Raw genomic sequence first — 57,671 nt, forward strand, 5'->3', positions numbered from 1 at the left:
TGGCGAAGAACGCATAAAATGAAAGTCCCACTTTGTCACCTTTAAGCATTATCTTTTTCTCACACACAGTCATGATTTTAGCTCTTAACGCTTCTCTCACTTTTTACTCCTAATAATAATCATGCACTTCTCGGTGCAAACATAATAATAGCCATCCCAATAAGTGCCACTGATGCCCCTATTAGATCCCACAGCGTAGGTTTTATACCATCAACAGTCCAAAGCCATATCATTGCAACAAAAATGTAAACTCCACCGTAAGCTGCATAGACACGACCAGAAGCTGCTGGATGTAATGACAATAACCAAGCAAATAAAGCAAGACTGAATGCAGCAGGAATCAAAAGCAGAATGCTTTTATCTTGCTTAAGCCAAAGGTAAGGTAAATAACACCCTACTATTTCAGCAACGGCGGTCACTATAAATAATGCAATGGTTTTAAATTCAAACATAGTATTCCTGAGTATTGCTAAATGACACACAGTTTAACTTTTTAATGTTAAACATTATTACAAAACATCCCCTTCGCCTTCCGTCATTGTTACAAACTTAACGTCTGACTCAAACAGCAATAAAATTTACTTTGAATAAATAAAACTAAACTCATTCAACTTTAAGGTAAAATACAAGCGAAAATAGCCACTTTAAATACAGTAGGAAGAGAGATGAGTTTTATAAAAAGCACTTTATATCAAACAATGGGACACAGCCCTTTGCAAGTACTCACTCACCCGCTGCTTACTGAAAAATCTATTACTGTATCCGTTAAACGTGATGATTTATTACATCCTGACATTTCAGGGAACAAATGGCGAAAATTAAAATATAACTTACTTTATGCAGAAGCTAATAATAAAAATCACCTTATTAGCTTTGGTGGTGCATTTTCAAATCACATTCATGCTTTGGCTGCCGCTTGTCATCATTTTAAGTTTCAATCAACAGGCATTATTAGAGGCGAGGCGCATTATGCATCAAACTCGACTTTATCTCAGGTCCAAAAATGGGGCATGGAATTACAATTTATAGATAGAAAAACATATCGACTGAAAGCACAAGAAGCCTATTTAACAACCCTACAAGCTCAATATCCTGATGCTTATATTATCCCAGAAGGAGGCAGTAATAAGTTAGCAGTACCTGGAGTAGAGGAAGTTATCGAAGAGTTAATACAACAATGCCACCTACCAATCGACCATATTTTTACCGCGACAGGTAGTGCTGGCACACTAGCCGGCCTTATTAGCGGAGCTTTAAAATACAGCCCTAATACAATCGTTAACGGTATTGCGGTACTCAAAGATGCACATTATTTAACGCAAACAGTTAAGGGCTTTGTCAAACAAGATAAAAAAGTAAGTTGGCACTTACATACTGATTTTCATGAAGGGGGCTATGGAAAAATATCACCAGCACTCGCTGATTTTTGTCATCAATTTACATCGGATACCGATATTCCTATTGAACCCATTTATAGTGGTAAAATGTTTTATGCATTGTGGCAATTAATCGAACAAGATCATTTTCCTGTGGGCACTCACATAGTTGCTTTACATACAGGAGGTTTACAAGGTTTAGCAGGGCTAAAAGCACAAAAAAGATTTATCCCTTTAGTTTAAAAAATTTACTGAAAGCTTTATGTGTTTTTTAGATAATAGGTCAATTTTACAGTGCTTAACCTTGGTTTATTGACACTTCCATTTGTTTGGGGATTGAGAACAAATTCCCCTGCCCTCCACAAACTCCTAAGCGAAGTAAACACTTCCATTCTTGTTCAGTTTCAATGCCAACTGCAATCACTTGAGCGTGACTATTTAAACAACTTGCCATTAAGCTTTGTATTGCAACTTTATTGGTACTCCGAAGGTGAATGTCTCTTATTAAACTTGCATGTAGTTTTAAGTAATCAATATTAAAATCGAGTATATATTGCGTATTCACAACAGACTTACCAACGTTATCCACTGCAATTTTACAACCTATTTTTTGAAAAGCGATCAAAGCAGCACGTAAAGAAGAGTAATTTTTATCTATTAAATGTTCAGAAACCTCAATAACCAAATTACTGCGAATTTTTTTGGTTTTTTGCATTAACTCAAACATGAGCCATTTACGACTTTCTTTATTCATTAAAAGTCGAGAGCCTAAATTAATGGCAATAGGTTTACAAGACTCACCTCTAACCACTAACAATGCCAATACTTTTTCTAGCATTTGTTTATCTATTTGGCCGCATAAACCACACTTTTCAGCCATTGGCATAAACGTGCCAGCGGTAATAACTTCGTTGTCATATCCTATGATGCGAGGCCACAGTTCTGAATATAGAATATTATTAGGGTCACGCTTTACAACATGCTGTTGATATAACAACAGCGCTTCTTTGTTTAATACATCGGTTAATAAACCACGCCAATGCACCGTGCCCTTACTAATGACCGAGTGTTTCAAGTTCTCCTCAGATAAATGCCACCCACTGACTTTTTGATGCTCCGCAACTAATAAAGCACGATTAGCATCATCAATAATATGACTGGTTTGAGTACCGAAAGGGAAATTAACCACACCGATATGAAAAAAGGTTTCAATGAGAGAAGGATCTGGTAATTGTAATTGGTATAACGCTTTAGTTAACTGCTTTGCCACGACTTTAGTTTCTTGATAAGCCATTTGTGGTAACAGAATAACAAATTCTGGCTTCTTAACACTGCCATAAAAACTATCGTCATAACGACCGCAAAAGCTTTTAAGCAAATCAACCACTTGATCAATAACCTTCGTGCCTTGTTCTACGCCAAACTCATATTTCAATGTGCTTAATTCTGTCAAACTGATTAATATTAAAGCGTTGGATATATAACTTTCATCATTTGCGATTGTTTCTAGCATATTATCAAAGGCTAAACGGTTACCAAGCCCTGTATCTTCGTCCAAAAACGCTTTGCCCCTAATATGAATATCAAAAACACTACGCTCTTTAAGACTATTCTCTAATCGTTCCGATAATATGTCCAACGCTTGACTTGCCGCTTTAGGCCACTCGCCCTCTTGTGCGAAACGTGCTGTTGGGTTGTTTTGTAATAAATAATGAGCACGACGCTCTAATAACTCAGCACCATAGAAAGAGCGCCTTATCCAACGTAACGCAAAATACAGCAAACTTAAACTCAACAAAATGGCAGTACCAACACCAGCCAACGGCCAAAAGGTAAATTGAAGATCGGAAAAGGGTTGGCGGGTATGCAATATCAAATTTACGCCGGGATATTTATCTAGCTCATAGGAATAACGCAGTAATAATCGTATCGGATAATATTGACGACTAGCATAATAATTTTGATATACCGTCACACCATCACGTTTAACTTCTAAACGGACAATACCAGAAGCATCCAATAAATCAGGTAACCAAGAATCAAATTGAGTCGCTGTGGTTTGTTTATCTATTTGCTTTTCAATCACTTCTATTACACCATCAAGCATCTGTTGATGATGCTTTAACGTTAGTGAACGCAAACTAAACATGCCTCCGATCAACACTAAAATAATACAGGTCAACACAATAGCACTAGTAATAAACGTAAATTTATTAGTGAACTTCATAACATCCTTGTGACAATCTTTTTTTCATGTGTAGGTGAGTAATGGCTAAAATAACAATATAATACAAATCGAAATATTAGCTCACATACTAATTACGATTGGTATAATGCTTTTCCTTGCACTTTACATCATCATTTAAGCTTCGAATAACAAGCTGTAACAGGAATTTATAATGGCACTTAATCAAGTTTTTTCAAATCCAAGCCAGGTTTTACAGCGTAATGAGTCATTATTTACAGGTAAGTCTATCTTGGTCGCAGGTAATATCGACGACAGCTACCCTATTAACCTTGAAAGGATAGCATCATCAAGCTGCTTTTGTTTTAATGATTTTCGTTATTACGACAAACTAAAAGATAAATTAACCTCATCTGATGTTCACTTCACAGCCGATTACCAGGGAAAAGAGAATCAAGACAAATTCGATCTGTTATTAATTTATATTCCTAAAGCAAAAACTGAAATTGAATACTTACTTGCAAACTTAACACCTCACCTTAAAGAAAATGCAGATATCATTTTAGTCGGCGAAAAAAAGTGTGGCATAAAAAGCGTCGCGACATTATTAACGCCCTATTCAAACCACAGTAATGCTATCGATTCTGCTCGTCATTGTAGTGTTATTTATGCTCAATTAAGTAAGCCTGTCGCTATTTTTAACCAACAGCAGTGGATAAAAGACTATCAGCTTAATATTAATGACATTTCACTTACGATTCGCTCTTTACCGGGGGTCTTTAGTTTTGGCGAATTAGATAAAGGCAGTGAATTATTATTAAATAATTTACCAGAAGAACTAAGTGGACAAGGTTTAGACTTTGGTTGTGGTGCAGGTGTGCTTTCTTGTTACCTCTTGAAAAAACATCAACAATTACAACTAGATTTAATTGATGTGAATGTCTATGCTTTAGAAAGTGCAAAACTCACTTTGGAAATTAATGCACTACAGGCCAATGTATTTGCATCGGATGTATTCTCTAATGTAAATAAAGAATATGATTTATTGCTTTCAAATCCACCATTTCACTCTGGTCAAAAAACGAACTATGACGCAGCAGAAGAGTTTATTAGCAAGTCAGTTAACTTTTTGAAGAAAAAAGGAAAATTAACCATTGTGGCCAATAAATTTTTACGTTACGAACCACTTTTAACGGTTACTTATAAAAAATTCTTTGAAGATGCACAAAACAATAAGTTTAAAGTATTGAGCTGCCTCAAGTAATCATCAAAAAAACATGTCATAGTTCTCACTTTATTGTTAGGGTCAAAGATAGATATTTAAAGATAAATTAGTCAATTGGATAGTAGCTATGTAACACAAACATAGCTTTCTAATATAAAAATGTGGAGGCTCTATGTCTGGTATTTTAGCTATGATTCTTGCTGGGGGTGAAGGGTCTCGGCTTTTTCCATTGACCCAAAATCGCACCAAACCCGCCGTGCCTTTTGGCGGTAATTATAGATTAGTAGATTTTGCATTAAATAACTTCGTCAACGCAGACTTAATGAAAATTTATGTTCTGACTCAATTCAAATCGCAATCCCTCAATATTCACTTACGCCGCGCTTGGCGCTTATCCGGTATTTCCGATCGCTTTATTGAAGCGATTCCAGCACAACAGCGCGTTAACAAAAATTGGTACTCAGGCACGGCTGATGCTATTTATCAAAATTACCGTTTTATCGAAAAAAGTGAAGCAGAACACGTCTGTATTTTTGGCAGTGACCACATCTATAAAATGGATGTGCAACAAATGGTTGATTATCATAAAAAAATGGGAGGTGAGTTAACGGTTGCAGCAATTAGAGTACAAAAAAATCAAGCCCACCATTTCGGTATTATAGAAATCAATGAAACAGGCCATATGATTGGCTTTACCGAAAAACCTTCTGTGGAAGAAGCTAAAACCATTCCAGGCGATCCAGACCATGTACTTGCTTCAATGGGTAACTATATTTTTAAAGCGGATACATTAATCAAAGAATTAGAAAAAGATGCCTTCGATGAAAATTCTAGTCATGACTTTGGTAAAGATATTATCCCTAAGCTATTCCCTAAGGGTACAGTTTATGTGTATAACTTTAGTGAAAATAAAATACCAGGCGAACCAGAGCATGCATATTGGCGTGATGTAGGCACCATTGATTCTTATTGGGAAGCCCATATGGATTTATTAAACGATGATCAACCCATCTCTTTATATAATAAACATTGGCCGCTGCATACCTACCACCCGCCATTGCCACCAGCAACCTTTAGGGATCAAGGTGACTCAGAAACAAGTGTCTCTAAATCTCATATTGGTGCAGGTTCTTATATTAATGGTGCCAATATAGAAAACTGTATTCTCGGCTTTAGAAGCCACTTATGCACACATGTAAAAGTAAAAGGATGCATATTTTTAGGGAATGTAAAAGTAGGTAAAGGCGCACGTTTAACCAATGCCATCCTCGATAAAAATGTTGAAATTGCTCCGAATACTATTATTGGTGAAAATTTAGAAGAAGATCGCAAAAAATTTACTGTTTCAGAGAATGGTATCGTAGTGATTGCGAAAGGAAGTAGAGTAGGTTTTGAGTAAACTTTTTAAAGGTTACTGATGATGATTTTTCATATTATTTAGGTGGGTTTTTCTGATGGCAAAAGTTCTCTCGATGATTTTAGCAGGTGGTGAAGGCTCTCGTCTTTATCCTTTAACACAGTCTCGCACTAAACCCTCTGTACCATTTGGAGGAAGTTACCGTCTTATTGACTGTGTACTTAACAACTTTGTTAACTCTGATTTATTAAGAATCTATGTATTAACCCAGTTTAAATCTCAATCGCTTAATTCCCATTTACGTCAAGCTTGGGAATTAAACAGCTTCACCGATACATTTATTGATGCCATCCCTGCACAAATGCGTACAGGTAAACATTGGTATAGCGGTACTGCCGATGCAATTTATCAAAATTTACAATTTATCGAAGCCGATGATGCGCCAATTGTGTGTATTTTTGGTAGTGACCATATTTATAAAATGGATATACGTCAGAAGATTAGTTATCACAAAGAAAAAGAAGCGATTTTAACTGTATCAGCGATTCGTCTGCCTAAAGAGCAAGCCTATCATTTTGGGATCATCGAAGTAGATGAGGAAGGACGCATGATCGGCTTTGTTGAAAAACCTTCAGTGGAAGATGCAAAGACGATCCCAGGTGATCCTGAGAATGTATTGGCATCAATGGGTAATTATGTTTTTAACTCTAAAGAACTGCAAAGAGAATTAATTCGAGATGCCAAAGATGAAACATCAAGCCATGATTTCGGTAAAGATATTATTCCGCATTTAATGCCGACAGGTAAAGTATTTGTGTATGACTTCACCACCAATAAAATAATAAATGAAGATGGAGAAGCTTATTGGCGAGATGTGGGTACGATAGAGTCGTATTGGGAAGCTAATATGGACTTAATTAAATCGACGCCTCCAATTTCTTTTTATAATAGAGCTTGGCCAATGCATACCCATTACCCTGCATTACCTGCTGCAAACTTTCAAAATGATGGTGATAACACTTGTTCTATCAGACGCTCTCTCATTTCCGATGGTGCGTTAATCATTGGTGCAACCATCAAGAAATCAGTATTAGGCTTTAATTGTTTTGTCGGTCAGCGTAGCAATGTTTATAAATCTGTTTTATTAGGCGATACTAAAATCGGTAAAGATTGCGAGATTATTAAAACAATTATTGATAAAGATGTTGAAATAGCCGATGGTGTAAAGATTGGCGTTGATCTAGAAAGTGATAAAAAACGCTTTACTGTTTCTGATGAAGGAATTGTAGTCATACCCAAAGGTTCTAGAATCGGCTTCTAATTATTAATGTTAAAAAGCGACTGTACCAGATCGCTTCGTCGCTTTTTTATTGCTCATATTCTTAGTCAAAGGAGTTTCCAGTGGATTCTCATAAATTGAAAGTTTTATTTATCTCATCTGAAGTTGAAGGTTTCTCTAAAACAGGTGGTCTTGCCGATGTAGCGAAATCTCTCCCGATTGAACTTCGTAATTTAGGTCACGAAGTCGTCATTGTGACTCCATTTTATCGCACGCTTAAGCAAAGAGAACATGCTAAACAAACGCACTTATTAAACTTACACACCGATTGTTCGCGACCAGATATTCAATTTTCAGTACAAGAGCTGTCATTGGATGGCATTAAAGTTTTAGGTATTGATAACGCACATTATTTTGATCGCCCTGGTCTATATGGTGAAGAAAACAACGCTTACCCTGATAACGGAGAACGTTTTGCATTCTTTAGCTTAGCTGCTTTACTGACTGCGCTAGCAGAAGATTTTTCACCCGATATTATTCATTGTAATGATTGGCATACTGGCTTAATCCCTTATTTATTAAAATCACGTTTCCATAACAATTCATTCTTTACCAATAGTAAAACCGTTATCACTAGCCATAACTCAGCATTTCAAGGGATTTTTGAAAAATCCCAATTAAACCTTATTCCTGAAGTAAGCGCATGTATGGATGAGCGTGTATTAGAAAATTACAGCTATATTAACTTTTTAAAAGTGGGCGTTCTTTATGCAGACAAAGTGAATACAGTCAGCCCTAACTATGCGAGTGAGCTGTTAACTACTTTAGGCTCTCATGGTATGTCGAACCACTTCATTGAACGCATTAGTGATTTCCAAGGGATATTAAATGGCTGTGATTATAATGACTGGAGTCCTGAAACAGATAAACTAATACCATTTAACTTTGATAGTAATGACCTTACCGGTAAACATAAATGTAAAGCCGCATTACAAGAAGAAGTGGGACTTTCAACACTAGATGTCCCAGTATTTGGGATGGTTTGCCGTTTAACAGACCAAAAAGGCTTTGGGTTAATCATCCCTATTCTGGAACGTTTCTTGAAACATAATGTACAGTTAATCATTGTCGGATCAGGCGATCCAAGTATTACCGGTCATTTAACGGCACTAGCAGGCCATTACCAAGATAATTTTAAGTTTATTGATGCTTATAGTAATGAGCTATCGCATTTAATTGAAGCGGGCTCTGACTTCTTTATGATGCCTTCTATATTCGAACCTTGTGGTTTGAATCAGCTCTATAGTTTAGCTTATGGCACACTGCCGATTGTCCGAGCTGTTGGAGGCTTAAAGGATACCGTTATTGACTATGACCAAGATCCAGATAATGCCAATGGTTTCATGTTTTATGATCCTAATCCCAACCAGTTATTAAACATATTGCGCCGTGCTTTATTGCTTTATATTGAGCAACCAGAGGAAATGTTACGCCTGAAAAAACAAGCAATGCAATCTCATTTCTATTGGTCTGACTCAGCTAAGCGTTATGAACGTTTATATCACGACGCATTGCACCTAGATCAACATTGGGAAAATTAAGCCTTCTACTTAAACAATATGCTTTTATTAAAACTACCTTTAACAAAAGCACTTAAAACTATAGTTTCAGATAGAGTCTAAAATAGACTCTAAAATTTAGCTTAAAAGCTTTAAAACAAAAAAGCCTGATGATGAATCAGGCTTTTTTATTGGCAAATTATTAGGTACAAATAATCTAAGATAAATTAACTAGAAACGGGTCTCGAGAGAGTTTCTTATTATTCTCACCTTTAAACCAAGCTAGTTTAGTGGATAAATGAACCACTTCACCAATAATCATTATCGTCGGCCCTTCTAAGCCCCCACCTAATGTAGATAATTCAGATAATGTCCCAGTAATAACTTGCTGCTCATTTGTTGTGCCTTTATTAATTAATGCGACAGGTGTATTTTGATCTCGCCCATTAATTAATAAATTAGTTTGGATCTCTTGTGCCCGCATCAACCCCATATAAACAACTAATGTTTGGTGTGGCGTAGCTAAGGATTTCCAATCTAATGCTTTACCATCTTCTTTTCTATGGCCTGTCACAAAGGTCACTGATTGAGCATAATCCCTATGCGTTAATGGGATACCAGCATAAGTACTACAGCCTGAAGCTGATGTGATGCCAGGAACAACTTGAAACGCAACACCCGCCTCAACAAGTTCTTCTAACTCTTCGCCGCCACGACCAAAGATAAACGAGTCGCCGCCTTTTAAACGTACTACTTTTTTACCTTGTTGTGCTAGTTCAACCAGCATTTGATTGGTACGAGATTGTTCAACCTCATGTTTACCGGCGGCTTTACCTACCGAAATTAAATCAGCATCACGACGCACTAAGTCTAATATCTCTTTAGAGACTAAACGGTCATATAAAACAACATCTGCTTGTTGCATCAGTTGTAATGCTTTTAACGTCAATAAAGAAGGGTCACCAGGACCAGCGCCAACCAGAGCAACATCGCCTTGAGCGACTTCTTCAGTTAAGTTATCTTCCATAAACTGCTGCGCTTGTTCAATTTGCCCTTTCTGTAATAGACTTGCTAAATCTCCATTACCAAACAATTTTTCCCAATATCGGCGACGTAAAGATTCTTTAGTAATCACCTGTTTCACGCGATGTCTAAATTCACCTGATATTTTCGCTAAACGCCCTAAATGCATAGGCAATAAAGTTTCTAAACGTTCCCGAATTAAGCGCGCTAATACCGGCGCTTTACCTCCACTCGAGATTGCCACAACAATAGGAGAGCGATCGACAATCGAAGGCATAATGAAACTACATAACTTAGGCTCATCAACGACATTAACTAGAATTTGTTTTTGCTCTGCTAATTGGGCGATATGTTCATTAATATCGTGCTGATTGGTTGCCGCAACGACTAGCCATTTATCATCAATCAATTCATCATAAAATTTTTCTTGAATCACTGTAAGTTGATTGTTTTTCGCTTTTTCTAATAAAGAATCAGAAATTTCAGGTGCACAGATAGTAATTGAAGCATGTGCTTTTAATAATAAATGCACTTTACGTGCTGCAATATCACCACCACCTACAACAAGGCAATGACGATTTTTTAATTTGGTAAAAATAGGAAGATAATCCATATATATCTCATTTAACTAGTCTAAGTCGACACTATAAAGAATAACAGGTGCAATATAAAAGACTTAAAGCACATTATTTATGATGTTTATGCATATCAATCATGTTCATTTTATTCATTAAACAATCCTTTTTAGGGAATAAAATGAGGCGGTAATCAATAGGGGAACACAAATGATAGCAATAGCATCAATATATTTAATAAAAAATATGAATGTAATTATACGCTAGTTCTTATTGAATAAGTGATCTAACTCCATCATGAATAGTAAATATACCAACAATATCGTCGCCATCCAGTACGGGTAAACAACTGATATCATGCGTTAACATTAATGATAATGCTTCTTTAACTGACGTATTAGGATCAACCACAATTGGCGAACGCGTCATCACTTGATGGGCAGGTCGTTGTGCTGTCTCTTTATCACGTACTGATTCTGCTTCAGTATCGAGGAAAGGGCTTAACGTTCGAAGCAGGTCACGATCACTAATTACACCTTGTAACTTCCCCTCTTCTACAACCAGTAAATGATGAAACCCAGCTTGTGAGAGTATATTTTGAAGCACTGGAATACGATCATCCATATCAACCGTGACAACTCTTGAAGTCATTACTTCTACCACTTTCATATTGATCCCTATTAATGCCAATCTAACGAGTGATTGCAATCAATGTACTTTCATTCATTTTCCTGACACGTAAATAAACCACTTATTTAATTAAATTATTCTAAAAACGTTCCGTTAATTATAGACATAAAAAAGGCCAGCAATAGCTGACCTTATCAATAATTTACAAAAAAACTAAAAGCAGATTAGCTATTTATAAAATCAACACCTTCTTGGATGTCTTTGTTAAGTGTTGCTAACATATCGTTTTTCGCTTTTTCTTCAAAAGCAGATAATTTACCGTATGATAAAATTTCAACAACACCGTTAACACCTAAACGTACAGGATGAGCGAAGTAAGGAGCATCGCCACCATCAATATCAACGTATGCGTAATCGACAACGTCTTCGCCTTGTAAACCTTTAACTAAAGATAAACAAAAACGAGCAGCAGCAGCGCCCATTGATAAAGTAGCAGAACCGCCACCCGCTTTAGCATTTACAACTTCAGTACCTGCATTCTGGATACGTGGTGTTAAGGCAGCAACTTCCTCTTCAGAGAACGTAACACCTTCAACTTGAGAAAGAAGTGGTAAAATAGTTGTACCTGAGTGACCGCCAATAACTGGCACTTTCACTTCAGCAACGTTTAGACCTTTAAGTTCAGCAACAAATGCTTCACTACGAATAACATCAAGCGTTGTTACACCGAATACACGGTTTTTATCGTAAGTACCGGCTTTTTTGAACACTTCAGCAACAATTGGAACCGTTCCGTTTACCGGGTTAGTGATAACACCAACTAATGCTTTAGGACAGTTAGCAACAATGCCTTCAGCTAATGTTTTGATAATACCAGCATTAACAGCGAACAAATCCGCACGATCCATGCCAGGCTTACGTGGCATACCTGCAGGAATAATAACGATATCAGCGCCAGTTAATGCAGCACCTAACGCGTCAGCACCAAAGCCTTCGACTTTAACAGCAGTTGGGATGTGAGATAAATCAACAGCAACACCAGGAACAACTGGAGCAACGTCATATAATGCTAATTCAGAACCAGCTGGTAGTTGAGTTTTTAATAATAATGACAACGCTTGACCAATACCACCTGCAGCACCAAGAACAGCAACTTTCATATTTTTCTCCAATGAAATAAAATGTTTAAGTATTTAAGAATAACCGTATGCATTCTAAAGTGAATAAATACGCATGTGTGAAAAATGTTAAATAATTGTGATGAATGTAAAATAGTAGCTTATTTTAAGGACTGATTACCACTACTTTGTGACTCGCCTTAATAACTATTTTAAGGGAAATATGACTGAAAGATCTTTGCATAAGTACCATTTTCAACAATTAGCTTCAAACCAAGGTTTAAACGGTCGCGTAAAACATGATTATTTTTCTTAACAGCAATACCGTAACCTTTAGAAAACTGTTCAATAAATACCGCTTCGGTTCTACTGATCACTAATGAGTTATCTTCTTGTTTACTTAAAAAATCATTAATAACAGCAAAATCAGCAAACACAGCATCAATTCGCGCTTGCTTCAAATCATTTAAAGCCGCTTGAGATGAATAATAAGACACGATATAACTGTTTTCTTTAGCAAATTTAATAAGATAATTTTGATTTGAGGTGTTAGCTTGCACCCCAATAAATTTTCCCGCTAATGAAAACTTTCCCTGCAGTTGTTCTTTACTGATAAAAACTGGCGGCACTTTATAGTAACTATCACTAAAATCGACTTTCTCTAGTCGCTCACTGGTGATATCCAACGCCGCAATGACAGCATCATAACGCCCAAAAGGTAAAGTAAGTAATAAGCCATCAAAACGATGATGTTCAAAGCTACATTTTAGATTAGCTTGCTCACAAATAGCCTTGGCAATATCGATGTCAAAACCTTCAATTTTTTTGTTATCAGATAAATATTCAAAAGGAAAATAGTTAGCATCAGTAGCAAACTTTACTTGTAATTGCTTTGGTGTATTTGCACTCAATGACGTTGATAATAAGAGGCAAAGAAACCCAATTTGACGAGAAAAAGAAATCATAATGAATCATCCTGATAATATAAATTTCATTCAAATTTTAGCAGAACTGCATTAAAGAAAGTAGCGATGCTTATATAAATACTATTATTTGCATTAAAACGAATAAATATGCAAAAAAAGTGACATTTAATCTATTAACGTAACGATGATTTAGATTAAGATACGAGCTTTATAATAATTTATACATAGGATGACAAATGCGACAGACTTCTGAACTAATGGACTTCTTTAAATGCCTACTTAAAAAAGAACATTTAAGCTCACAGAGCGAGATCGTCGATGCTCTAATAGAAGCTGGATTTACGCATATTAACCAATCTAAAGTGTCACGTATGTTAAGTAAAACAGGGGCGGTCAGAACGCGTAATGCAACGGGTGAAATGGTTTATTGTTTGCCTGCAGAGTTAGGTATTCCAGCGACCACCAGCCCTCTTAAAAACTTAGTGGTAGATATAGACAGAAATGATAGCTTAATTGTTATTCGCACTAGTCCAGGCGCAGCACAGTTAATCGCTCGTTTATTAGATTCAATGGGTAAAGCAGAAGGTATTTTAGGCACGATTGCTGGCGATGATACCATTTACATTGCACCTAGTAACACCCAAAAAATTGATGAAACATTGGCCGTTGTCCATAAACTCTTTGATTAACCTATTCATCACTCACACATTGATCAGTCATTTAAAACTGAGGTGTTGTGAATAAAACCCGCCTATTTCAGCCAATTTAATTTTAGTGCGATTTATTAATGCTTCTCTATACTCAATAAAAAGGGGGGAGTTAACATGAATCGACAATCAGGTTTTACGTTAATTGAATTATTAGTTTGCATGGTTATTTTAGCTATTCTTATATCAATATCTTATCCATCTTATCAAAGCTTCATCATCAAATTTCGACGCACTGACGCCCAAAGCGAATTAATTAAAGCTCAAGTAGAACAAAGTAGTTATCGTATTCTGCAACCATCATATACAACAGATATAAATATAGCGAGACTACCGACAACCCATGAACATTATGCTTTTAGTATTGTCTCGGCATCAGCTCATACCTATGTAATGAAAGCACAAGCTAAAGAGAGTAGCCCACAAAATAATGATAAAGCTGCCTGTAAAACGCTTTTTATTGATCAAAATAGTACGAAGACAAAAGATGGAAGTGAAGATAATACTTTTTGTTGGTAAGTATGATGCTAATGAATAAAAATGCTTAAATAATCATTGATATTCACTAACATCATATTTGAATAGTACTTATATAGAACTTAGATATTATTCATTAATTTGCTTAATATTTACCAATTAATATTAAGCAATTAATATTCACCAAGTAGCTCTTCAGTCTTCAAAAATTTCAAAGGCTTACCAAAAACATGTTGATAAATAACATTGTAAGCTAGAACATTTTGAACATAAGCACGTGTTTCATAAAAAGGGATAGTATCAACCCAGCTATCTATTTCGATGCCTTTGTTGCCTTTTTTCTTCTCTGCACTCACCCATCTATCAACACGATGTGGTCCTGCATTATAAGCCGCAGTTGCTAATACACGATTACCATTATAACGTTCTAACAAACCATTAAAGTAAGCCGTACCTAATCTAACGTTTATTTTACCGTCATCAAGTTGTGAAACATCATTGTAATTAGTTAACCCAATTAACTTAGCCGTTTCTTCGGCTGTTTTAGGCATTAATTGCATGTATCCACTCGCCCCAACAGGTGATTTTGCATGTTGATCAAAACTACTTTCTCGACGAGTGATCGCGTAGATATAAGTTTCTTCCAAATCATACTGTTTAGCAGCTTCAACAAATAACTCAGCACGTGCATTAGGGAAGCGAATACCCAATGCGTTCCAGCTTTTAGAGTTAATACTGGCTAATACAGAAAGATATGGCCAATCTTTATTATAAGCATATAAACCTAATTGCTGTTGCTGGCTTTTACTTTGCCCAGTTAATAAACGTTGCCATTGTCTTTTGGCTGGTACATTCAATTTATGAAATAATAGTTCTTCAATAATGGATAAATCTGGACTTAAATTAGCTAAACTACCTTTCTTCTCTGTAATGACCTGATTGTTAAGTGAAAAATTAACACCTAAACGTTGAGAAGCCATAAAACCATGAAAATTGCGACTTTTTGCCACTCTTTCAAATAAAGCAGTCGATTCTTTCTTTTGACCTTTATGCTCTAATACGCGAGCTTGCCAATACAACCAGTCTGATGAGTTTCGTCGTTCACTTGGTAATTGTGAAATCCAAAATTCAATATTTTTCCAATCAGTACGTTTAATTGCGTAACGTATACGTTGCTCAATTAATGATACATTAGCTAAACCACCTAGCTCTTTGTCTAACCATTCAAAATGTTGATTTTTATTGTTTTGCACAATAACACTAGCAAACTGTTTTTTAATACGTAATGACTCAGTAGGCGTAAACTTCACTTTTTTATCAAATTGCTGATAGGTCTTCATTGCTTGATCAATATCCACCTTGGCTAAACGCTGCAAAGTAGGGACTAAGACACTGAAACTTGGTGATTTTCGAGATGAAAACAGTTGGCTATTGGTTAACTTTTTAGGATCTTTTTGCAGTTCATACAATTCCGCAGCAATAGCGGCATTGCCTTTATCCATTCGAGCCATTAAAAACCGCATCAAACCTGCTTTATTTTTTATATAAGCAAGTTCGAAACGTTTCCAAATATCCTGTTGAGTTAATAAGTTATTATCTTGGTAGAAAACAAATACATCATCACATGCATTAGGAAGCGATGTACTTGATAACCAATACTTTTGGCCATCAGGCCAAGCCTGCTCTGCTTTTCCTGTTTTAATAGACGCTTGCAAATAATGGCACTTTAAGATCGGGTTATTAGGCATTCTTGGGAAAGCGACTAAAAATTGAGACCATCTTTTTTGTTGTGCTAATTGAAATAAATAAGCACGCTGTAGATCATCAGTAACCGTTTTCCCTTTATTGTGCTGAATGAAGTCTAGGACTTCTTTGTCACTAACATTAGCAAGGTTCGCATTTAAGTAATTATATCCAGCATAATAAGCGAGTGGATAATCAGCTATTTTTTCAATATTTTGATTGGCTTTTTGCCATTCTTTTTTCTCTTGTAAATCTAAAGTGTCAGTGAAAATTTCACGCTGAACATCTAAACTTAATGCACTACTTATGCTTGATGCAGAAAACAACAAACACCCTAAAATTAATTTTCTCATAACATCCCAATGTAAATAATAGATAATTTAAACATCATTCCACAAAATGGTCGATGATAGCAACTCTTGTGTATAAGGATGCTGTGCATTTTCAAATATAGTTGAAGTAAAACCTTGCTCAACTATTTCCCCCGCCTTCATGACCAGCACTCGATGACTCACCGCTTTAACCACTGATAAATCATGACTGATAAATAAATAACTTAATGAAAACTCTTTTTGTAATGCTTTTAATAATTCAATAATTTGTTTTTGAATACTTCTATCTAAGGCAGAGGTTGGTTCATCTAATACAATAAGCTTTGGTTTTAATATCAAAGCTCTTGCAATAGCAATTCGCTGACGCTGCCCACCTGAAAATTGATGCGGGTATCGATTAGCGGCACTTTCATCTAAACCAACTTTAATCAGTACCTGTGAAACTTGCTCATTAATATCTTGGTCACTTAAGGCTTTATCTCGATTAAATACATGTACGCCCTCAGCAATAATATCTCGTACTGACATTCTTGGGCTCAAGCTTGCGTAAGGATCTTGAAATACAATTTGCAACTCCTGACGAAGTGCTTGTAAATCGACTTTTGCTAGCCCATTAATACTTTGGCCTAGATAAACAACCTGACCAGTATGGTTATTCAAATGTAATAATGCTTGGGCTAAAGTACTTTTCCCTGAGCCACTTTCTCCGACTAACGCTAACGTTTCTGCTTCATGTATTTTTAATGATACATTTTTCACTACATCTAGTGATTTTGTCGTTTTCCCCCAAAAATTCTTTTTCACAGAAAAGCTTACATTCATATTTTCTGCTTCAAGAATCACTTTAGGATCAACGAGAGAAGCCATTTCTCCTGTTGGCACTGCATTTAACAGCTTCTTAGTATATGAATGGCCAGGAGAATCAAAAAGCACCTGTGTTGCTTGATACTCCACTTGCTGACCTTTACACATGACTAATACATGATCCGCAAACTGCTGAACAATATTAAGGTCATGAGTGATCAACAAAATAGCCATATTTAAACGTTGTTGCAATGATTTTAATAACGTCAGAATTTGTTTTTGAATCGTTGCATCTAAAGCTGTTGTTGGTTCGTCAGCAATTAATAGATTAGGTTCATTAGCAAGTGCCATCGCAATCATGACTCGTTGACGCTGCCCTCCTGATAATTCATGTGAATAAGCTTTTAAACGTGAACTTGGATTGTCTATTCCCACTAACTCTAATAACTCAAGCGTACGTAATTGCGCTTTTTTACCTGTTAAGCCTTTATGCAATAACAACGTCTCTTCGATCTGTTTTTCGATACTATGTAACGGATTTAATGACGTCATTGGTTCTTGAAAAATCATGCTTATTTTATTACCACGAACCGCTTCTAAAACAGCATCTGATTTTCCCATCAGAGATTGACCTTCAAAGATAATATCGCCACTAGGATGATGCGCATGTGGATAAGGTAGTAATTGCAGTATTGATAGTGCAGTCAATGATTTTCCAGAGCCGCTCTCACCAACAATCGCTAGTGTTTTACCTTCATCTAAATTAAAGCTAATGCCAGATAAGATATTTTGCTCTGCAAAACTAACGGCTAAATTATCGACTTTTAAAAGACACGATTGTTCGCTCATAATGTTTTCCTCGGGTCAAAAGCATCACGCGCGGCTTCGCCAATAAAAACTAATAACACTAAAATACTCGATAAAGAGATAAAAGCAGTAATGGCTAACCAAGGCGCATGTAAGTTTTCTTTACCTTGGGAGATCATTTCACCTAAAGAAGCAGATCCCAGCGGTAACCCGAATCCTAAAAAATCCAATGACGTTAACGTCGTTAATGCACCAGTAAATAAATAAGGCATAAAGGTTAAAGTCGCGATCATTGCATTAGGGAGAATATGTTTGAACATGATTTTACTGTCTTTTACGCCTAACGCTTTCGCCGCTTTAACATATTCTAAATGACGTCCACGTAGAAATTCAGCACGTACCACGCTCACTAAACTAGGCCAGCTAAAAAGAATCATTAACCCTAATAACCAAGTGAAGGTAGGCTCTACAAAGCTGGCTAAAATAATCAACATAAAGAGCATTGGTAACCCTTCCCATATTTCTAGGAAACGTTGCCCAATTAAATCTATTTTACCGCCATAGTAGCCCTGTATTGCCCCCACAATGACGCCAATAACTGAACTGACTATAGTAAGCGACAATGCAAAAATAACTGAAATACGAAACCCATACACTAAACGAGCAACCACATCTCGCCCTTGGTCGTCTGTACCTAACCAGTTAACAACATCTGGCGCCGAAGGTGCGGCACTGGTTAATTCATAATTAATCGAGTCATAATAAAATGGAATGAGCGGCCAAATCATCCATCCTTCTTTATTAATTTGTTGGGCCATATAAGGGTCTCGATAATCCGTGTTGATATCAAAATCACCGCCTAATTGATCTTCTGGGATATCTTGTACAATAGGGAAATACCAATTCGATTGATAAGACACCATGATCGGTTTGTCATTTACCCATACTTCCCCGATTAAACTGAGTAAAAATAAAATGCTAAAAATCCATAATGAATAATAACCGCGTTTATTGGCTTTAAACTGTGCCCATCGTTGATGGTTGCTTGGATTTTTTTTGATGCGTTGCCAAGTAAGTAATAACGACATTATTGACCCTCGAATGTAATGCGTGGATCGATTAAGGTATAGGTAATATCACTGATTAATTTAAGCACTAAACCAACTAACGTAAAGATATACAGAGAGCCAAAAATAACAGGGTAATCTCGCGTGATGACCGATTCAAAACTCAGTAAACCTAACCCATCTAATGAGAAGATAACTTCAATCAACATCGAGCCTGTAAAGAAAATACCAATTAATGCAGCAGGCAAACCAGCTAAGACTAATAACATTGCATTACGGAAAATATGACCATATAAAACACGATTTTTTGAACACCCTTTGGCTCGCGCAGTAATGACATATTGTTTATTAATTTCATCGAGAAAAGAGTTTTTAGTTAACATGGTGAGTGTTGCAAAGCTTGCCAATACACTTGCTAATATCGGCAGCACTAAATGCCAAAAATAATCTTTAATTTGTCCAAATAAAGTTAATTGTTCAAAGTTGTCTGACGTTAATCCTCGCAATGGAAACCAACTAACATAAGAGCCACCAGCAAATAACACCACTAAAATAATCGCAAAAATAAAAGCAGGAATCGCATAACCTATGGTGACAATGGTACTGGTCCAAACATCAAATTTAGTACCATGCGCCGTTGCTTTTTTGATGCCTAACGGAATAGAAATTAAATAAGCGAGTAACGTCGTCCATAAACCTAAAGAAATAGACACAGGCATTTTTTCGTAAATCAAATCAATGACACTCTTGTCTCGGTAAAAACTATCACCAAAATCAAAGTTAATATAACGCCACAACATTGAAAAATAACGCTCGACGAGAGGTTTATCAAAACCATATAACTTCTCTAGCGAGGCGATATATTCAGGATCAACTCCCTGTGCACCACGGTATTGACTGCCGCTATTTGAGCTTTGTTTTATCTCACTATTTGTACTCGATGTGACACGAGACGTCGCTTCAGAATTAATACCTTGATATTTAGCAATGGCTTGCTCAACAGGTCCACCTGGCGCGACTTGTACAATAAAAAAGTTAAGCGTCATGATGCCAATTAACGTTGGAATAATCAGCAACAGTCTTTTTAAAATGTATTGATGCATTATTGACTCTCTTGTTCAGCAACTGATTTTTTTGGTTGTTTACTCCACCAGGTATCTAAGCCTATATCATAATAAGGTGACACTTTAGGTCGAGAAAATTTATCCCAATACGCAATACGATAAGCGGGTAAATACCATTGAGGAATCACTATATGTTCAGATAACAAAACACGATCTAATGCTTTTGTTATATTAATAACTTCTTCACGTGTTGATGCAGCTGTTAACTGTTTCGTTAAGTCATCAATGACAGGAGAACAGATGCCAGCCCAATTCGATGTCCCGATCTCATTGGCACTATCACATCCCCAGAAAGTGGCTTGTTCATTACCAGGTGAAATGGATTGCCCCTTTCGTAACGACAACATATCAAACTCAAAATTGTTTAATCGATTAATAAATTGAGACACATCGACCAAACGCATATCAGTTTTAATGCCTATCCGTTGAAGGTTACGACGAAAGGGATGAATAACCCGTTCAAAGTCTTTGCTATACAATAAAAATTCAAAGTTTAATTGTTCACCCTGTTTATTTTGCATTTTACTGTCTTTTAACTCGTATCCTGCCTCTGATAATAATGTAACCGCTTGTCGCATTTGTTCTCTTACATTGCCATTACCCGATGTTTTATTACTGTCTATCGGCTTAAAAACAGATGCTGGAAGCTGATCTTTATAAGGTAATAATATTTTCTTTTCTGCTTCGCTTATCTCTATTTCAGTTGATAATTCAGATCCAGAATAAAAACTATCCACGCGTGTATAAGCGCCATAAAACAAAGTTTTGTTAGCCCATTCAAAATCAAATAATAAAGAGATCGCCTCTCGTACTTTAGGATCTTTAAATTTATCTCGACGTAAATTAAACCAAAAACCTTGCATGCCTTGAGGATTTTTATCCGCGATGGTCTCTAATATAATGTCGTTAGTATTAAATTGCTCACCAACATAACCAGTCGACCAACGCTTCGAGGAGGTTTCAAGTCGGTAATCAAACGCACTTGATTTAAAAGCTTCAAATGCAACCGCATCATCACGATAATAATCAACAATGATCTGATCAAAATTATAACGCCCTTTATTCACCCCAAGATCTTTCGCCCAATAGTCCGCGATTCGCTCATATACAATTTGCTTACCTGCATCAAAGCTTTTTACTTGATATGGACCAGATCCTAATGGCGTCACCAAACCACTTTTAGCGAAATCTTTATCTTTCCAAAAATGCTGAGGTAAAATGGGTATTTGGCCAATAATTAAGGGTAATTCGCGATTACCTATTTCTTTAAAATGAAAAGTAACCTTCAGCAATGCGTCTACGGTGACGTTTTCAACACCTGAGTAATATGACTTATAATGAGGTGATCCTTCGTTCACTAACAAATCAAAGCTAAACTTAACATCCTCGGCTGTAATCGCCTCACCATCATTAAATTTAGCATTCGGGTTAATTAAAAAACTAACAGAACTATAATCATCTGCGACCTTTATTTTTTCAGCAATTAATGCATATAAACTAAAAGGTTCATCAGTAGATTGAGCTAATAAGGTATCGTAAATACGTGTGATGTCAGCCGCTGCATTGCCCTTCACAATAAAGGGGTTTAGTGAGTCAAAACTCCCTACACTCGCTTGTTTGAAAGTCCCCCCCTTAGGAGCATCTGGATTGGCATATGCAAAGTGCTTAAAATTATTTTTATACTTAAGATCACCATACATACTAATGGCATCACTCCAAGATTCACTATTCGCAAAAAAACTTATTGGCAGTAGCGCGCAAAATATCAAAAGACGTATACACTTTATTATATTCATATTAGTAAAACTCAATCAGACTGAAAATAAAAAACAGGAGAGGACTAAAGATAACAAATGCTTAAGTTAATAAAAGGTTTTTAAATATAAAAAGGAGATGTAGAGAAGAAGGAATAAAAAAGGCGGAACTTATCAGTACTAAAGTGGACTAATTATTGGCAGTCAACAAGTAAAAGTTGAAATATTTTGAAGAAAATATAGCTAGCTCAAGAAATAAATCTGTTTAAGTAAAAGGCCTTATTAATGTGATCTATATCACTTGTAAATCACTTTAAAAAGCCTAATCTATTAAAGAACACAATAAAGTGTATAACAAAAAGGTGTCCTATATGAGAATTGAAATTACTAGCAAACAAATTACTATCACAGACACAATGCGCGCAAAAGTAGAAGAACGTTTCGAGAAACTACAGAAACTTCAAATTTCATTAATCAATCCCCATTTCATTATCACTAAAGAACCTAAAGGCGTTAAAATAGAAGGGACTATTGGGGTTCCAAACGGTAAAGTTTTTGCTCACGCTGAGCATGATGACTTATATGTGGGAATCAATCAGTTATTCTCAAAAATCGAACGTCAGCTAAATAAACATATTCATAAAGATGAAGCAAACCGTGCCAAGAATAATGGTAAAGACTTATGTCGTAACGGAGAAATTTCAGGAGAGGCTATTGAAGAGCCAGAAATTGAAATTGAATCAGATGCTGAGATCAAATTAAATAAAGAGTTTGTGGCTTAGTCATTTACTACTCACTAGAGCAATTAAATTACTGCTCGTAAAAAATAAGAAAAGGAGGTTAATAACCTCCTTTTTTGATCCTGTATTTTACGAAATACCAGCCTTTAAGAAAATAGTTATAAAGTGCCTTTTACAAAGCACTCAATAAATAGATTACTTTTCTTCGTAATGGCGATTGTCATGTACTTGTTGCAACATTACCCGACTTTCATTTAAGAATAACTCTGAGTAATCTCCCATCCAATTTGTCACAGACTTAAAGCGAGCAATAAACTCTTCACGATTGTTGTTTTCTAACAATTCAATCGCATCAGCAAAGTGCTTATGATAACGCTTTATCATGGTTAGGTTATTTTTTTGCGATAAGATAATGTCAGCATATAAAGCTGGCTCTTGTGCAAATAAACGCCCGACCATTGCCAATTCTAAGCGATAAATAGGCGAACTTAAGTCTAACAGCTGTTCTAAATCTGCATCTACTTCTTGTAAGTGCACACCGTAAACAAAGCTCGTAAAGTGGCGTAATGCTTGTATTAAGGTCATTGACTCATCATGTGTTGGTGCTGCCACAGGGTATAAATGTGCGCCCCATATTTTCATTTGGTCAATTAACCATTGATACTTTTCAGGGTTGCGTCCATCACAGTAAACAATAACTTGTTTTGCAAAGCTCGAGATGTCTGGGCCAAACATAGGATGTAAACCGACGACAGGACCTTTATGTACCGCTAACATCTCAGTTAAAGGCGCGTCCTTGATGCTAGTGATATCGGTTAAAATACAATCTTCAGGTAAGAAAGTAAGTTGCTTGATCACATCAACAGTTACATCAATTGGCGAACCAACAATAACTAATCCAGCTTGACTACAAATAGCTTCAGCTTGATCCCAGTTTGCACGACCTAAAATATCGACGTCATAACCAGATAATTTAAACATTTCAACAAAACGCTGGCCTAATAAACCATTACCACCAATGATGACAATACGTTTCATCGCAGGATTAACTGTTTTGAAACCGGTCTCATTTTCACTAGCATAAGACTCACGCATAGTACGACGTAAGATATCTTCAATCAGGTTCGCGGGAACGCCTTTCTTTTCAGCTTCTTCACGGCGCTTAGCTAACATCGCAGCTTCACGTTCAGGTACGTAGATAGGCAAGCCATGCTTAGTTTTCACTTCGCCAACTTCACCGACTAGTCGTAAACGCTCTGCTAATAAATCAATTATTTGCTGATCGACAGCATCAATCTGATCTCTTAATTTACTTAAAGGCATAATTTACTTCTTATTTGTTCTGAACAGTATCTTTTAATAATACAGCCGCTTGCTCTAATAACTCACACGTCGTAGCCCAGTCAATACACGCATCCGTTACTGACATACCATATTGCAGTTTATCCGCAGGTAATGACGCAGGTTGGTTACCCGCGTTAATATGACTTTCTAACATAATACCGATGATAGATGTATTGCCATCAACTACTTGGCGGAATACATTTTTTGCTACTAACGGTTGTAGTTCATGATTTTTATTAGAGTTCTCATGACTACAATCAACAATAAGGATACTTTCCATTTTAGCTTTAACCAATGCTTGTTCAGCGAGTGCTACATTGATTGAATCGTAGTTTGGTTTACCGCCGCCGCCACGTAAAATAACGTGACCGTCTTTATTACCAGCAGTTTGTAATAAAGCACTTTGTCCAGCTTGGTTAATGCCCATAAAACGATGCGGTGCAGAAGCAGATTGCATTGCATTAACTGCAGTAGATAGGCTACCGTCAGTACCGTTTTTAAAGCCAACTGGCATTGATAGGCCACTCGCCATTTCGCGGTGTGTTTGAGATTCTGTAGTACGAGCACCAATTGCAGCCCAACTAAATAAATCACCGATGTACTGTGGGCTAATTGGATCTAATGCTTCAGTTGCAATAGGTAAACCTAGTTCGGCAATCCATAACAATAATTCACGCGCTCTTTTAAGGCCTGTTTCGATATCAAATGAATCATCCATATGAGGGTCGTTAATTAAACCTTTCCAACCAACAGTGGTACGTGGTTTTTCAAAATAAACTCGCATTACAATATATAAAGTATCTTTATATTGATCACGTAACTCTTTCAAACGCGTTGCATAATCTTTAGCAGCTTCGATATCATGAATTGAACAAGGGCCGCATATCACTAAAAAACGAGGGTCTTTTTTGTGCACGATATTAGATATAGTTTGACGAGATTCGTTAATGAATTGATACACACTATCAGAAGCGGGCAAAGACGCTTTAAGCTCTGCAGGTGTGATTAAAACAGTTTCTGATTCGATGTGGATATTTTCATTTGTTTGCGTAGTCATTTTACTCTCATTGACAATTAATAGTGAAAACATAATAGCATAGCAAAATAATAGATCATGTGATTAAGCGATAGTGGTTAAATAAATGCAGTTTTAATCAAATTAACACCTAAATTATTGCGCTTTGTTTTACAATAAAGCACAGAAACCATTTATTTAGATATCTCTACTAACGTTCATAACCGAAGGTGTTTAATATCACTATGCAGACAATTACTCCCCACATTATGACGTCATGGTCTGAAATAGAAAAACTAAAAGAAGATTGGAACCCGTTATTACAACAATCTGATGCGGATAATATTTTCTTAACCTGGCAATGGATAGAGAGCTGGAAGAAGACTTGCTCACCTAATACCAAACCATTTTTTGTAGTACTAAAACAAGCACAGCAAGTTGTCGCTATTGCCCCCTTTTATATTCAGCCTTATCGTTTATTCAAATTTTTTACTTATCAAGTATTAAGGTTTGCTGGGGACCAAGGTATCGGCTCTGAGTATTCTAATTTCATCGTCAAACAAGAACAGACAATTCAATTAAAAGCTTTATTGTGGTCAACCTTATTAACTAGCGACCAAGCCTCTCAATGGGATCTTATTTGGTATAGTAATGTCGCTAGCTGGAGTAAAGGGGGAAAAACGTTACTGACTTCACTGCAAAAGACGCCACAATTAAATATGAAATCTCGCGTTGTAGAATTTGCGAATACTGAACTCAAAAATGTATCAGAACAAGTATTACCTTCGCTATCTAAAAGCTTACGCACCAACATAAAACAAACACAAAATTATTTAAGCCGACAAGGTGATTGGCAGGTGAGCTTTTGTGATGATCCATCATTACTTGAAAAAGAGTTAAATCGACTATTTGAATTGCATAATTTACGTTGGCAAAATGCAGGTTTACAAGGTTCATTTGAAAGACGCCCTGAGATGGCCGCTTTTTATCAAGATTTTGCCGTTAAAGCACTGCAGCTAGGTTGGTTACGATTAGCAAAGTTAGAATGTGAAGGTGTCACGCAAGCAATGCAAATCGGTTACGTTTACCAAGATCAGTTTTTTGCATTACAAGAAGGGTTTAATGCTGATTTTCAGAATGGTGTGGGACAAGTATTACGATACCATGTTTTTCAACAATGTTTAAAAGAACAACTCACTGATTATGACTTTTTAGGTGTGTACACAAATCATAAAAGACGTTGGCTAGCACAAAAGCGGGAAGGACAAAATTTACTTATTTGGCCAAATAAAATCAAAAATGTATTGTTTAGATTAATGACTATTTGGCCAACGGGTAAATACTTTAAGCCTTTATAAATTTAAAGCTTTAACTAAAATAAAAAATATTACGACCAAGTGATAGCAGTAATAAACTCTTTATCTTCACTAATATGAGCAGATAACGCTAACGTAGTAATCGGTACTTTTTGATGATATCCGCGACTCAACCATCCTAATGACGGTGTTTGTTGATCATCTGATACTTCACCTTTGATTAACACAGCTTGCATTTTTTCAGGTAGTTTAATAACCACTAAACTATCACCCAACGACAAAGTGCAAATACCTTCTTTGATTTCTATATTTTGACAATCTTCTGAGAAGTGAAAATAAATAACCGCATCATGCTGACCTTGAGTTGTTAAGGCATCAACAATATTGATTTGTTTTTTCTGTACATCTAAATCAATACTACGCTGATGATTCACAGGAGAACCTAAACGTTTATAACCATCATGTTCAGCGACAATTTTACCGCCAAATTCAGTAGGAGACCAAACTGAACAGATAGCCTGTGCATGCGACTCCCACATAAAAGGCCCAGTCATTACTGATTGGTCCAGACCATCAATCTCAATTGTATTATGTGCTCGTGTTTTTCGGAAATGATTACGCCATTGTGGAAAACTAAAGTAATCATAAGTACCCGTATCAACAAATAAATCCTGTTGATTAATACGAACTACACAACTTAATGCATCAGCATGGCCATGAGCGGCTATTGCTGTATAACCTAGCTCTGCGACGTCCATTAAGATGCTAGCTTGATTTTTTTCACTCAATTTACCCGCTTGTAAAAGGTAATAGCCAGAGTCAGTAAAAGCGACGGGGCTTAATTCTCTTTCATTTGGGTTAATCTGATTAATAGGTTGTTGCCTATTATTAAACAACCAAAATGAAGATTCACTTGTTTTCTTTAAGCCTTGTGTAAAAATGGTGTCATCATATAGGTGACTAACAACATCACACAACGCATTGATATCATGCACATGGTCACCAAGATCTAATACGTAACCATCATCTTGGTCACCTAACATCGGGTAATGTTGACCGCCTTCAGCAATCGTTGCAATAAAATGACTTAAACGATTAAGCGTTTGCCAATAAGCAGGTGAAAAGGAGTCATCGCTCCACTTCCCCGTTAACCCCGTTAATAAATAAAACTGAAATACAAAAAACTGATAACTAAAAGCATGTTCTTTAGTACATCCATCTTCAAAGGTTTGTGCTTGTATCTCTTTTTCTAATACTTGTTTACTCTTTTCCTGCCATTGCCTAGCATCTTTAAGTATTGAAAAGTAACGTGCGGCAATATAAACGCCTGCAGCTTCGCCCACTAAATGATTGTTTGCAGAAGTGCCTTGTGAAAACTTACCGCTGACATCACGACAATGTAAAAATACACTTTCTAATAATCGTTGCTTAAAATCACCGGTAAATAATCCAGAGTCTTTGATTAAATCGATTGTCCATACCCAGCTAATTAAACGAATAGCTAATTCTAATGGGCTACGCCAATTCATCCCTTTACCATATGGGTTTTCGTCTAACCAATGCGTTATTTGCTCTACGGCTGCTTGTGCATATTTAATATCACCAGATACTTTATATGCTCTCGCTAACACCACCATCTGATGATGACGATTTGGCTCCCATACTAATTTACAATCACCGTTATTTTTAAAATCTCGGTAATTAACTGAAAGTATATGTCCAAGTTTTGAATAGATATCTGCACTATGATCTTTATGCCAATTAATAGGCGTTCCCAAGTCGTGATCTTTTAAATCAAAATAACTAAGCTTATGATCCATAATAGATTCAGCTTGGGTTAATAAAGGCGTTAACCACTGTTCATTATAATGATCAACTTGCCCTTCAAAAACAGTAAACCCAGGTTTAAAAACAGACTCAGCATCATAAGTATCAACGAATCCTGCTTTAGGTACTTTATTAAATTGAACTCGCGCTCGCTCAGCCCAAGCATCACTTAATGAAGTCACTCGCCATGTTATCTCACTGACAGACATCATTTGAATTCGTTTAATATACCAAGTAAGGGATTGCATAATTATTTAGTCTCGCAAATTAGTATTCAGAGGGATGAAGGTAAGCATAAATAAATTGACTTAATTGCATTTTAGCCGCTGCGACATCTTTACCATCAAAATCAAGGCTAACAGCAACCAATGTTGCTCCAGGTTGCCCTTTTAATGCGGATTTCACTTCGGTCAGTTTAGCTATTTTTTTATCACTTGTTAGTACACCATTGATGACATACCAAGAAGCAATCATTCGATATCGGTGTGAAGATTTTTTTAAGAGTAAAAAATCAGTTTCTTGTAGATTTTTGCTCTTTATCAGTGCTAATTTTTTATCTTCAACGCGATCCCAAAACTGCTTATTAAAAAGATAATTCTCAACATAAATCATCTCACTCGCTTGTTCCTGTTTAATATAATCAGCGAGATAAACTTGAAAACCTAATGCTTCCTTAGTGTAATAAAAAAAGCGCTCTTGAGTCGCCCCTTGTGAATAAGGTTTCCAATTTGGACTGTAGTTTTTATCACTACTCACCATCTCATAGTTTTTTACATTAGGAACTGTTAATGCATAGTTTTCGTCATATCGAGAAGGGATCCAATATGAAGCACCAATGAATAACACTAAGATAGAAAGAGTCGTTATAATTTGAAGTTTATTAACTTGCTTGACCTGAAGCGACGTATCTACTGTCTCTTTTTTTTGATTTACATTACTGTGAGCAACATTATTTAGATTCGACTCTTTTTGAGAGTCATCAAAATACGTGCGTGCAATATAAATAAGCGGCAATAAACAAACAGCAAAAACAATCCAACCGAAAGTTAAATGATCATGCACAATAAAGTGATTCATTTCCGTATAAGTACCCACCACAATGATGATAATAATACGTAACCAATTGGCTATTATGGCAATAACTAAACAAATGAACAAAAACCAAAGGGTTTTTTTAGTACTTAATTTATTGAAATAACCCACGCAGAAAGCCAACAAAGCAGACACCATAAAGAAGCCTAAACCAGAGCATGCAGGCTCAACATCAAACATCCCACCAACGGTAGATAATCTAAAATGATCACGGTCTACAGCAATACCAATTAGCTCAGGCCCCCATTGCCCTGCTTGTGTCGATAATTCCCGTAAAGGAAATTGTAAAACATTCCACACAGGTAAAATAAGCAACAACATCAATAAAGGAACAAAGAAAGACTTAACAACACTCCAACCATAAAAACAAAAAATTAAAGAGAGCATTGAACTGAAAAAAGCTAGCTGTTGTAACTGTTGAATGCTCGATAGTTGGGCAACTAATGCAATCAAGAGACTCGCTATTAAACAACATAAACCAAAACCGTATTGTCGTTTCGATAAAGTAATAGTCGTTAGGTGTTTACGTTGTAAATAAAATACATAACAAACAACAATAATGCCTAAAAAACCATGACTGTAAGGCCCATCACTATTCCATTCATCAAAGATACTCAGTAATACTGATACGTTAACCGTTGCCAGTAAAATCAAAGAAACAATAAATAAAAAATGCTCTGAAATACGCTTAAACAAAATACTATCCTTTTAGCCAATCAATGACTGTAATACTATATCAGGCTACATTAATATTTCTTTATAGACTGCGACCGTTCTTTCCGCGACACGCTCTGAATGATATAAATCAAGCGCTAATTTTTTAGCTTTATCGTGCATCTTTTTCGACAAGTCAGGATTTGTTAAAATACGTTCACATTTATTAGCAATATCTTGTGCGTCAAAAGGGTTTATTAAAAAGCCCGTTTCGCCATTTTTAACCATATATGGCATACCGCAACGATTCGAAGTGACAACAGGAACGCCTACGGCCATTGCTTCTTCAATTCCCATTGGCGAATTTTCCTCAAGGGAGGCCAGTGCATAAATAGAAGCATTGCATAATTCAGCTTGTACTTCCGTTGTGGTAATACGCCCTAATAAAGTGACATTTTTTTGTAAATGATTCACTTCAATAATATCTTTAAGTTTATTGGCATATTCTTGATCAACAATACCACCCGCAATACGTAACTCTACTTTAATTCCTTTTTTAACCATTAAAGCCACTGCATTCACTAATTGAATGACATTTTTACGAGGTGCAATAACTGCAGACGTAAAGATAGTACTGGCGACTTCTTCTCTAACTAACTTAAAAAATGCATCTGAAATTGGATTATCAATATCAAAAATATTAGCTTGAGTAATACCGCTTAATCTTTCTCTAACATAAGGGCTAATCGAAATAATATTAGGTTGCTTGGCCCAACTACTCTTTTCAATAAACTCCCACACTTTAGAGCGTAAAACTTTAAACTTTCCATTAGCCAATAACGTATCGCCATAAATAAAACCATGGACTGTAAATACTTTAGGTACTGATATATCTTTGACCATAATGCCATAGGTGTCATGAGCATGAATTAAATCAGGTTTTAATGATTTTATTGTCGACTCTATGACTTTTTTACTCACTCCTATTGCGTTTTTAAGCTCGCTCCCTGAAGGCTTAGGTATGCGGTGTATGGTCACGTTATCATTACATTCTATGGTTGTTTTTTCAGTATCAGGGCATAAAGTTAAAACATGAATATCAAATTCTGCATATTGCGATAACGACGAGATAAGATTAACGCTGACAGCTTCCACTCCACCATGAGGTCTATTTACATCAATTGGAAATTGAGTAACAAATGCTAGCTTTATACTCATTTTTAAATCCCTTTAGTTCGAAAGCTCAGTAAAGATAGCTTCAAATCTTTCCATTACTTGGTCAACAGAATGATTTTGCTGATAATATGCACGCGCATTAGCAGAGTGTAGTTGCCATAGGTCAGGATCTGAACACAGCTTTTTAATACCTGAAACCAAATCATCTTTAGTAACTGCATCAACCCCTAATTGTCGGTCTCTAATTAGATTATCTGGATCAAAAGTGGAAACAATAGGAACACCTTGGCTCCAGGCTTCTAGAAAAGTATTTGGAAAGCCTTCATAAATAGATGAACAACAAAAAACACTCGCACTGCGATATAAATTTGGCATATCAGCACGAGCAACCATGCCTAAATAAGTAACGTTATCTAAACGATTAATAGTATTTAAAATACTTTTAAAATATTCATCTTCCTGGGCAGGACTTCCACCCACAATAAATTGATATTGTGGTAAATCAGCCGCAACTTCCAAGAATAATTCCAATCGTTTGCTTTCATGGATACGTGCTGCCCATACAATAGTGGGTTTATCTTTATTAAACGCTATGTTTTGATATTCACTTTCGCTCGGTCCAGGACATGGCATTGGCATTATTTCAGAATCTAAGTTAAACCCTGCTTTAAGCGAATCCATCTGCTTTTTAGTTTGCGACAAAATATAATCTGAATGAGTTAATCCATAACGGTATAAGATTCTTTCACGGTAAGTATTCATGACAGGTAATTTATAATCAGCATCTGAATCATTCGCTAATGAATATAAGAATTTTTTGCCATTACGCTTACACCACATAGCAACTTGTCCGGTAATGTATTCACCACAGTTTTGATAATATACATCAGCATTAGCACGCTTCATTGCACTATTTAAACCCGTCCACCTAGGATGAAAAAAGCGAATACCAGGTAAACCTGAATCTTGTCGACATATTTTAATGACGTGAATACCATCAATGACTTCATCTTCATCAGAACCTTCAGCCCAAGTTAATAAAGAAACTTTATGACCTCTAGATACTAACCATTTTGCCATCAAACTTGTTTGTCTTTCAACTCCCCCAATTGAACCATGACTCCCACCCGTAACTGCTCCATATGCAAAATGAGCAACAAGACATATATTTAACATGATAATTTACAACCTTAATAATATGAGAGTTTTTAATAAAAATGGGGGCTTAAGTGGCTATTTTGTATTTAGTAAATACAACAACTCAGAGGTGGTTTTATTCGCAGGGAAATTAAAGCGCTTTAACATCATTAAATCATCCTTTGATTCACACAGCCCAACATCTGTAGAAAAAGCAGCACGGTAACTCGCCTCTTTAACTAACTTAATTGCTAATCCATTATAATTGCCATTAGGATAACAAAAGTAATGACATTTTACTGCTAATTCGTTTTCAATACAGATTTTTGATTGCTTTAATTGTGATGAAATATCATCTTCATTAAGGCAATCTAGACGGAGATGATCTTCTGTATGACTAGCAATATCGATGCGTCCTTTGCTAACAGCTTCTTTTAATATTGCCCAAGATACTATAGCGGACCAATCATCTTTATCACTAATATCGCTTAACTTTAAGCCTGAACGTGCTTCCAATATTTCAGATAGTCCATTAAATAAATTATTTAGTTTGATATCGTCATTAAAGCGTTGCTTACAATCATCTCTAAATTTTTTATAGCTTATGGTTAGGTCTTCACGTGTTCTTGCATCAAAATGATACATAGAGTCTTGATAGCTTAATGACAAAACCTCCCCCATATTTTGTTGCAAAGCATAATCTAATCGGTCAAACCAAAAAGGTAAACCAGAGTTAACATGATTTGTTGCGACAAATAAGACGGGTTTAATAGAAAAGCTTTCACAAATTGGTAGAGCATAATCAATATTATTGCGATAACCATCGTCAAATGTAATCAGAATTGCATTATTGATTGGAGGTGATTTTCCATCCAATATATCTACACATTGCTCTATTGAAATAAATTGATAATGCTGAGACAGTATTGTTAATGTTCGTTTAAGTTCTTCAGGGCAAAGCTGTTGTCTAAGTGGCTCCCAACATGATTTTTCATTTGGAGCCATTACGCCATGCAACATTAAAATACAGACTTTATGTCGATTTTTATAATGTAAAACATCTAAAATTCCAAATTTCAATAATATATTTAGAAGCAGTTTTTTTAAAAGAAATTTACTTTTCATAAATACAGTTCCACTTTATAAAAGCTCGACTATCGATTAAATTTATTTAATGACGAAGCAAATCTTGATAATGATTAAATACATTATCAACATACCTTTCAATACTAAATTTATGTAAATCCTTTTGCGCATTAGTAATAAATCGTATTTTCAAATCAGGATCTAAAGCGATACTGTTAATTTTATTAGCAAGCTCATCTACATTTCCCTTTTCAAACAAATAACCATTATCACCATTTTCAATTACTTCAGGCATTCCTCCTGCATTCGTAGCAATACATGGTAAACCTGATGCCATCGCCTCAATAAGCGCAGCTGGAGTACCTTCAGAACGAGACGGTAATATAAATAAGTCACTTGCTTTAAGAATCTCAGGAATATCACTGCGATTACCAGCAAAAATAACTTTGTCTTTTAAATTAAAAAACTCAATTTTCTCAACTATTTTTTGATAAAAAGAGTCTGATGTTTTTTTACCAACTAACAATAGTTTTGCATTAGGGATACTTTTACACACTTTAGCAAAGGCAGGAACTGCAATGTCCCACCCTTTAACTTCTATAAAATGTCCCACAGCAGTAATGAGATAATCTGATTTAAGTAGATGAAACTCTTCTCTAATTTCATCTGACTTTTCCAAACAAGTAAAACGTTCAAGTTGAACAGGCACGTCGACAATACTAATCTTATTATCAAAGCCAACCTGGTCACATATTTCTTTTCTTGCTGCGTCACTGATTGCTAAAATACGGTTTGCAAGCAAACAGGTAAGACGTGTACTTGGCATTAATTTTTTTAAACCTTGAGGTTTCACCCCTTTTTCATAATATGAAGACATAGATAACTTAGACCAAACTTTAACAGGAGTCCTTGATAGCATTCCTGCAATTAACGGGCTTGTATGGTCATTATAGCAATGTAAGATGTCACAGTTTATTAATCGCATAAACTTATAATTACGATAAATACTTTTTAGATCAAAATTCCCTTTAGAACGAGGTTGATAAATAATTTTACAACCCGCGTCTATAAAAGGTGTAACTAACGAAAGGTCGTCTGGTTGCTTAGATAAGACTAACCAATTATTCCAATTATTCCAATTATTCTCCGCACATTTCTTAACTAACGTCAAAGCACTTAGCCACTTTGATGTAGCTATAATAGGAAAGCCTCCCCAATAATGAATAATATTTATTTTCTTTTGCAATTCCAATCGCCTTTAATAGTATTTAAATAAAAAACATATCCTCCATATATCTAGATTATACATATAATTCCCTAAATATTGATATCGAATATCAACAAATAATTATTTTAGATTCAATGGATAAGAATAACGAGAAAATTGAATTTTTTAAAAATACAAAGATAGGGGAAACACGTCAATAAATGAGGATCTGTTAAAAATCAAAGTAAAGTTAGCTCTTAAAGATCCCGCTAAAGAATAGGATTCGAAATAGTTAATTATTACTACTCTGATTTTTCTATTTAAGCCTATGCTGTTATAGAACAGGTTTAAATTAATTTTTCGATAAAGATTAATGGTATACAAACTAAAAGAAACTATACTCCTATATATGTTTTATAGAAAAAATTGAAAAAGGAGCTAAAAATGATCCAGCCAATAAAAACAATAAAGTATATGAAATATTCATTTATTGTATTGTTATTTTCCATAGTTACTAACATTTCAGCATATACAATGCCAGTAGGAATACCAAATAGCACTTTAGACTTTCAACAAGAAATGCCCCCAAGGCCTAGTGACTGGAGTATCGAAAAACCAGGTTACTATTACATAAATTATCAAACCGGTAGCGATAAACAAACTTACGGGACACCTGTCGCACCACGTAAATCGTTCCCTAATCCAGCATCAGCTGGATCATATATTGAAATTTCAGGAGAATATACTCAAGGTTTTAACACCCATGGTGATCGGATATATGCGCTCAATGGTACTGATGCAGATTGGAGTGCCGATGTAGCAGGTCCTGTGTGGGTTACTGAAGCAAAAGATACTGGTGGAGTAATTAGTAAAGTAGGGTTTCTAGTGATGGGTGCAAACGTATTCATCTCCGACTTAAACTTTATTAACTCAGCAAATCTACAAATTGGTTCACCTACTGCAGGCCGACAAGCAACAAATATAGTCGCAAGAAATTTAGATTTAAATGGTGGAGGTATTTCTATATCAGCCGATTCCACGGCACCTGTTTCAAATATCGTAATATTTAACAGTACGATACATAATTTGGGCGATGTAAACTCCCCAACGGATGATGATTTTCACGTAATATCGGTTGGGGAGTATGTTTCTGACGTATGGCTATTAGACAATGTATTACATACAGCATCTGGTTCAGGACTTCAAGTTCTTGGAGATTTGAATAACAGAGGATCGACAAATAACATCTATGCAGGTGGTAATGAGGTTTATAACGTAAGACAAGCAGGATTATGGGTTAAAGCAGGCTCTAATGTGGTATTTTCAAGTAACTATATTCATGATTTAGTTAGCACGTCTTGGTCACCATCTAAAGGGCTTGGAGCACAGTATCAGCCCGATGAATTATGGATGATCAACAATCGTATTAGTGGTGTCGAATACGGTATAAGGATTGCCTCTACATCTGAAACCACATGGGATAAAAAAATCTACATTATTGGTAATGTCATTCATGGGGTTAAGCCTGTGCAAGAAAGCTCGAATATCGGCCCTATTGAAACCACTTCATCATGGCAATCAGCGGCTATTCACATAGCAAGTTCAGATGAACAATATATTTTTAACAACTTAATATTTGATGCTCCTAATGGGATTGATGTATCTACTCAAAATGCCAAAACTTGGATAAAAAATAATATATTATTAGATGTAACGGCAACACATGTTAATGAACCTACTGGTTATCATATTATGCTTGAGTACTTAGCACTTAACGAACAAGCATTTATAGATAATAATTATTTTGGAGACGGTATGTATGTGCGAGTAAAAGAAGGTGTATTTAAAAAACTCCATGAAACAGTATCAAGTTTAAATTCTAGAGAGGGCGCTAGCGGCAATGTTCAGGGAACCAATCTTATTACACAAGATAATATTGATTCAATAATGGATGCATTGAGCATTGATGGTATCGGTTTTACAAAACTTAAAGATGCAGGTACCGATAATGTCAATGATATTTTAATAACTCGGTTTAAATCCCAATTCCCTGACACTAGCGGAATAAATTTAGATATTTTTGATGGTCAACGTAATCTTGGGAATTCGATTGATATAGGGCCATTTGAACAATATGGGGTTCAACAAGAGGCTACTATTCCGACAAAACCCAGTGGGTTAAAATTAATTCAACTACCAAATAAAACTGAACTAGAAACAACAATAATAGATTAACCAATGATTAGCTTTAAAAAACTTGATTTTTGGAAAAGCTTAGAAAAAATATTGTGTAATAATTGCTGAGAGCACGGAATTTTATTAATCAAGTACCGTGCTCTACTTAGTAAAATTCATTTACTTACTTTAATTTTTATTAGCTAAAGCGTTTCAGAACAACAGAAAACAGACATAAGATTTATTCATTTTCTATTAAAAATTATCTAATGTAATAGATTCAACTAATTTGAAATATTGATTTTCTGATCAACAAAGACTGACTTCCCGCGTTTCGTTAATGGTATATTATCGACTTGCATTACAGAAACCTCTATGCGTTGCTGCAATTTATTATTGATATTATTAAGTATACGTTGTTTACTTTCCTCGGAAAAATGTTGTCTCGTTTTTATTTTTATCACGGCTACACCGGGAGTATCTTGATAAAATTGATACTGCAGTACGTCATCAAAGGTATCATCATGCATATTTATAGCAGACCAAGGTATTAAGCTATTATCTACTGCCACCAAATGTTCCTGGATATTATGCCCCATAATATTTCTTATGATAAGATGATTGCGTTTGCATTTATCACAATAACTTCCAACATACTCAGCAAAGTCACCAGTTTTATAACGTATAAATGGCATTACTGTATTGATAAAACCAGTTCCGACTATTTCACCAACCCGACCTTTTTCTGTAATTACATTACCGTTTTTGTCCAACAACTCAAAATAACCATAAGTCGGCCATACATGATAATCGTCTGAATGTTCACATTCACCCGCGGCAACGAGCTTTTCACTGTGCCCATAAGAAGAGTAATATCTGCAGTTAAAGACTGACTCAACAAAAGTACGTTGCTCTGGATAGACATTTTCGGATTCAGCTAAAACCGCTTTAATATTTTTAAACGTTATATTCTCTTTTTTAGCGAATCGGGCTAATTGGTATACTGATGATGGATAAACATGAAGAAAGCAATCTTTAAGTGTTTTAATATGAGAGATATAGTGACTCATATCTTTGTCGTTCATGTGAAAATTACTATAATAATATTCCTTAAAGATAGGATCGTAACTTTGGTGCCCCCCCGCTTTTGACCCCGTAACGCGCCCTCTTAATACGGCTTTTACATCTCCAAGTTTAAACCCAGCTTTTCTCCAGCCATCAACTAAGTAAGCATATTCAACTTGTGACCGACTTGCGTTAATGTAAAAAGAAAGAGGAATACCACTTGTTCCACCTGTTGTTACATAATCAACATCAGAGTTATTTTTATCGACTAAAAGTAGATCTTCAGTATTATTATTAATAAAAGCTTTATCAATTAAGGGAAACTTCTTAAAGTCGTTTAGCGTATTAAAAGTAGAGATATCTATATTAGCTTCATCATATAACTTCCTATAAGCAGGGCATTTTTCATAAGCAATATTAACTTGCTGTTTTAATTGTTTAAGGTGGTAAGCGTCAATTTCAGCTTTTGTCCATTTATCAGCAGCTAAAATAAGCTTTGTTGTTGCTCGAAACTCCCTACCAATTAGGTACTCTAAAGGAACAACTGAAAGTGTAAGGCCAGCCAATCTCTTAAAAACAGAAGGCATTGCTTCCCATATATTTTTCTTTGAAAATGCTTTCTTCATATTAATTTTTCCGAAATAAAAACGTTATCCCACTTTTTTACACACCAAAGTCAATAAGTTTGATGATAGGACTGCATTAAACGAGTACTTTTCAAGTGGTTGAAGGGTCGATAATAGCTTTAAAACTATAATCATTTATTTAACAACTTCATAAAAACTCGGGAATAATAGTAACTTGTCGTTGCTACTATTCCTTTCCTTTGGCACATATTGGCGACTGATTTTAGGTGTAACTTTACCCAAAGGGCTCGCGCTAATACATAATTCATTTGAGCAAAAAAAGCATTGAAAAAAAATGAAGACAACCAATTGATTTCCCGTTCGAGCCTATCCTTATCTTTACCTTGTAAATACTCTACTTGTAGCTCGCTATTGATAAAAAAAGGCACAACTTTAATTTCTTTTATTTCCTTGTCCTGAATAACGAACTCAAGACTTAAACTATATTTGGTATTCGGCATTGCTTTAGTATCAATATCAATTAGAAAATTACCAATACCATAAAATATAACTTTGTCTTTATATTTTTCAATACCTTGCATTACATGAGTATGATGACAAATAACACAATCGGCGCCTGCATCAATTAATGCCTGCGCTCTTTTTCTTGAAACCCTATCGGTATAACGACAAAACTCAACACCTTGATGCAAAGACACAAGTAATAAATCTGTAGTCATTTTCAATTTTTTAACATCAGTTACCATTTCGCAGACAGATTTGTAAGAAACATTTATCTCAGTATTAGCTGGAAACGGATGCGCGGCAGGTGAGTAAGCAATTAATGAAACATTTGCACTTGGTAAATTGACTTTATGTTCAAAACTTTCAGAGTAACTCCCCGTAGCTCCAAAACACCCCATTCCTTTTTTGTATATAGCATCAACGGTATCTTGAGCTCCGAAAACACCTAAATCTAAGAAGTGATTATTTGCTACATTTGCTACGTAATTGACATTCTGAGGAAAAACATTCAAATACCCCTCTATTCCATTCATAAGAACAGGTTTGGGCTCCCAAGGCTCACCTCTTTCTGTTAAGCAACATTCCAAATTAAAAATAACAGCAGATTTATCTTCAAAAATCTCCTTTACATGCATAAAATTATAATCGTTTCCATATTGTTCTATTTTTTTTGCTACTCCCCTCGCTAGAGCGATATCTCCTAAAAATAACATACTCGATTTAGGTGATTTTGAAGCATAATCCGCTAACTTTATCGTCCAATTACTACTTAGGATACTCATTATGATTTTAACCTTGATTAATTTATGACTTTTTCCCAAATCATTGAGGCGGCCTGAAGTGTAAACTTCTCTGATTTATGTAATGCATCTAATGAAACTCGTTCCGCTAGCTTTTTATTTGTTAATAACAAATATAGCTTATCAACAAATTCTGAGATATCTTCTTTATTAATTAAATAGCCTGTTTTTCCTGACTCGATAAGATCAGATAAATCACCTATGTCTGATGCTATAATTGGTAAACCTAGGGTTGCGGCCTCCATACATGATAAAGGTAAACCTTCGGAGTCTGATGTAAGCACGAAAACGCGTGAATCTACCAAATGTGATGTGACATCTACTGTTGCACCAGTAAACGTGACATTTTTATCAAGCCCCAATTGCTGAGATAATAACTCATACTCTTTAAGTCGATTACCACCACCAACAACCAAGGCTGAAATATTGGGCAATTTTAGTTTTAATTGTTCCACTATTATTAAAAAACGATCAACTCTTTTTACAGGGTCTAATCTAGCAACAAGAATCAAATCACTACTTTTCTCTCTTGAAAAATTTTCGAACACGGACTTATCTATTCCCCCTGGGTTTACAACTACATTTTTAACCTGCTTATTTTCTAAATATGACTTGGCTTTATTGCCCATTGTTACGACAAGATCTACTGTTTTAATATAACTAATTAACCGCTCTTCTAAAATGCAATCATGCTTACCGGAGTCTTTGAAAATAGGAGTGCCACTATATACTCCACCACCGACAATTTCAGACCAACCACCAACACAGAAATAAATAGATTTAGCTGCATTCATCCTGGCAATAACATTTGCAAATATGCCGTTTAACAACAAGTGAAATCCACCAACATAATCAACATTATTTCTTTTCGTAACTCTGTAAGCCGTATAAGTTCTCGCAGAAATACTACCAAATATTTTTTGAATAATTGGAGAAGGCGTAACATAAGTTACATTTTCTATTTCTAACATTTTTTTATCTGCAACAATCCAAATATGTTCGCAAACATTCGATTTAGCTAATGGTTTGATATGTGCTGCGATCCAATTATCAGATTCAAAACGTCCCATAAAAACAAACTTTTTTTTATTCGGACTCTCGCCAGTTTTCTTGTTTTTATATGAAAATAAAATCGTAATTAAATTCGACACTCTTATAATCTGATAGATTAAAAATCTTGATAAGAGTTTCTTGAAAAATGTATTCTTCTGTGACTCAATTAAGCGTGACTTTTGAACTGTATATTCCTGCTCTTCCACAAATGCTCCTTTTAATTACTTTAACTCTAATGCAATGACCTAAATTTATTCTTTTAATAAACAGGCAGATTTCAAATTAAAGTCTATAAAAACTATTACAGTAATTGCATTTAACCTATTAATATACTCTCTACATATCCATAATATTCTTGTTATATAAGTGCACTCTTTAATTTTTTCTATACAAAATTAAAGAACACACTTATCAAGGAGTAGTTAATGAGAAAAATTTTTTAATGTCATAAAAATAATAAAAAATCAGATTTTAGTTATCGATAAGAATGCTTTTTTCACCTGACTGCTTTTTCTTTCGTTCGATATGCACACGCAATAACAAGCCAATCGCAACCCACATACCAACCGCTCCCTCTCTAGGATAAAAGGTTTGACTACCAACAGACGCGATAAAGAATGACATTAAGAGCGCGAATGAAACTCCCCCAGTCACGATATAAATTTTCTCTGAATCATCACGAAAAAGACTCCATGAATACTTTAAAAAAATAAAATACAATAAAAAGACAGGGATCGTGCCAACGAATCCATTATCTTGAATCCACTGTAAATAAGCATTATGAGGATGAGGAAAGCTATCAAATTCTCCATACATTTCCCTCATTCTTAATGTTATCCCTATATTCGCCATCGCTTCCCGCCCATAGCCAAAAAAAGGAGCTTCTTCGATTGACTCCCAAACTAATGGCCAAGCTAAATTTCGGCCAGAAGTTACTTCATAAAGATTAACCTCTTCGCCTTCAAACTCAATATCTTGATCTCCGCTCATAGGCTGTGACTCCGCAGATTCTTCAGATGAAAAGCCAAAGCTAAGACGCTCAACTGCAGAAGGTGCAAAAGCAATTACAGTGATATAAACCAATGGTATTAATAGAATATATTTTCGCCATCTAAATAAACAATAAATTCCCCCAAGAATAGCCCAAGTGCCGTAACCAGTTCGCCCTCCTGTCATAGCCATAGCAAGGAATATAACCATGCAACTAGGTAAAATAACTAACCAGTAATGCTTGGTACTCACTAATTCTTTTAAACAGAAAACCAGCCAGAAAGCACCGCTCATCATCATCGATACATTCACACGGTGAAAACCAACACTTTTGGATATTATTTTAAGCGCTTTATGTTGTAACGCATCTCCACCTAATGTTAATGATCCCAACTTCATTGCTTTTACCACTTGTAAAGCTAATAAAACGAACATTAAAGCTAATGCTCCTAAAGCAAAATTATATTGCTTACGGGTACGACAACCGTCAAATATAATCATACTTGGCAATACCCATTTAAAACAATTTATTAAATATTCATTGATATCGTTCATCATACGAGGTGCAGGTGATCCAGTGACTTCAAACAATGCGAGTAAGCCACTATGGTCATATAAATATCTAATAACACTGGTAGTGATAAAAAATGCATATATAAACAATAAAGTATTAATAAATTTTGGCATTTCCCAAATTAGTTTTTCTTTTTTTCTATTGGATAACCAAGATAAAACAGTATTTACAAACAAAAAATTCCAGTGGTTTAAACCAGGAACTCCTCCGATTGCTTTTGGCATATCCGGATGTTGGAAAATAGACATCAGAAGAACCAACCAACAAGCAGCTCGAAACCAATCCTTCCACGCATAGGCACTTAAATAAGCGATTAAAAGTGTTAATAATGTAATTCTAATCATAATTTAGTCCATGGCTAATTTATCTGAAACGTAAAAAAATTTCGTTCCATTGTAATGAAACCTGCGTCAAAGAAAACCGCCTAGTATCTGAATAGGACTTTCTAGAGAATTCATTTTTTTTATTTTGAGAGCTGAATAATTGTATATAAGCAGTTGCGAAGTTGATTTCTGATAATGGTGATACTAGATAACCACTTTCATTATTTTTCAATAAATCCTGAAGATCGCCAACATCAGAAGTAATTGATGGCAAACCAGTCATCATAGCTTGAATTAAAGCTTGTGAAAGGCCTTCAGAGTCTGAAGTTAATACGAAACATTTAGATTTTTGCAACCAAGTATGGACATTGTTTTGCCAACCGACAAAATCGACATCATCGGCAATACCTAATTTCAATGCCAACTCTTCAAGATTTTTTTTATCTGGTCCATCACCAACAATAACAGCATTTAAACTGGGTAGTTTTTCTTTAGCGAGTTTAATAGCACCTAAAAACCTGTCAACTCGTTTGATTTCTGATAGACGACCAATAAGAATTAAATCATACAATTTGTTTTGTTTTGTATTTGGTGAAAACAAATTATCGTCAAAGCCACCCGGTACAATTTCAAACTGAGTTTTGACACCTTTATTTTTAAAAAATTCTATTGCACTGGTTCCCATTGATACCACTAAGTCCATTTCATTAACGACTTTCAATAGCTGTGCCTCAATAAAATAATCAGCCTGCCCTATCTGGCTAAATATTCTATTTTCAGTTGCAAATCCCCCTCCAACGACCTCTCTTGGCCCACCACCACAAATATAAACTGATTTTGCACCTATCAATTTAGCCAACAATACAACAAACAGGCCATTTAACAGTAAATGAAAACCAACTAATACATCCGGACGCTCTTTAATTGCCAACCAACAAAAATATAATAACCTTGCTCCAACTTGTCCTATTATTTTTTCTAACCATTTGGGTGCATAAGCTCCAAATACTTTATTCATTTGAGGTACAGTCGCAGCGGCAACCATCTTTAAATGTATACAGTTTTCGGCATTTCCCATAGGTCGTAAATGTGTTATTAGCCAATGATCTGAATAAAATGTACCAGTAGCCAACACCCTAAAACCTTTCTTTTCATTATATTTTCGTTTTGGTAATAATTTGACGAGTAATATTAAGCCGTTATAGGTAACTAACGCAGCCCTTAAAAGCCAACGGTATACATGTTTCCAAGCTCTTATTTTTTTTATTGGTGAATTTTTATACATATTAGGTATTTATTCGCTCACAGAAGGAAATTGCAGAAAGGTCCAAGGGATTGAAATACTTGAACAGTTTGAATCATCGGGCGGATTAATTACTATTCCTTCAAATAATAGTTCATTTATATAAATTTTGACTTTTTCTGGCTTATCTACATACCAAGTTAAGCCTTTAAGATCTTCTCTGTTATACTCAGTAGATAGGTAAATATGTATTTCTTTATCGATAATTTTAACCGTAAAATCGAGTTCATCAACCGTGCGACAATAACCCAATAAACGCCTCGTCGTAGACGTTAATATTTGTTTACTTTTTTGGTAAGTTGATAATAATTCAAAAGCTTGGCGAGTTTCATTAGTAAATGGTTCAGTAACTGAATGTACTTTACCTAAATGGCTATAAAGAATGCTACAGCCTTCCTTATCGACTAAAGTATCTAATACTTTTTTTGTTAATACATGATGGATTCCTCTTGCTTGATCAAAACAAGAAACGCCCCCCCATGTAGGATTACAACGCATAAACTCATTAACTTCAGTGCCATCGATTAATGTAGACTTTCGCAATACTTTATTATTCTTATGCATAGCGTACTTCTCACTACCCAATCGAGCAAACCATCCTTTAATAAACTCTATCGCAATGGTTTTAATAGACGTTTTTACATGTTTAGGATTAAAGATCGCACGATAGCTTCGCTTTACATTCTGTGCAACACAACTGGTCACCCTTCCTTTCCAAATAAACTTTAAGGTACCTGATTGAGCAGTTAAATCACTATGATAAGCTTCTTTACCTTCTTCCGCTCCTTGCCCTTGCATAATATCATTATCAAAATTACTAGGCGCTTGAGCATGATCTACCCATACTTCGATGTTACGTTGTCCTGACTGGATGAGGTTCCAATATTTTTCAATTGAAGATCTTGTTTTTACAAAATCCCCAAATGAATGCAAACAATCTATATGACCAGAATCAATGAGTTGATGAATTTTTTGTCGCCCATCATCATCGGTATTAGTGTATGAGAAATTATGTTCTGGCATATCAAAATAAATCGTATTACCGACTTCTAAGCCGACACCTTTACCTAATGAAGTTTCTTCAGTTGTATTCAAATAGCGTGCAGTTTCAAAATAAATATCTTTATTTGGCGTTTCATCTAAGTCACTACAAATGGCTAACATTGCACGATAAGGGTAAGGGTATTTTCGTAAGCTGACACTCATATTAACAGTACTCTATAAAAATCATGATGATAGTTTTAAACGTAATAGGAGTTTATTCTGCATTTTAACAGGTACCAAATACACAAAATAAATAATTAAGGTAATGAGGCCTGCAGCAACTAAGAAAAGAGAAGCTGTTAATATTTCATTCGATTGATAAAGGTGCCGAGACCATGACAGTAATCCTAAAAATGGAAGAATGTAAATCAATGGTTTAATAAAGCTATTATGTACATAACCAAACCACGATAACTTCAATTCTCGGCACGTATAGATTGGAACTATAAATCCATAAACAATATTCATCGGAATAACAAATAATAATGCAGCAGTTGTAAGCTCCCAATCTCCAAGGCCAGAAAAATATAAGCCAATGCCAAAAAATACAAATATAGCGATAAAAGCAACGATTGAAATCCGACCATGTTGATTCAACCCCATTAAAATACGAATTGAAGTATCTTGTCCCATAGGAAGTAGTTGCCCGCAAGCTAGTATCATCATTAAAGGCCAAAGGGCATATTCCGGCCCCATCCAATAATTTAAAATGACGTCCCCATAAATAAATAGAAAACCTAAACTAGGTAATGCAAAAGCAAAACTCAATTTAGTGGTGTTAATAAATAAGGCTTGAACTGCTTTAATATCTCCCGCTCCCTGCATTGATCCAGTAGTAGGTGTTAACATTAAAGTAAATTTAGTCATGAATGTTTTAATTTGCTTAGTTAATGCCATTGGACGAGCAAATACGGCTAAAGCAGCCGGTCCGATAGCACTTACTAACATAATGCTAATAGTTTGTAGTAAAATAATTGGCGGGATATTGGAAAGCATACTTTTAATACCAAATTTTAACATTTGTCGACATGTGTTCCAGTTTGCCATGCGTAAGTTAAAATTAAATTCCTTACAAATTTTATAAACAAAAACAAAACGAAGAGATTCAAATACAATAGTAGAAAGCAAATACCCTATTGCCATGCCTGCAACACCTAAATTGGTAAAATAAAGAGCAGCTACCATTAAGGTAATGGATAAAAGGCTATCACCAGCATGTAATGCATTGTGTATATCCCAACGATGATACCCCGTTAATAAACCACTAGCAGAGCCTGAACTCATTCTTACAGCAACACTTAACCCTAAAAATAATACAACCCATTGTGCTATTTCGGTATTTTCTGCAAGAGATTCACCAAAGTAAATGGGTAATAATGTATAAAATAAGACAGTGCATAGAATGGTAACAACAGAAAAAATTAATTGAACAAATACAGCTGAATTAGCTACGTTATTTAATAAGGTAATCTCGCCTGCCGCACGATGCTTTGCAACGTAACGATTAAAACAAGCGCCCATACCAAGGCCAACTAAACTTAAATAACTAACAAACGACCAGCCAAAATCCCAAATTCCTAACGCAGCTTGCCCTACCTTGTCATCCACTAAACGAGGCATAATAAAGCCTGAAAAGATAAGTACTAATTGACTCGCCCAACTTACTATTAAGTTCCAGGCAAAACGATCCTGTCCAGTTAAATCATCTTTTTTGATATTTTCAATATCATTACTAACATTGTCGTCAGTTTTTTTATTCATTATTCTACATAGCCCAGTGATTTATGATAATCGCCAGTCACTTTATGGTAAGTGGCCAATTCATCTTTATTAAGCAATGCTTTCCAACGGTAATCTAACTGAATCACTTCAGAGTCATCTAATCGCATGCCATTACCTACAACATGATGCTCAACTGTTTTGAAATCGAGCCTTTTTTTAGCTGCATCGACACCAATAAACTCAAACAGTGTATCTAACGTTTCTTCAGTATTATTGCAAAGGTCTTCGTAATGTACTTGTATCCACTTTTCTTTGGGCATGGTTGCTAATACGGCTTCTGTTTCCTGATTACAGCGTACCCATTCATGCGCACCTACTTCAATGCCTCGACCATGTTCTTGGGTTTTACCTGCTCCGCCACCACGCAATTTAGGATTTTTAGCATCTGCGAATTCAGAGGGGTTTTTATAAGCTAATGAGACACCGCGACCATCACGTACGACCCAAATGACTTTTACGTCTAATTCTGGATTTTTTAAAAGGTACTTTAGACGAATACCAATTTTTGAAGAGTCAACGACAGTATCAACGCCCGCTTGCTCCGCGATTGAACGCGCATAATCCGCATTACGTTTTTGTAAAAAAGGTAATTGTTTGCGCCAGACAGGAGAGCAACTTAATAATGTATCTCGAATTAACTCCATTAAAGGACCTCGTACTAACGGCCTTAATAAACGAAGCATAAAAGGCGTTGCCCCCGTTCTGATGTCTGTGCGTGCATCAGAGATACAAAAATCATGGCCTTTATCTGCCATTTTTTGTGTAACGCCTTGCCAAAAGTCACAATCACCCACTAGCGTTTTACATGAACATAAATAACTACTTTTATCGCCAAGGTTAATCGCTTTCAACTCACCCACACTACAAAGATCTGGGTGAGCACCTAACAACATCGCAGTCATGGTCGAACCAGAGTGGCTGGCAGCAGCAAGATATACTAACTTTTGTTTTTTAAGCGTCATATTATTTCTTTATTATTTAATGGGCTTGAAAGTCTCTTTCAACAGCATACCAATGAATAAGGTATTAGTGATTAGGTAACGTTTCCATAATCTACCTGGCTCTTGTAAAACTCTATATAACCACTCCATTCCCATTTTTTGCCATAGAATCGGAGCACGCTTTACCTTACCAGCGAATACATCAAAAGAACCGCCAACACCATGTACAACAGGGACACGCATAACCTCTCCCCATTTAGCCATAAACTGTTCTTTTTTAGGGGAAGTAATGGCGACAAACAACACATCTGCGCGGCTTGCTGCAATATTTTCTGCGACTTGAGCTTGTTGATCTTCAGAAAAATAACCATTCTGACGGCCTGCAATGATCACACCTGGATAATGCTTATTGATTTGACGCTCTATTTCTTCTGATATTTCTTCCGATGCACCAAGGCAAAATACCCGATAACCTAATTTATCACCGCGCTCTAAAATACCATGCATAAGATCGATGCCAGCAACGCGCTCAGGCAGCTTTTTATTGAGTATTTTACTGGCCAATACAACAGCACTACCATCAGCTAAAATCAAATTAGATGACGTCACATCTTCGCCTAAAGCTGGGTTTCTTTTCATATTAACCACTTTGGCTGCATTGAGCATACCAACGTGTAAAGACTGTTTAGAAGTGATGCATTCATTAACCACATCTAATGCTGCTGACATACCCATCGGGTGAATATCAATTCCGAACATTTTAATGGTATCTTGCTTAACTTTATATCGTTTGAAAGGTTGATTTGAAGAGTGATTTACATCGGTCACTTAGCCTCTCCTTAGCATTGTGGTGATTATAACCGCGTAACATAACAATAGTTTTTTAGGTTGTAAATGTTAGTATATTTTTATACCATTTTTTCCGCATAAAAATATAAAAAACCAGCCTTAATAGGTATAAAAAGCGTTAACAGGAAGTAAAAATGCAAAAAGTAAATTATTTAATGAGCTTAGATTATGAGCTTTTTTTTGGAAAAAATCCTGGCTCAGTAGAAAACTGCATGCTACATCCTACGAACCTACTCATTGACGTTTTAAATAAATATAATAGTAAAGTTTGCTTATTTGTAGACGCTGGTTTCCTTGTTAAATTAAAAGATTATTCGACTGACTTTCCAGAGTTAGCTGAACAATACCAAAAAATCCAAGAACAACTACTGACATTATCAAAAGCAGGGCACGATATACAATTACATATCCATCCACATTGGTTTGATAGCACTTATGATAAAAACGGTTGGCAGATTAATACTGAACGTTATCGCTTGCATGACTTCTCAGTCACAGAAATTAATGAAATAGTGCGCTCATACAAAGCTGAATTGCAACACTGCACAGAACAACCTATTTTTGCCTATCGTGCAGGAGGATGGTGTTTACAGCCCTTTGACAAGATAAAAGAGGCACTATTAAATAATGGTATTTGGTTAGACAGTACAGTCTTTAATCATGGTCATTCAACTGATCCCACTCGCCATTTTAATTTTAAAAATATGCCTCAATTACCTCATTGGCGATTTTCAAATGATCCATTGGAAACCAATGCATCAGGTGAGTTTATTGAGTTGCCAATCAGTGCTTTTAAAACCTCTCCACTATTTTTCTGGAAACTCGCCTTCCATAAAAAGTTTTCAAGCCAACAATTTAAAGCATTTGGAGATGGACAAGCGATGGTTGCTAACACTCAATATTATTTTGAGCGCCTAACCCAGAGCACTTACGGGCCAGTGATGATTGATGGTGCAAAAGCAGGGCAATTACAAAGCGCATTAGATAAGCACGTAAAAGGCCAACAAGTAGATGCTATTTTTAATATTATGGGGCACCCCAAAAGTCTTGCACCTTACTCTTTAACTAAGCTCGATCTTTTCTTAAAAAAGAACACTCAATTACACTGTAAAACATTTCAAGATTTAACATACTTAAAAGATTAGAGGCATTAATTAGCTTGATACAGCTGATATTTAACTTATTAATTAAATATCAGCGCTAAAAAGTTAAATAAAAAACCTTAATTCAAAGGAGTTTAGCCATCTGAATTAAGGTTTCGAATAAAGACCTCATTTGATTTGTTAAAGAGAGATACTTGTATATCCCCCTTTCCATTATCTAATGTTTATTTAGACACCTCTGACCAATGCTTTTGTATTTCAACATCATCAGGTGCAAGCTCAAGCGCCTTCTGTATTAATGGTTTTGCTTCAACAACTTTACCATTTTTAAACAATATCCAACCATACGTATCTAAAACAGCTGCATTATTAGGGGCAACTTTATAAGCTCTTGATGCAAACTCTTCAGCTTTAGGATCGTTATTTAATAAATGTAACCAAGCGGTATTATTTAAGCTTCTTAATTCATTAGGTACGATAGCAAGTACCTTTTCATAGGCTAGAATAGCTTCTTGGTTATCACCCTTCGCTTGTAAAGACATTGCATCATTTAAGTTGGCATACACACTTGCAGGCGCTTTTAATAACCATTTTTCAAGAAATACCTGTGCTTTATCATCATCGCTTTCTTTATAGAGTTTATAAAGCTCAACAGCCACTTCTTCCTGTGCATTCTTATCCCACTCAACTCTCAATAATTGCTCTGCCTTTTCGGCATCTTTTTGAGCAAATGCAAGTTGTGATTTCAACAACACGACTTGATAACTATCCGGTAGCATAGACTCTATTTGCTTTAAGACTTTATCTGCTTCTGCATATTGACCAGAAAGTGTTTCAATTGTTGCTAAACGCATTAAAAATAAAGGTTGGGTAGGCGTTAACTGTAATTGAGCTAATACTAAATCTCGGGCAATAGAGTAATGTTGAGTTCTAATAGCTGCAATGATTCTTTCATTACTTATTTGTTCTTGTAGTTTTTCAGCTTTATCTGTTAATTCGACGGGTAAATTAGAGGCGGCTTTAATTAATTTATCAGCCTCCATAAATTGTTTATTTTGGTATTGATAATCAGCAAGTACCAAAGCTAAAATATGAGGGTTATGTTTACTTGATAAGTAAGAAGCGACACTTAAAGGGTCTTTATCTTGTTGTTTAAGGCTTATTATAGCCCCGTAATAAGCACGTAATTCATCAGGGTATAAATCAATTATTTGAGCGTATGCTTTAAAAGCATCATCCCATTTAAGTTGTAGCTGTTTGCTCTGTGCTAAACCAAAATAAGCTTGAATATTATCGTCAGACACTTTAATCATCTCATTAAAATGTTGTTCAGCCACTGTGAACTGTTTTCTATACAAGTAATAATTAGCAATCAATAAACGGGTACCAATCACGTTACCTTCTTCACTTGCTTGTTTCTCTACAAATTCATCTGCTTTATTTAACTCTTTTAATTCAACGAGTTTTTTTAAATAAGCCGTTTGAAGTGATAAATCGCTACCATGTTCAGATAAACCTTGCTCTAAGACAGAAAGTATCTGTGCATTGTCTTTCGGTGATTTAGCACTAATGTAGCTACTTTTTAATATTGCTAATTTAGACGAATCAGGAAATAACGTTTCAATGCGTTTTATTGATACATCAGCTTTATCAAATTGTTCTTCAGAAATAGCAGCAATAGTATAGAGGGTTAATGTATCTAGGCGGTTTTCGTAATCAATTACATTATCTAAGATCGCGAGTACGTCATTGCTCTGATTCAACTTAAGTTGTGTCATCGCATAGATTTGAGTTAGTTGAGGTGTATTCGTTTCAGGGTCGATCATCCCAGAGAGATATTTTTCAGCGCCATTAATATCACCTTCAGTATATAAAATGACACCTAACATGGTTGATGCTTTTTTATTATGGGCATCGATTTTAAGTATTTTATATAACTCTGCTTTTGCTAAATCAGTTTGTTTTCGTTTGTAGTACTCTTGAGCAGAAGCATAATATTCATTAACGGTTGTTGCTGTCGGAAACTCATCACTTAGGATACGCGAATATAAAAGCGCTTCAGAACTGCGGCCTTGTGAGGTTAATATTGAAGTGAGTGCTTTTAATATATTAATACGTTCAGGTGTAAAAATATCAGATGAAGGTACCACTGTTAAGGCAAAAGATAAGGTCTTTTCAGCATTTTCTATGTCGCCTTTTTCCATCAATAAAAAGCCTTTGAGGATTAGCGCTTCAACATTTTTATCGTCCGCTTGTACTGCTTTATCAAGTAATGTTAATGCATTTTCTTTTTCATTATTAGCCGCTGCAATTCTTGCTTCACCAATAAGGCCTTCACTTTCAAAGTTAGCAACACTTTGTAACTCTTTAAAACTAGCTAATGCACTTATTTGATTATTTTCTAATAAAAACAACTTCGCTTTTAATAATTTAAATTGATTTTCATTTTTCGATAAAAGATCAGAATGCTCTGCAATTAAGCGATTAGCAGAAATCGCTTTCTTACTACGTTGATATGACTCTAGTAGTAATAAGTAATAATCTGAATCTTTAGTACCTTCAAATTTATTTAAAACATCAATCGCTTGGCCCGACTGACCTAATTTATTAAAGGTTTTTGCTAAAAGCATATAACCATCAAGGTGGTCAGGATAAAGTAAAACAGCATTATTAGCGGAGTTGATCGCGGCTTTAAATTGACTTTGATCTAAATAAGTCTGCGCTTGTTGTGTGTATTGCGATAATTCAGCAACATTACCTGTATCGCTATCCCCATTACAAGCCGTTAATAATAAAGAACCAGCTAATACTAATGAGTTGAAGATAATAGTCGTTTGTTTTTTCATGTTTTTCCCTTTTACGAAAGGTAGCTGAAAATAGCTTTATAATGATTGCATATCATATTTTTTCATTAGGTCATAAAGCGTTGGCCGAGTAATACCTAAAGATTTAGCAGCTGCACTAATGTTATTATCAGATGCGATTAAAGCTTGCTTTAATGCGCTCACCTCAGCATTTCGTCTAATTTCTTTTAAGTTTAATGGGGCAATATCTTCATTTACAAAACCTAAATCAAGTGCACTTATGTATTTTAAATCACACATAATAGCCGCTCGTTTAATTTTATTTTCCATCTCTCGAACGTTACCAGGCCAAGTATGGGTTTCGATACCATTAATCGCATCTTCAGAAAAACCAATGATTTGTAATTTTTGCTTTTTGACATATTTATTCAGCAAATATTTGGCTAGTAATATTTTATCTGATCCACGTTCTCGCAAAGGAGGAATATCAATTTGTATTTCAGCAATACGATAAAAAAGATCTTCTCTAAATTCGCCAGTTTCAACTAACTTGTCTAAATCTTTATGGGTTGCACATATAATACGCGTATCGATATTAATTTGATTTCGACCACCTACTCGTTCAATCACGCGCTCTTGTAAGAAACGTAACAATTTAGCTTGTAAGTGCAACGGCATATCACCAATTTCATCAAGAAATAAGGTGCCTTTATGCGCCATTTCAATTTTACCGACGGTACTTTTGACTGCACCAGTAAAGGCGCCTTTTTCATATCCAAATAATTCGCTTTCAATTAAGTTTTCAGGAATAGCGGCACAGTTAATGGCGATCATGTTGTTATCTTTACGTAAACTAAGTTGGTGTAAAGAGTTCGCAATCACTTCTTTGCCAGTGCCACTTTCACCAATAAGTAAACAAGATGCATCTGTTGGTGCGATTTTTTCGACCATTTTACAAATTTTAAGCATCTTCGTATCGCTGGCAATCAAACCATTCAACATCGACTCTTGTTGATTATTAAGCTGACGATTTTTTTCTTCTAAATGATAAATATGAAAAGCACGTTGAACAATTAAATCCAATGTATCTGCATCGACCGGTTTTGCGTAAAAGTCATAAGAGCCTAACTTAACCGCTTTCATTGCATGTTCATTACCTTCGTTACCTGTCATCACAATTATTTTCATGTGTGGACGCAGGTGTAATGCTTGTTGTAATAGCTCAAAGCCTTCTGTTACCCCATCTTCATCTGGTGGTAATCCTAAGTCTTGAATCATTACTTTAAGTTCATGTAAGCGTATAGCAGAAATAGCTTCTTTTTGATTTGCAGCAATGACCACATTGTAATCGGCAAAATGCCACTTCAATTGGGTTTGTAAACCAAGGTCATCTTCAACAATCAGTAATGTATCTGCTTTGTTATTTTTCAATCTTTAATCCTTAATACTAGCATTTAGTACTTAAATTCAATTCTAGCTGTATAGCTTAATTCGTCATAACTTGAATCTTCATCATCATCGATTGATTGATCTTCATAGTCTGCTTGTAGTGATAAACTTAATTGAGGACGAATTAAATACCGCCCTCCAATCGTTGCATTGATAACCTGTTTATCGAAATCGGAAGTAATAGTCGATTCACTGTAATCTAAAGAGATAAATGAACTGATTTTTTTAGTATTTTGAAAATCTAAAGAAGCAGAGGCTCCCCATCGCGGATCCGTCTCATCTGTAGAAACGGATGTTTCCTGTTGATAATATAACGCATTAGTATTGCTTAAGTGGTTAGTGATAGTAAGTCGATGTTTTAATTCGACTCTATCGATCCATTGTATTTGGTTACCATCGTATGACTCATCTTCATTATCAAGACTATCCGTGCTTAACCTTAATGAAGAGTCGCTCAGTTCTCGTTGCGCACTCATAGACAAGTAATGTCGATCAAATTGATAAGCATAAGATAATTTAAATACCCCGCCTTCTTCATCCCCACTATCTAACATCACGCGGCTATAACCTAATTGTACTAAATAGGTTCCGGCAAGTAATTGTCCATCAATAGAAGCATCAATAGTCACTTCTTTATAGTCAAATCCAGTATTTCTAAATTCTACCTGACTAACGTCAGTTGAAAGTTCAAAACGCGCTTTAGGTGTTAGTTTGTTATACCAAATTACACCGACACCATTTCTATCGGTATCTTCATCGGTATCATCACTGTAACGGGTCAATGTATAATCGTAACTTAATTCAAATCCAGCTCGACGAGAATAAGGGATATTCCACACAGGATTAATAGTAAATACATCTCGACTACCACTATTATCAGCGTCATCCACACCAGATTGGTCAAGTAAATATTGACGCCTAAAATGAGTTAAATTTAATAATACATTAGGGCTGAATATCTCTTGTGTAAGACTTAAACTCCCCGAAATATCACTATCATCGTCGAGTTCATCACTGTAAGTTGCGTAATACACAGAATAATCTAACGCGGTAAAATTAGTCGCAGTTTGATTAAAATAACCAACACCGATATCTGCACGTTGCTCATATCCAGATTGAGCATTGTCAGAAGATTGACTTATATTATTACTTTGAGTGTGTTCAAGGCCCAGTGAAATATAACTTTCACTAACGGAGCCAGGTAAATCATTAGCAATAGCGGTACTTGGCAATAGAATTACCAAGCTCGTTTCTATAAATTTAAAACAATATTTTTTTAATTTCATATACACACTATCAACTATTGGTTATTAAGAATTAACCCTGCTAATTTATCTTTGCCTATCGCATCAATTCCGGCTTCCACTTGTGAAGAGTTCGATTGCCCGTAACCAACAACCAGTATCGCAGTATCACAAATTGAAGCTAATATTTGCGTCTCTGCATATAAACCAATGGGTGGTGTATCAATGATGATAAAACGATCAGGATAACGATTTTTAATTGAATTAATGAAATTTTGCATTTTATTTGAAGAAAAAAGCTCAGCGGCATGAATGGTATTATTGCCAACAGGAATAACTCTTACTCGAGGAATACCTGATGGATAAATAATATCTGTAATAGAATCAGTATCTTTTGCTAAGAAATTCGTTAAACCAAGCGTCGGCTCTTCTTTTAAATAAGAAGCAATACGTGGCTTATAAATATTACAGTCAATAACTAACGCCGTTTTACCTTGGTCTAAAGCAATACTCGTCGCTAAATTCATACTGACATGGCTGGTACCTGATTCTTGTGAGATCCCAGTGACCATACAAATAAAATTATTATGATTCATTTTATTCAGCAAATTAGTGCGCAGTTCACGATAAGCATTAAGGGTTTTGTAATCATCTAAACCAGGGTAAATGATTTTACGCTCATCGAGTTCTTTAGCCGACAATAAAGGCGCTTCTGTCATCTCCTTTATTTGATTGGTATTAACAGTATCCAACATAGATGAATCATTGCTTTTTAATTCGGTATTATTTTTTAAAGCACTATCAGATAAAGGCATATTAAAATCCTCCCAAAGCAATAATATTTTCTAAAGAGGCACCGTATTTATAAGCGAGTGCAATAGCAACGTAGCCAAACATACACACAATGCAATAAAGTAATAAGAAAGTATTGTGAACACGATGCGTTCTATTTTCAGCGCTAGAGGCTGCATGAGGAATACCTGCTAATAAAGTAACACCTTCAATCTCTTTAATTTCAGATGAAAATCTGATTTTTGAATCAACTAAGATTTTAGCGACAAAAATAGCGATCACAATCAATAATGCAACAAGAGGTCCCGCAGCAAAGAAGTGAATAAAACGGGCTCCAATTGGTTTGTTTGGATACGTCGCAGCTTCTTGTAATTTATAATTCACCCCTTGCCCTTGAATATCCAAAACCATTGAAATTCGAGCTTTCTCTTTTTTAGTTAGCATTTCTTCATATTGAGTTTGGAATACACTGTAATCTCGTGTTAATTCAGACAGTTCAGCTTTATTGTTGGCAATACGCTTACGTCGCTCATAAGACTCATCTAATAATCGATTAAACGCTTTAAGACGATTTAATAATGTACGATGTTCAATTTCAGCAGCTGAAGACAAACTTCTTAATTCTTCATATAAAGGATTAAAGTCAGCATTAACATTTTTTTGTGTGCTTTTTTTAGTACCAACTTCAGAGATAACTTTTTCTAGATCATTAATTTGATAGTTAATATCTATGATAGCCGGATAGCTATCTTCATAGTTTATTTGTAAAGCCGCTTTTTGCTTTTTAAGTTCTCTTAATTGAGTATTATAAATAGCACTTTCATAATCATTACTCGCATATTTATTTTCTCTAGATAGCTGTCTTTTCAAACTAGCTGTACGTGTGTTGCTTTCTTGTATTTGTATATTTAGCTCTTCAATTGAAGATCGAAGAGTCGCAATTCGATTATTGACTTCAGCTTCAGTGCCATCAAAATTAGTTGATTGAAAGCTTTTTAATTTATCTTCTGCTTTTAATAATAAAGCTTTATAAGACGCTGCTTGTTGATCAATAAAGTTAAATGCACTACGGCTTTCTTCACGTTTAGTATCGGCACTATCTTCTATAAAGACCGCAACCACTTTATTCAGAATTTCAAAGGTTCTTTCAGCGCTATCATCTTTATAAGAAACTTGAATATAATTACCAGACTTCCCTACAACGCTTATATTGCCACGAACTTGGCTCATTTTAATATCTTTTGATAAAGGAGTAGGAAAAGCGCCTTCTCCATAAACACTATCAATAACCTCAGACAAAATACGCGGTGAATAAATAATATCACGTACCTGATTACTTCTATTTTGCTTTAACTCAGTGACAGATGCCTTAGATCCTAATAAAGGTTTAATAATATTCTGATTATCAGCAAATATTGTAATCGAACTAGAATAACTAGGCGGACGTAAAATACCGACAAACATAATAGCAAAGCTTATAATCGTTACCACAAAGGCAACCTTGAACTTTCGCTGACACATTTCACGCCATACTACAGCTACATACTTAAAAATTTCTGTAATATCCATTGTTAAAATACACTCTCAGGAATAATTAAAATATCAGATGGGCGAAGCGTATAGTTAG

The 57,671-nt window shown here is 35.4% G+C and carries 46 protein-coding genes (2 of these 46 cut by a window edge); 11 read left to right on the forward strand and 35 right to left on the reverse strand.

What is annotated here, in order from left to right; all coding sequences use genetic code 11:
- Both Q0794_RS07615 and Q0794_RS07620 read right to left on the reverse strand, forming a co-directional pair.
- A protein-coding gene (locus Q0794_RS07615; protein ID WP_298941137.1) for a DUF6500 family protein crosses the window boundary here: on the reverse strand, positions 1-100 show its beginning. The gene continues 119 nt to the left of window position 1, outside the view; 100 of the gene's 219 nt are visible here — the first part of the coding sequence; it begins with the start codon at positions 98-100; its stop codon lies off the left edge, out of view.
- 19 nt (positions 101-119) lie between these two features.
- On the reverse strand, positions 120-452 hold the full coding sequence (locus Q0794_RS07620) for a YnfA family protein (RefSeq protein ID WP_298941138.1): 333 nt from the start codon (positions 450-452) through the stop codon (positions 120-122).
- A 213-nt stretch (positions 453-665) separates the two neighbouring features.
- Between Q0794_RS07620 and Q0794_RS07625 the strand changes: the two genes are divergently transcribed.
- Entirely contained in the window at positions 666-1,619 is a 954-nt protein-coding gene (locus tag Q0794_RS07625; protein WP_298941139.1) for a pyridoxal-phosphate dependent enzyme, read from the forward strand.
- Positions 1,620-1,674: 55 nt separating this feature from the next.
- Here Q0794_RS07625 and Q0794_RS07630 read toward each other — a convergent pair whose 3' ends face one another.
- Positions 1,675-3,603, reverse strand: coding sequence for an EAL domain-containing protein (locus Q0794_RS07630; RefSeq protein WP_298941140.1), 1,929 nt, complete (start codon positions 3,601-3,603; stop codon positions 1,675-1,677).
- A gap of 172 nt (positions 3,604-3,775) precedes the next feature.
- Here Q0794_RS07630 and rsmC point away from each other — a divergent pair, with 172 nt between their 5' ends.
- From rsmC to glgA, 4 genes are all read left to right on the forward strand, one after another.
- Positions 3,776-4,825 carry a 16S rRNA (guanine(1207)-N(2))-methyltransferase RsmC gene (gene rsmC, locus Q0794_RS07635; RefSeq protein ID WP_298941141.1) on the forward strand — a complete coding sequence of 350 codons (1,050 nt, stop codon included), beginning with the start codon at positions 3,776-3,778 and terminating at the stop codon, positions 4,823-4,825.
- A gap of 133 nt (positions 4,826-4,958) precedes the next feature.
- Positions 4,959-6,185, forward strand: a complete 1,227-nt coding sequence (gene glgC / locus Q0794_RS07640; protein ID WP_298941142.1) for a glucose-1-phosphate adenylyltransferase — start codon at positions 4,959-4,961, stop codon at positions 6,183-6,185.
- Positions 6,186-6,240: 55 nt separating this feature from the next.
- Positions 6,241-7,464 carry a glucose-1-phosphate adenylyltransferase gene (gene glgC / locus Q0794_RS07645; protein ID WP_298941143.1) on the forward strand — a complete coding sequence of 408 codons (1,224 nt, stop codon included), beginning with the start codon at positions 6,241-6,243 and terminating at the stop codon, positions 7,462-7,464.
- Between the two features lie 80 nt (positions 7,465-7,544).
- Positions 7,545-9,023: a glycogen synthase GlgA gene (gene glgA / locus Q0794_RS07650; RefSeq protein WP_298941144.1), complete on the forward strand. Its 1,479-nt coding sequence runs from the start codon at positions 7,545-7,547 to the stop codon at positions 9,021-9,023.
- 175 nt (positions 9,024-9,198) lie between these two features.
- On the opposite strand, the gene cysG is transcribed toward glgA, so the two are convergent.
- The 4 genes from cysG to Q0794_RS07670 form a co-directional block, all read right to left on the reverse strand.
- On the reverse strand, positions 9,199-10,617 hold the full coding sequence (cysG, locus tag Q0794_RS07655) for a siroheme synthase CysG (protein WP_298941145.1): 1,419 nt from the start codon (positions 10,615-10,617) through the stop codon (positions 9,199-9,201).
- A 232-nt stretch (positions 10,618-10,849) separates the two neighbouring features.
- On the reverse strand, positions 10,850-11,254 hold the full coding sequence (locus Q0794_RS07660) for a CBS domain-containing protein (protein WP_298941188.1): 405 nt from the start codon (positions 11,252-11,254) through the stop codon (positions 10,850-10,852).
- 179 nt (positions 11,255-11,433) lie between these two features.
- Positions 11,434-12,369 (reverse strand): malate dehydrogenase, encoded by a 936-nt coding sequence (mdh, locus tag Q0794_RS07665; RefSeq protein ID WP_298941146.1) that lies wholly within the window; start codon positions 12,367-12,369, stop codon positions 11,434-11,436.
- 170 nt (positions 12,370-12,539) lie between these two features.
- Positions 12,540-13,292 (reverse strand): transporter substrate-binding domain-containing protein, encoded by a 753-nt coding sequence (locus tag Q0794_RS07670; RefSeq protein ID WP_298941147.1) that lies wholly within the window; start codon positions 13,290-13,292, stop codon positions 12,540-12,542.
- 197 nt (positions 13,293-13,489) lie between these two features.
- Here Q0794_RS07670 and argR point away from each other — a divergent pair, with 197 nt between their 5' ends.
- On the forward strand, positions 13,490-13,942 hold the full coding sequence (argR, locus tag Q0794_RS07675; RefSeq protein ID WP_298941148.1) for a transcriptional regulator ArgR: 453 nt from the start codon (positions 13,490-13,492) through the stop codon (positions 13,940-13,942).
- 135 nt (positions 13,943-14,077) lie between these two features.
- Positions 14,078-14,479, forward strand: a complete 402-nt coding sequence (locus tag Q0794_RS07680; protein ID WP_298941149.1) for a type IV pilin protein — start codon at positions 14,078-14,080, stop codon at positions 14,477-14,479.
- A 131-nt stretch (positions 14,480-14,610) separates the two neighbouring features.
- Here Q0794_RS07680 and Q0794_RS07685 read toward each other — a convergent pair whose 3' ends face one another.
- From Q0794_RS07685 to Q0794_RS07705, 5 genes are read right to left on the reverse strand one after another with little or no spacing between them, the layout of a single operon-like run.
- A complete protein-coding gene (locus tag Q0794_RS07685) occupies positions 14,611-16,533 on the reverse strand; it encodes a transglycosylase SLT domain-containing protein (RefSeq protein ID WP_298941150.1) in 1,923 nt (640 codons plus the stop codon).
- Positions 16,534-16,560: 27 nt separating this feature from the next.
- The gene (locus tag Q0794_RS07690; RefSeq protein ID WP_298941151.1) at positions 16,561-18,165 is read right to left on the reverse strand and encodes an ABC transporter ATP-binding protein; all 1,605 of its coding nucleotides are present in this window, start codon (positions 18,163-18,165) and stop codon (positions 16,561-16,563) included.
- On the reverse strand, positions 18,162-19,184 hold the full coding sequence (locus Q0794_RS07695; protein ID WP_298941189.1) for an ABC transporter permease: 1,023 nt from the start codon (positions 19,182-19,184) through the stop codon (positions 18,162-18,164). The genes Q0794_RS07690 and Q0794_RS07695 overlap by 4 nt, the downstream gene beginning before the upstream one ends.
- Positions 19,185-19,210: 26 nt before the next feature.
- Complete coding sequence (locus Q0794_RS07700; RefSeq protein ID WP_298941152.1) at positions 19,211-20,293, reverse strand: microcin C ABC transporter permease YejB; 1,083 nt, start codon at positions 20,291-20,293, stop codon at positions 19,211-19,213.
- Positions 20,293-22,083 carry an extracellular solute-binding protein gene (locus Q0794_RS07705; RefSeq protein WP_298941153.1) on the reverse strand — a complete coding sequence of 597 codons (1,791 nt, stop codon included), beginning with the start codon at positions 22,081-22,083 and terminating at the stop codon, positions 20,293-20,295. The genes Q0794_RS07700 and Q0794_RS07705 overlap by 1 nt, the downstream gene beginning before the upstream one ends.
- A gap of 356 nt (positions 22,084-22,439) precedes the next feature.
- Here Q0794_RS07705 and raiA point away from each other — a divergent pair, with 356 nt between their 5' ends.
- Positions 22,440-22,850, forward strand: a complete 411-nt coding sequence (raiA, locus tag Q0794_RS07710; RefSeq protein WP_298941154.1) for a ribosome-associated translation inhibitor RaiA — start codon at positions 22,440-22,442, stop codon at positions 22,848-22,850.
- A gap of 153 nt (positions 22,851-23,003) precedes the next feature.
- Here raiA and tyrA read toward each other — a convergent pair whose 3' ends face one another.
- Together tyrA and Q0794_RS07720 are read right to left on the reverse strand one after the other, a co-directional pair.
- Entirely contained in the window at positions 23,004-24,131 is a 1,128-nt protein-coding gene (gene tyrA / locus Q0794_RS07715; RefSeq protein ID WP_298941155.1) for a bifunctional chorismate mutase/prephenate dehydrogenase, read from the reverse strand.
- 10 nt (positions 24,132-24,141) lie between these two features.
- Positions 24,142-25,209: a 3-deoxy-7-phosphoheptulonate synthase gene (locus Q0794_RS07720; protein WP_298941156.1), complete on the reverse strand. Its 1,068-nt coding sequence runs from the start codon at positions 25,207-25,209 to the stop codon at positions 24,142-24,144.
- Positions 25,210-25,412: 203 nt separating this feature from the next.
- Here Q0794_RS07720 and Q0794_RS07725 point away from each other — a divergent pair, with 203 nt between their 5' ends.
- Positions 25,413-26,525 carry a GNAT family N-acetyltransferase gene (locus Q0794_RS07725; RefSeq protein ID WP_298941157.1) on the forward strand — a complete coding sequence of 371 codons (1,113 nt, stop codon included), beginning with the start codon at positions 25,413-25,415 and terminating at the stop codon, positions 26,523-26,525.
- Between the two features lie 29 nt (positions 26,526-26,554).
- Here the strand turns inward: Q0794_RS07725 and Q0794_RS07730 are convergent, their stop codons facing one another.
- The 6 genes from Q0794_RS07730 to Q0794_RS07755 are packed head-to-tail and all read right to left on the reverse strand — an operon-like array spanning position 26,555 to position 34,701.
- Positions 26,555-28,522, reverse strand: a complete 1,968-nt coding sequence (locus Q0794_RS07730) for an alginate lyase family protein (RefSeq protein ID WP_298941158.1) — start codon at positions 28,520-28,522, stop codon at positions 26,555-26,557.
- 55 nt (positions 28,523-28,577) lie between these two features.
- Positions 28,578-30,098: an exosortase C-terminal domain/associated protein EpsI gene (locus tag Q0794_RS07735; RefSeq protein WP_298941159.1), complete on the reverse strand. Its 1,521-nt coding sequence runs from the start codon at positions 30,096-30,098 to the stop codon at positions 28,578-28,580.
- 45 nt (positions 30,099-30,143) lie between these two features.
- The gene (locus Q0794_RS07740; RefSeq protein WP_298941160.1) at positions 30,144-31,274 is read right to left on the reverse strand and encodes a glycosyltransferase family 4 protein; all 1,131 of its coding nucleotides are present in this window, start codon (positions 31,272-31,274) and stop codon (positions 30,144-30,146) included.
- A 12-nt stretch (positions 31,275-31,286) separates the two neighbouring features.
- Positions 31,287-32,408, reverse strand: a complete 1,122-nt coding sequence (locus Q0794_RS07745; RefSeq protein WP_298941161.1) for a glycosyltransferase family 4 protein — start codon at positions 32,406-32,408, stop codon at positions 31,287-31,289.
- A 57-nt stretch (positions 32,409-32,465) separates the two neighbouring features.
- Positions 32,466-33,494, reverse strand: coding sequence for a polysaccharide deacetylase family protein (locus Q0794_RS07750; protein WP_298941162.1), 1,029 nt, complete (start codon positions 33,492-33,494; stop codon positions 32,466-32,468).
- A 46-nt stretch (positions 33,495-33,540) separates the two neighbouring features.
- A complete protein-coding gene (locus Q0794_RS07755; RefSeq protein ID WP_298941163.1) occupies positions 33,541-34,701 on the reverse strand; it encodes a glycosyltransferase family 4 protein in 1,161 nt (386 codons plus the stop codon).
- A 405-nt stretch (positions 34,702-35,106) separates the two neighbouring features.
- Here Q0794_RS07755 and Q0794_RS07760 point away from each other — a divergent pair, with 405 nt between their 5' ends.
- Positions 35,107-36,897 carry a right-handed parallel beta-helix repeat-containing protein gene (locus Q0794_RS07760; protein ID WP_298941164.1) on the forward strand — a complete coding sequence of 597 codons (1,791 nt, stop codon included), beginning with the start codon at positions 35,107-35,109 and terminating at the stop codon, positions 36,895-36,897.
- A 224-nt stretch (positions 36,898-37,121) separates the two neighbouring features.
- Here the strand turns inward: Q0794_RS07760 and Q0794_RS07765 are convergent, their stop codons facing one another.
- The 9 genes from Q0794_RS07765 to Q0794_RS07805 form a co-directional block, all read right to left on the reverse strand.
- Positions 37,122-38,528, reverse strand: coding sequence for a phenylacetate--CoA ligase family protein (locus Q0794_RS07765; RefSeq protein ID WP_298941165.1), 1,407 nt, complete (start codon positions 38,526-38,528; stop codon positions 37,122-37,124).
- Between the two features lie 131 nt (positions 38,529-38,659).
- A complete protein-coding gene (locus Q0794_RS07770) occupies positions 38,660-39,775 on the reverse strand; it encodes a CapA family protein (RefSeq protein ID WP_298941166.1) in 1,116 nt (371 codons plus the stop codon).
- Between the two features lie 17 nt (positions 39,776-39,792).
- Positions 39,793-41,052, reverse strand: coding sequence for a glycosyltransferase family 4 protein (locus Q0794_RS07775; RefSeq protein WP_298941167.1), 1,260 nt, complete (start codon positions 41,050-41,052; stop codon positions 39,793-39,795).
- A 265-nt stretch (positions 41,053-41,317) separates the two neighbouring features.
- The gene (locus Q0794_RS07780) at positions 41,318-42,754 is read right to left on the reverse strand and encodes an O-antigen ligase family protein (RefSeq protein WP_298941168.1); all 1,437 of its coding nucleotides are present in this window, start codon (positions 42,752-42,754) and stop codon (positions 41,318-41,320) included.
- Positions 42,755-42,773: 19 nt separating this feature from the next.
- Positions 42,774-44,018 carry a glycosyltransferase family 4 protein gene (locus Q0794_RS07785; RefSeq protein WP_298941169.1) on the reverse strand — a complete coding sequence of 415 codons (1,245 nt, stop codon included), beginning with the start codon at positions 44,016-44,018 and terminating at the stop codon, positions 42,774-42,776.
- Positions 44,019-44,027: 9 nt separating this feature from the next.
- A complete protein-coding gene (locus tag Q0794_RS07790; RefSeq protein WP_298941170.1) occupies positions 44,028-45,242 on the reverse strand; it encodes a hypothetical protein in 1,215 nt (404 codons plus the stop codon).
- Between the two features lie 21 nt (positions 45,243-45,263).
- Positions 45,264-46,841 (reverse strand): MATE family efflux transporter, encoded by a 1,578-nt coding sequence (locus Q0794_RS07795; RefSeq protein ID WP_298941171.1) that lies wholly within the window; start codon positions 46,839-46,841, stop codon positions 45,264-45,266.
- A complete protein-coding gene (locus Q0794_RS07800; protein WP_298941172.1) occupies positions 46,841-47,824 on the reverse strand; it encodes a sulfotransferase in 984 nt (327 codons plus the stop codon). The genes Q0794_RS07795 and Q0794_RS07800 overlap by 1 nt, the downstream gene beginning before the upstream one ends.
- A gap of 12 nt (positions 47,825-47,836) precedes the next feature.
- Positions 47,837-48,631, reverse strand: coding sequence for a WecB/TagA/CpsF family glycosyltransferase (locus Q0794_RS07805; RefSeq protein WP_298941173.1), 795 nt, complete (start codon positions 48,629-48,631; stop codon positions 47,837-47,839).
- Positions 48,632-48,786: 155 nt separating this feature from the next.
- On the opposite strand from Q0794_RS07805, the gene Q0794_RS07810 reads away from it, so the two are divergent.
- On the forward strand, positions 48,787-49,797 hold the full coding sequence (locus Q0794_RS07810) for a hypothetical protein (RefSeq protein WP_298941174.1): 1,011 nt from the start codon (positions 48,787-48,789) through the stop codon (positions 49,795-49,797).
- A 182-nt stretch (positions 49,798-49,979) separates the two neighbouring features.
- Here Q0794_RS07810 and Q0794_RS07815 read toward each other — a convergent pair whose 3' ends face one another.
- The 6 genes in view from Q0794_RS07815 to Q0794_RS07840 are tightly spaced (at most 36 nt apart) and all read right to left on the reverse strand, a layout consistent with a single transcriptional unit that may run on beyond the window.
- On the reverse strand, positions 49,980-52,601 hold the full coding sequence (locus Q0794_RS07815; protein WP_298941175.1) for a tetratricopeptide repeat protein: 2,622 nt from the start codon (positions 52,599-52,601) through the stop codon (positions 49,980-49,982).
- 36 nt (positions 52,602-52,637) lie between these two features.
- A complete protein-coding gene (gene prsR / locus Q0794_RS07820; RefSeq protein WP_298941176.1) occupies positions 52,638-53,990 on the reverse strand; it encodes a PEP-CTERM-box response regulator transcription factor in 1,353 nt (450 codons plus the stop codon).
- A gap of 23 nt (positions 53,991-54,013) precedes the next feature.
- Positions 54,014-55,294 carry a hypothetical protein gene (locus Q0794_RS07825; protein ID WP_298941177.1) on the reverse strand — a complete coding sequence of 427 codons (1,281 nt, stop codon included), beginning with the start codon at positions 55,292-55,294 and terminating at the stop codon, positions 54,014-54,016.
- Positions 55,295-55,308: 14 nt separating this feature from the next.
- Positions 55,309-56,067, reverse strand: a complete 759-nt coding sequence (locus Q0794_RS07830; RefSeq protein WP_298941178.1) for an AAA family ATPase — start codon at positions 56,065-56,067, stop codon at positions 55,309-55,311.
- Position 56,068: 1 nt separating this feature from the next.
- The gene (locus Q0794_RS07835) at positions 56,069-57,613 is read right to left on the reverse strand and encodes an XrtA system polysaccharide chain length determinant (protein ID WP_298941179.1); all 1,545 of its coding nucleotides are present in this window, start codon (positions 57,611-57,613) and stop codon (positions 56,069-56,071) included.
- Positions 57,614-57,615: 2 nt separating this feature from the next.
- Positions 57,616-57,671: the final stretch of an XrtA/PEP-CTERM system exopolysaccharide export protein gene (locus Q0794_RS07840; RefSeq protein WP_137297680.1), read on the reverse strand. 553 nt of this gene lie beyond the right edge of the window; the window shows 56 of its 609 coding nt (coding positions 554-609); its start codon lies off the right edge, out of view — the gene reads right to left on this strand; the stop codon is at positions 57,616-57,618.

Origin of the sequence: uncultured Psychromonas sp. (assembly GCF_947489755.1) — a bacterium.
Classification (GTDB): Bacteria; Pseudomonadota; Gammaproteobacteria; order Enterobacterales; family Psychromonadaceae; genus Psychromonas.

Bases quoted from the DNA above. Each gene is read 5' to 3' on its own strand.
- Q0794_RS07620 (WP_298941138.1), bottom strand. From the start codon at position 452: ATGTTTGAATTTAAAACCATTGCATTATTTATAGTGACCGCCGTTGCT.
- Q0794_RS07625 (WP_298941139.1), top strand. From the start codon at position 666: ATGAGTTTTATAAAAAGCACTTTATATCAAACAATGGGACACAGCCCT.
- Q0794_RS07630 (WP_298941140.1), bottom strand. From the start codon at position 3,603: ATGAAGTTCACTAATAAATTTACGTTTATTACTAGTGCTATTGTGTTG.
- rsmC (WP_298941141.1), top strand. From the start codon at position 3,776: ATGGCACTTAATCAAGTTTTTTCAAATCCAAGCCAGGTTTTACAGCGT.
- glgC (WP_298941142.1), top strand. From the start codon at position 4,959: ATGTCTGGTATTTTAGCTATGATTCTTGCTGGGGGTGAAGGGTCTCGG.
- glgC (WP_298941143.1), top strand. From the start codon at position 6,241: ATGGCAAAAGTTCTCTCGATGATTTTAGCAGGTGGTGAAGGCTCTCGT.
- cysG (WP_298941145.1), bottom strand. From the start codon at position 10,617: ATGGATTATCTTCCTATTTTTACCAAATTAAAAAATCGTCATTGCCTT.
- mdh (WP_298941146.1), bottom strand. From the start codon at position 12,369: ATGAAAGTTGCTGTTCTTGGTGCTGCAGGTGGTATTGGTCAAGCGTTG.
- Q0794_RS07670 (WP_298941147.1), bottom strand. From the start codon at position 13,292: ATGATTTCTTTTTCTCGTCAAATTGGGTTTCTTTGCCTCTTATTATCA.
- argR (WP_298941148.1), top strand. From the start codon at position 13,490: ATGCGACAGACTTCTGAACTAATGGACTTCTTTAAATGCCTACTTAAA.
- Q0794_RS07680 (WP_298941149.1), top strand. From the start codon at position 14,078: ATGAATCGACAATCAGGTTTTACGTTAATTGAATTATTAGTTTGCATG.
- Q0794_RS07685 (WP_298941150.1), bottom strand. From the start codon at position 16,533: ATGAGAAAATTAATTTTAGGGTGTTTGTTGTTTTCTGCATCAAGCATA.
- Q0794_RS07690 (WP_298941151.1), bottom strand. From the start codon at position 18,165: ATGAGCGAACAATCGTGTCTTTTAAAAGTCGATAATTTAGCCGTTAGT.
- Q0794_RS07700 (WP_298941152.1), bottom strand. From the start codon at position 20,293: ATGCATCAATACATTTTAAAAAGACTGTTGCTGATTATTCCAACGTTA.
- raiA (WP_298941154.1), top strand. From the start codon at position 22,440: ATGAGAATTGAAATTACTAGCAAACAAATTACTATCACAGACACAATG.
- tyrA (WP_298941155.1), bottom strand. From the start codon at position 24,131: ATGCCTTTAAGTAAATTAAGAGATCAGATTGATGCTGTCGATCAGCAA.
- Q0794_RS07720 (WP_298941156.1), bottom strand. From the start codon at position 25,209: ATGACTACGCAAACAAATGAAAATATCCACATCGAATCAGAAACTGTT.
- Q0794_RS07725 (WP_298941157.1), top strand. From the start codon at position 25,413: ATGCAGACAATTACTCCCCACATTATGACGTCATGGTCTGAAATAGAA.
- Q0794_RS07730 (WP_298941158.1), bottom strand. From the start codon at position 28,522: ATGATGTCTGTCAGTGAGATAACATGGCGAGTGACTTCATTAAGTGAT.
- Q0794_RS07740 (WP_298941160.1), bottom strand. From the start codon at position 31,274: ATGAGTATAAAGCTAGCATTTGTTACTCAATTTCCAATTGATGTAAAT.
- Q0794_RS07745 (WP_298941161.1), bottom strand. From the start codon at position 32,408: ATGTTAAATATATGTCTTGTTGCTCATTTTGCATATGGAGCAGTTACG.
- Q0794_RS07750 (WP_298941162.1), bottom strand. From the start codon at position 33,494: ATGAAAAGTAAATTTCTTTTAAAAAAACTGCTTCTAAATATATTATTG.
- Q0794_RS07760 (WP_298941164.1), top strand. From the start codon at position 35,107: ATGATCCAGCCAATAAAAACAATAAAGTATATGAAATATTCATTTATT.
- Q0794_RS07765 (WP_298941165.1), bottom strand. From the start codon at position 38,528: ATGAAGAAAGCATTTTCAAAGAAAAATATATGGGAAGCAATGCCTTCT.
- Q0794_RS07770 (WP_298941166.1), bottom strand. From the start codon at position 39,775: ATGAGTATCCTAAGTAGTAATTGGACGATAAAGTTAGCGGATTATGCT.
- Q0794_RS07780 (WP_298941168.1), bottom strand. From the start codon at position 42,754: ATGATTAGAATTACATTATTAACACTTTTAATCGCTTATTTAAGTGCC.
- Q0794_RS07785 (WP_298941169.1), bottom strand. From the start codon at position 44,018: ATGTATAAAAATTCACCAATAAAAAAAATAAGAGCTTGGAAACATGTA.
- Q0794_RS07790 (WP_298941170.1), bottom strand. From the start codon at position 45,242: ATGAGTGTCAGCTTACGAAAATACCCTTACCCTTATCGTGCAATGTTA.
- Q0794_RS07795 (WP_298941171.1), bottom strand. From the start codon at position 46,841: ATGAATAAAAAAACTGACGACAATGTTAGTAATGATATTGAAAATATC.
- Q0794_RS07800 (WP_298941172.1), bottom strand. From the start codon at position 47,824: ATGACGCTTAAAAAACAAAAGTTAGTATATCTTGCTGCTGCCAGCCAC.
- Q0794_RS07810 (WP_298941174.1), top strand. From the start codon at position 48,787: ATGCAAAAAGTAAATTATTTAATGAGCTTAGATTATGAGCTTTTTTTT.
- Q0794_RS07815 (WP_298941175.1), bottom strand. From the start codon at position 52,601: ATGAAAAAACAAACGACTATTATCTTCAACTCATTAGTATTAGCTGGT.
- Q0794_RS07825 (WP_298941177.1), bottom strand. From the start codon at position 55,294: ATGAAATTAAAAAAATATTGTTTTAAATTTATAGAAACGAGCTTGGTA.
- Q0794_RS07830 (WP_298941178.1), bottom strand. From the start codon at position 56,067: ATGCCTTTATCTGATAGTGCTTTAAAAAATAATACCGAATTAAAAAGC.
- Q0794_RS07835 (WP_298941179.1), bottom strand. From the start codon at position 57,613: ATGGATATTACAGAAATTTTTAAGTATGTAGCTGTAGTATGGCGTGAA.